Raw genomic sequence first — 57,671 nt, forward strand, 5'->3', positions numbered from 1 at the left:
TGGTTCCATTTATTCTATCCCTTATCATTTCTATACTTTCACTAGATTTTTGGGCGGTTGATGCCATATTTTGTACTGCATCACTTACTTGATTTATTGTAGCTGCAAGTTCCTCGGACATAGATGCTATATCTTCAGACATCTTATTTACAAAATCAGAATCATTGTAATATTTATTCCCTATATTTTCTAGTTCTATAAACTGAGAATTTACATTTTCATTTATAAATTTCAATACTTGATTCCCGTTTTTAGATAGATTTTTAAAGGCCTCCTGAACTTTTACAATGGTATTTTGAATACCTGTTACTGCCTGGGAAGATTGTTCTGCAAGCTTTCGTACTTCTTCTGCAACCACCGCAAAACCTCTTCCCTGTTCTCCTGCCCTGGCTGCTTCTATAGCTGCATTTAAAGCAAGTAAATTTGTCTGTTCTGCTATACCCAAAATAGTGTCTGCCATAACCCTTATGTCATCTACTACTTTTCCATCTTTAATTGATTGTACCATATTTTCCCTATTTTCTTTATATAGATTTCTCACTTCTTCAAGAGATGCCTTACCATTTTCTTGCACTTCCACAGCTCTTTGTTTAGATTGATTGGCATTATTACTCCCCTCTGTAGCTTTTTCAGATAATTCATTTATACTAGAATCCACTTCTTCTACAGAAGCAGTTATCTCTTCTGAAGAAGCACTTGTCTCCTGAATTCCACCGTATATATTATTTACTTCATTATCTATATCCCTAATTTTTGTGGATACCTCTTCTATAGTTGCATAAAGTTGTTCGCTAGACGCGCTCATATCCTGAGTATTTTCTATAATAGTCCTAAGGAGATGATTCACATTGTCCTGTGCTGTATTTAATGCAACTCCTATATCAGCAAACTCACCACCTTTTTTTATAACTATAGGTGTAGAAAAATCATATACAGCCAATCTCTGGGCAAGAAATTTTATTTTCATCAAAGAGCCTATGACATCAATTGACATAGCTGTGCCGAGGCCCACAGCAATCAATAATCCTATGATAATTAATACTATCATAATTTTATTTGTCCTTGCATATGTTGAATTAGTATCTAAATTAAATTCCTTCGCCTGATTAAGATTCTTAGTTATAAGTTTATCTAGATTGGAAATCATCAAATCTGTTGTAAGAAGAAACTGCTTATATTGTTCACCTGCTTTTTCCAAATTTCCTTCATCCACAAATCCTATAATATTTTCCTTTAAGGATTTATAAGTTTTAAACTGTGATTTATATGTATTCCATATCTGTTTTTGCGTTTCATTCATTGAAAGCTTTTCATAAGATACTACATATTTTTCAGTTTCATTATCATTAGTCTCAATATCATTTTTCAAATAACTTTTTCTAGATTCATCTTTTACATAGATAAGTTCTATAATATCACTTTTAGATGCAATTAAATTTTTATTCATATCTGTTAATATATATGTACCAATCAGCTCGTTGTTATACATACTCTTAGAATTCATATTCATTGTTTTTAAAGAAAGCGTTCCTATAATACCAACTACCCCTATTAACACAGCTACAATAATAAATGATACGATTACTTTTACTTTTATTTTAAGATTTCTTAAAAAGTTCATTATATTTCCTCCCCAATTTACATGTTTAAATTTTATAAGAACATTTCATATACTTACCCCTATAATCACATTTCTAGCCTTGACATTAATATAATCCCCCTTTTAAAATTTGTTATGATTTGTTTCAAATTTTATATATGATAGTTATTTCGTCCAAAACTATAATTTATTTCTACAAAATTTTGTAGTTATCAGTAAATCTTCTAATTCTTTTTGTGAAAGAGGTTTGCTGAAATAATAACCTTGAATTATATTACAGCCTAAATTATTAAGAATATCTACTTGTTCCTTAGTCTCTACGCCTTCCACGATTATTTTGCAATTTAAAGATTTCGATAAATCAACTATACTTCTAATTAAAATCTTATTTTTTTCATACTGTATATTATCTACAAATAATTTATCTATTTTTAATGTACTTACAGGCAGTGAAACTAAATAACTTAAGGAGGAATACCTTGTCCCAAAATCGTCAAGGGCAATATTTATATTGCTTTCAACAAGCTGATTAAATACTTTTATACTATTATCAGACATTTCTAATAAAGTCCCCTCTGTTATTTCTAATTCGAGTAAAGAAGGAGGAACATCATATTTTGTACAAAAGACTAATACCTTATTCTTAAAGTCACTCTTCTTTAATTGAATAGGAGATATATTTACAGCAACTCTATCTAATCGAATTCCCCTTTTTTCCCATTTATGTATTGTACATATTACTTTATCTAAAATCCAATTTCCTATTTCAATTATATATCCATTTTTTTCCGCAATAGGTATGAATTCTTCTGGAGAAACCCTTCCTAGTTTTTTATTATTCCATCTTAACAGAGCCTCGACCCCTACAATTTTATTGTTTAAGATATCAACTTGTGGTTGATAATAAACTTCTAACTCGTTACCGAGAATGGAATTTCTTAATTCATTTTCTATTGAAATTTTTCTGCAATAAATATCAAATACTTGTTTATCAAAAAAAGCATATGGATTTTTCCCCTTTTCTTTAGAACTGTTCATTGCAAAATAACAATATCTTAATAATTCATGACCTTCTGAACCATGCTCAGGGAAAATTGATATTCCTATATTGACTTCTATATAAACTTTGTGATCCATTATTTTGAAAGGTTCTTGAAAACATCTATGTATTTTATTACATATTTTCTTAACATCCTTTATGGTATTGAATTTAGAAACTAATACTGCAAATTCATCTTCTCCCATTTTCCCTAATTCACTATATTTATCAAGGATTCTAATGATTGATTGAGAAAATAACATTAAAATTATATTCCCTATATTGTAACCAAAAATAGCATTTAAGCTTTTAAAATTATCAATATTAATATAGATAATCGCTGCCCTGCTATTATGTAGTTTGGCTATATTTAAGGAATACTCTATTCTTTTTAGAAAAAATGCTCTATTAGGTATCTTAGTGCTCTCATCCCAATTTTTGATTAATTTGTTTTCACTAATTTCTGACATTATGCCGGAAAATAATCTACAACATTCAGATTCACTTTTTGATATTTTGCCTTTAATTAGAACCCAAGCTAAATTTTTATTTTTCAATCTGAAAGCACTTTGATAAAGTGGTTCATTCCCATTAATGTACTCATATAGTTCTTTCATTACTAATGCTTTATCTTTCCCATAAGCTATATTATCAATAAATTCATACATAGTTGTTATGCCCAATAAATCATTTCCCACAATTTTCTTGATCTTTTCAGATATGAATATTTTACCGGTATCTATATTCCATTCCCATATACCATAATCTGCGCCATTTAATGCACGTCTACAAATTTTATCACATTCTATTTTTGGGGGATAATATTTCTTAAGTTTATCCATATTGACATCCTTTTATCTTTCTTAATATTAAAATATTAAATTATGCTTATATAAGGCAACTTAAATTTCCTATATTCTACATTTCCATCATTTATTAAAATATCAATTGACACAAAATAAATATTATGTACTATTTAGAATATATATGCATAATTTTACTAGTTATAATATTACATTTTTATAAAAAACATAAAATATATTATCAAAATAATTTATTTTTTAGTTCAAAATGACAAATTATTATACAATGTTTGCATTTTTTTACAAAATGTATTATAATTAAATTATACATAATATTTATTTTGTATTATTGTTATGGTATAAATATACTTTTTTTATAAAAACACTATTAGTTATATTATTTAAAGTCATTAAAACATACTGATTAAATCCTATATCTAGGCTTGTAAAATTCAATTAACATGCTAAAAATTATCATAATAAAAACGAAAGCTCTGGAATCAACCAGAGCCTTTTATCTAAAAGTTTCTCACTAGTATAAATCATACTTTAATTTCATCTTGTATACTATATTATATACTGTACTTTTATAAATAGTTACAATTTTACTACAAATTCTTAAAATAAATTTATTTTTATCCGAAAACTAAAAATGGTAAATTCACTCATCTTCTTCAAAATGGAATAAACTTCACCTGAACCTTGGAATCACTTGATTTAGAAGTTAGTCTTATAAACCTCTATTATTTAAAATCATATGAATATCATTTGTACAGCAATCATATATACAATTGTTCCACTCAATATACTGATTAAATTATTACGCTTCCATATATGTAAGATTGCCACTGTAATAATTCCAATGGCTTCTGGAATCCCAAAAGGGAATGTATGTAAACTAACATTTCTCAAACAGTAAATTATAAGCATAGCCATAATAGCGGGGGGTAAATAATTTCCTATATATAATATATATTTAGGTGTTACCTTATCTTTTCCCCAAAAAATAAATGGCATCAATCTTGTCCCAAACGTAATAACTGCCATAAGCAATATTGCCACTACAGTATATTCATTGTTAATATTCATTTAAACCACCTTCATTCTGTTCAAAATTTTTCCCATCTATTTGTTTGTGAAATATAGTGAGGGTTAAAAGTATAATTAACATGGAAGGAAGAATTAAATTATTATTGCCGAATATTAAAATTGAAAAAATAGCAGAACAAATTCCAATTAATGCTGGAGCATGAGTTTTATAAGTACGCCATTGTTCTATAAAGATTACCACAAATAAGGCTGTCATTGCAAAATCAATTCCCTTGGTATTAAATTTTATCAATGAACCTGCAAGTGAGCCAACAATTGTACCTATTATCCAGTATATTTGATTAAAGAAAGCAATACAAAATAAAAAACTATTACTATTAATGCCCTCAGGGGATTTTGTGGAACACAATAAAGAATATGTTTCATCCGTAAGCGAAAAAATCATATACATTTTTTTCTTTCCCATATCTTTAAACTTATCTATAAATGATAATCCATAAAAAACATGTCTAATATTTACAAATAAAGTCATCAACGCTATTTGTATAAAACCTACTCCACTTGTTAACAAATTAATAGCTATAAATTGCATAGAACCTGCATATACTGCTATACTCATAAAAATTGCCCACCAGAAATTATATCCAGATTTTTCAAACAACAATCCAAATGCTATACCCACTGAAAGATATCCTAACATAACTGGTATTGTGGCTAAAAATGCGGCTTTAATTACTTTTTTCATATAAGCATCTCCTTTTATCACCATTTATTATGTTATAATATAATAAAATATGCTATTATATAATTATATTATAAATAATATTTTTTTACAATATAGCATAATTTTATTTAAGGAGATATTTATGGAAGATATAAAATCAATAATTGGTATAAATTTAAAAAATATAAGAAAAAAAAGGCAGCTTACTTTGGAAATGCTTTCAAAACTTACTAATGTGAGCATAAGTATGTTAGGAGAAATAGAACGGGGAATTACAAATCCTACTATTACAGTACTGTGGAAAATAGCCGATGGTCTTAAAATCCCCTTCACAGATTTAATAAACGAAGAAAAACCCCCAATTTCTGTAGTTTATAATAGTGATGCTAAAACTATTATTAATGAATCAGGATTCAAATTGTTTTCATTATTTAATTTTGACCCTATAAAAAAAATAGAACTATACTATAAAATTTTAGAAGTTGGTTCGTCTTATGAATCCAAAGGTCATACTGTTGGAATAGAAGAATATATAATGATTTGCGATGGAATAATGAATTTACAAATTGGCGATAAAAGCTATATTTTATCTAAAGGAGATTCAATTAATTTTAAAGGAAATATATATCATCGCTATAAAAATGAAGGTGAATTACCATTGAGAGCATATATGCTTTTATATTATGGAGTTAATTAAATGTTCTGATAATTATTCATTTTGTTTCAAATATTATATATTTAATTAGATGATAGTCAATCCTTCTCCATATATTAGCTTATAACTATATTATTTATTATAATTACATATACTAAGCTTATATTATAACAATTAAAATTAACGGAGGCGATAAAATGTCTGATACTAGTAAAATGGTAAAACAGATTTTAAATAATCAGGAAAACTTTCAAAAAATACAGGAAAAAATCCAAGAAGATATTAATTTAATTAAAATACAACAGAAAGAACAGGAGGAAATATTATTTTCCCTCAAATCCACTTCACCGCAATTTTATAGTCCTCCTGCAGCTAATTTGACACATAAAAACTATTTTTACTCTATAGCCCCAAAACAATAGTAATATCAAATAATTCAGAGGTTCAGCTGGAGTTTGCTATGGGGAAATGCTTATCTCCATCTGAACCTTCTGAACTTTAGAAGAACTTACCAAGGCGCGTGAACCCGCCTATCTCACATTTTAAAGAAGATGGAAGTGTTAGCTAATTCTAGCGTTCGGATAAAATAGGAGAGTAATTATCTCTCCTATTGTTTAGCTGCTGAAACATACTATTAAAGCCTTAAAAGACTTTGTGCAAACTCTTTAGCTTTTTCAAAGTCATTATCATTAGGTCTGCCTTTTGCAATTCCCCCAAGTAATTTAAATGGGCCAAAAGTATCATAGCCTTTACATGTAAAACTGCCAATAACTACAAAGTTTTTTTCTTTTAGTTTTTGTTCTGCCAATTCATTATATTTAATTCTTCCTTGTCCACTTGTAGAAAATACAAATGCTTTTTTATGAGACACAATTTTTAAGTTATCAATAAAATTAAGAATATTTTTATGTAATTTGCCATAATATATACCTGAGCCAAACCCTATCAAGTCATATTCATTTAAAACATTTAAATTTACATCATTTATTTTTCTTATCTCTCCATTTAATACTTCCCCTATTACTTTACCTATTTTTTCAGTATTACCATGATGTATGGATTCATATATTATTAAAGTTTTCAAATTTATAACCTTGTATAATGAACATATAGTAAAAATTCATTATACTTTTCCTTTCTTAGAGATTTTTACTATAATTATCATAAGACGCTGTGGATTAGTTTTATCACCTATAGCTGGACTATTTTAATTGAGGATCTAACCACTGTCTTATGCTTATCTGTTAATTAGTTAGATAACGCATGACGTTTTATATATAGCAAGGATACATTTGCATGAGATTTGTGGAACATGGCGTATAATACTATAAAGGAGTTGTTCTTATGATTTATATTGGTATAGATATAGCAAAAAACAAACATGATTGCTGTATTATAGATTCAGATGGTGTTGTTTATAATGATTCTTTACGTATATCCAATTCCCGTCAAGGGTTTGAATTACTTTATTCTTCAATACTTTCCATTCTGCCTGACAAGGATATTTCCAACGTAAAAATAGGACTTGAATCAACAGGTCATTACAGCACCAATCTCCAAAACTTTTTGTATGCTAAAGGCTTCAAGCTCTCCATTCTCAACCCTTTAGCTACAAATCTCTTCCGTAAAGCCCAGTCTCTTAGAAAAACTAAGACTGATAAAACGGATGCATTGGTTATTGCTAAAATGCTCTTTTCTGATGATACAAAATCCTATTCTCCTGTATCATACCAGATTCAAGAGCTAAAGTCATTAACCAGGCATAGATATCGCTTAATTGGATATAGGTCTAAGTTGAAAACATCTGTCAATAGATTGGTAGATATTATGTTCCCCGAGCTGCCCGATCTTTTTTGGTCAATTCATCAATCTTCTTCCTATGCCCTTTTATCCATACTTCCAAGCCCAAAAGATATAGCTGCCTGCCACCTGACCAAGCTAACAAACATACTAAATACAGCTTCCAAGGGCAAGTATGGAAAAGATAAAGCTATTTCTCTAAAGGAGTCTGCTGCAAATTCTATTGGCACTAACTCAAGGTCTCTAAGTTTTGAACTCAAGCAAACCATTAGGTTAATACAGTCAGTACAACACGAGATTGATTCCTTAGAGCTTCTCATAAAAGAAATCGTTGTTGAGATCAATTCCCCACTTATTAGTATTCCAGGAATTTCATATACCCTGGCAGCTATAATATTGGCAGAAATCGGCGATATTAAAAGATTCACCACTCCCTGTAAACTCCTGGCCTTTGCCGGATTAGATCCCTCCACCTATCAATCTGGAAAGTACACTGCATCCCATACACCCATGGTCAAACGGGGTTCTGCCTACCTTAGATGGGCCATACTTATGGCTGGGAGAACTGTTTCAATGAGAGATGCCACTTTCTCTGCATATTTGTCGAAGAAACGCTCTGAAGGCAAGCACTATTATGTTGCCATGAGCCATGTTGCTAAAAAATTGATACGTATAATATTTCATCTTCTAAAGACCAATGCAACTTTTGCTCCACAAATATAAACTTATCCATAAAAATTAATATTTTTCAAAAAGCAATTTTCCATTGCTCTTTTTGTCATGCTTTCTTTTTTCAATTAAATAACTATAAAAATCTTTTGATTTTTAACTTGACTTCATATAGTTAGTCTCCTTACTGTATTAATATTTAATTTCTATATAGAACAAAAAAATCCTTCTTATTAATATTTTAACAACAAACTGCCCCGCTTTATTTTATTAAGTTTTTAAGTTATAATATAAAACACATAATTTACAAATTAAAAAAATTATTTCAAAGGAGTATAATTTATGTCTAAATTTAATGAAATCAAACCTGAAGAACTAAATAAAAATGCATTTCAACTCATAGGCAAAGATTGGATGCTTATTACTGCCGGAAAAGATGATAAAGTAAATACTATGACTGCTGCTTGGGGAGGTTTCGGCGTTATGTTTGGTAAAAATGTAACCTATATTGTTATAAGACCCCAACGTTATACTAAGGAGTTTGTAGATAACTCAAGTACCTTTTCCCTATCCTTTTTAGATAATAGCTTCAGAAAACAATTAAATTATTTGGGTACTACCTCTGGTAGAGATGAAGATAAAATTTCAAATTCTAATTTAAGCATTGACCATGATAATGATACACCTTATATCAAAGAAGCAAACCTTGTAATTATATGTAGAAAATTATATGCTCAAGATTTCAGTTCTGAATATTTTATCCATACTGAATTAGATGAAAAACTCTATCCTAATAAAGATTATCATACTTTATATATCTCTGAAATAGAAAAAATTCTTATTGAAAAATAATTTTTTGTTCTACTTGCCACTGCAAATTGTTTAAATTTCCATGTATAATAAAAATAATTTTGCATATCCTACTTATGTAAAACTTTCCTCGTATTAAAAGTCTTTGTATTAATATTTTTATCTTTCGATTTGAATAATTAATTAAATGTGGGGGCAGTAGATCCCCCTATTTATTTTCAAACTTTAACATAAGTTTTTATACTTTAACTGAAAAATTGCATAAAAAAATGAGGCACTATAAAATTATAAGTGCCTTTTCTCCTTATTAAACAGTTAATGCTAAAAATACATATTGTTTATGAGAGATTGGAATTTTAATGAGCTTATTTATATGAATTATATTTTATATATTACTACCATTTGGTTAATAAATCAATATATTTTTTAATAAATTTATAAAAATATATTGATTTATTTAATAATAATTAAAATATATAATATTAACGAAAACCATCATAGTCCTACACACCTAAATCTTAGAATAATTTGCCTTAAAGTATAATTAGCTGGTTAAGAGTCTATTTTTACTTAGTTACTTAAAAATATATCCCAGGTCTGCAATTTTAAAATCCCATCTGTACTCCTGCCCCAGTTTTTCTGAAGTTCAGTTACAGCTTGAAAAGTTGCTTCATCATACAACATTTGGGTATAGGAATTTTCCTTTAGATAGCCATATTGTTCTAATTTCTGTTGAATCCATAAAACTGCATGAGACTTATGGCCTTTAATAATGATATCCTGAATCCCTTCCAATGCTGCCATAGTAGCCGGACCCACTATTCCATCTATAGTCAGCTTTGCATTATAGTCAATATTCAAGTTATATTGAAGTGCTTTAATTTGTTCTATAAGTGTACTTGATTTTACTGATTGATTTGTATCAAAGCTATTATAGAATGCTTCAGACATATAGTTTAAATCAAGGTATCCATTTATTCCCGATATTTCTCCTTTTTCTGTATACTGCCATATAGCATACTCTTTCCATAATACAATACTTGGACTGTTTACTTCATAATGAGCTATCCATAAAGGATATTTTGTTATATTACTATTTAAATGTGCTTTTATATAGCTTGGGTTACAATAAATAAGTGTAGGTGCAACAGTTGATATTATATCTAAAAAGGCCAGACATACTTCTGTTATATCCCCACTGACCTGCTGTTCAATATCCAAAACTACAAAATCAGGTTTGGCTCCCAAAACAATAGACTTAAAAAAATTTGCCTCCTCAATTGCTTTTGATTTGTTCTGAAATCTAGCAAAATGATATGCTCCAGCTACAAGTTCCAGGTCTTTAGCCTGTTCTATATTATAATTGTAATATTTATCTATAAAGGTACTTCCTTCAGTAGCTTTTGCAATTATAAAAGAATTACCCTGATTCTTTATTAAATTTATATTGACTAAGCCATTTAAATTACTGATATCTACCCCATTAATCATGAGAACTTCCCTCCTTATCTCTAATATATTAGTTATATCAATTTTTGACATCTTAATTCATGGAGCAGCATCTATTTTCTATATAAATATGTAATATTAATTTTATTACAAGTCATCTCATAAGATATCTTTATTATTCACAGCATAATAATTTAAATTCTTCACAATATATTTTTATTTTTATTCACAAATTTGATACCTTACTCATAGTATAGCATTGTAAATGAATTTGTGGAGGTACCTTATGAGCAATAGTGATTCTGACAAAAGTATCAATGAAGAAATTGAAGATTCCTATGACTTCGAAACTCCCATTTATTGTCCATACTGCTCAATGCCTTATATTAGATCAAATCAAGAAGAATATGCAACCCTAGATCCTTATGACGAAGACTTTAATGATAACTTTTACCCCTTATATAGGCAAAGAGGTCGTAGAAGAAGACGTAGGCGTAGAAGACATAGACGTGGGTTCCCTCTTTGGCCACTAATATTTTTCTACGACGATTGGTATTGGTAGTAAATAGTATTTTACATTTTATAAACATAGCTAGCTTAATCATTATAGAAAATAAGCACCTATTTTATCAGTGCTTATTTTCATTATATACATATATTGGTTTCACAACCTGAAAAATCAAGTCACATTCTCTTTTTCTATAAACACATCCATAGTTTCCACCATTATAGTTAAATTTCTCATATTTATCATTAAGTTATGTAATTGCAATTTATTAATTTATTGGAATAAGTTTATTATCTCCTAAATCCCACTCATATACTTTACCACTTTTCTTATTAACATAATACCATCCTGCTGTAGCAGAATGATCTTCCATACTGTCAAATACTTGTATAACATAATAAGTTTCGTTATTCCGTATATCTTCATGATCGAATGCAAATTTAGTATTTTCATTTTTACTTTTATAATATTTAGCTGTTAACTCCACTGCTTTTTCTTTAGTAATAGTATCTATCTCACTATTTAAATAACTACTGTCTTTATTTTCAGTATTTTTCTTATCTACATTATCTTCTTTTTTATCCTTAAGCTGGGCCTTTAGGGTTTCATCTAATTTTTCCCTAGCCTGTTTTATATTCTTTTTTATCTTATCATTATTTTTATACTTAAGAGCTTCCTCATAAGTATCCACAGCTTTTTTATATTCACCATTTTTCATGTAGCTGTCAGCTTTATCTAAAAGCTTATTATACATCCCATTATGATAATATCTATAACCTCCATAACCTATAGAACACAACAAAATAAATAAAACAATTATCCATATTTTCATATACTTTTTACTCAAAAATATCATCTTCCCCTAAGTATTGCATTTTACTAAAATATTATCAGATATAAAGTCTATTTACAATTATATTATCAAATAGTTCAAAATTAAAAAGTGTTAGATTTTACTTCAATCTAACACTTTTCAATTCTTTACAAAGTGAACTAAATAACTCTTTATTTTTATTATCTAAAGCCCCATCTATAAGAGTATATAAAATTTCAGTATAAAGTTTTTCTCTTTCCTTCTTCATTAAAGGATTTATTACATAATTCATATAATAAATAGATGGATTTCTCACATTATCTAAATACATATTCTTTAACATAGTTACATAAAATTCCAATTCCGATATTGATATACTGAAAAACAATCTAGTTGAATCTTTTTCTACAGATATTTTTATCATTTCTTTATTAAGAAAAGTTAATTCTATAGTATTAAAGTTTTCTGCTTGAAATTTTTCACTTTTGTTATTTGAAGTTTTAAAGTCTGTTAAAAACTTTATATAATTTAAAAAGTCTCTCTCCTCAAGTTCGAAATCATTCAATATGGTTTTAAAGCCACATCTCTTTTTAAAAGAAATTTTATATTTACTATGTCCATTTATGTTTCTTCTAGCTAAAATTAATATACTGTCTACAAATTTATCCATGGCTCTTTTAGGAACCAGTTTTATTCCATACTTAAATCCATCATGTTCCTTTGTATTAGAAACAATAAAATCGCTTATATCCATAAATTTATCCCCTTTTTAAGTAATATATATGTTTAAAATCATACTTTTCTATTATAAACGAAATAAGTCATTTTTTGCGATTATGCACAATATTAAAAAAGTTTAAAAAATACTCCATTAAAACTATAATATTTTACTCATGTGCTTATTTTATGTGCTTTTATATTATATAATTTACTTGTAAACTTTAAGTTAATAATATTTTAAATATAAGAAGAAGGTGGTATCTTGAGAATAATTACTTTAATAGAAAATTCTCTAGGGGACAATAAAAACTTAATATGTGAACATGGACTTTCATTTTTTATACAATCTTCAGCATTTAATATACTATTTGATACAGGTAAAAGTGAAAATTTTATAAAAAATGCCCACAGTATGAATATCGATCTGAATAAAACAAATTATATTATAATAAGTCATGCCCATTACGATCATGGTAATGGATTAAAAAGCTTTACCAAAAGTTTTACTATAAGACCTAAAATAATACTAAGCAAATATTTTTTCTCGAACGGAAAAAAATATTATTATAGTGAAAATAGTGCTAAAAATGATGAAAAACTTCAATACATAGGCGTAAATTTTGATGAAAAATTTTTAAAAGAAAATTCCTTTAAAGTACAGTATATAACTTTAGATAAAACGGAAATAGAAAAAGGTATTTATGTGTTTACAAATTTTAAATCCTACTATGATTTTGAAAAATCAAATCCTAATATGAAAGTAAAAACAAATAAAAGTTTTGAAACTGACACTTTTAAAGATGAGATATGTATAGGAATAGATACACCCAAAGGACTTTTAATACTTTTAGGCTGTTCCCATCCTGGAATATTAAATATGATAAAATCTATTGAATTTAAATCAAATAAAAATATATTTGGAATACTTGGAGGAACCCATTTAATGGAAGCCTCTGAGAATAGAATAGAAAAAACTATAGTGGAATTTAAAAAAATGAATATAAAAATACTAGGACCTTCTCATTGTACAGGTACTTCTGCATATTCACAATTAAAAAACTCCTGTGATAACTTTTTTGTAAATTCTACTGGTTCTTCTCTATCAATTCCTTAATCACTTATTAAACTTAATTTTACATTCCAATTTAAAAAATCAAGGTATTATGCCTTGATTTTTCAATATAATTAATCTTCATATAAATAATCTCTGGTCATATATATATCATTATTAAGTCCCTTTGTGAATAAGAACTGGTGTATATCCATTACACCATAATGAAAAGAAGCAGAACAAGCATTTAAATAAAGTCTCCACATCCTTATGAAAACATCATCTTTAATTTTCTTAACTTCCTCTAACTTATTTTCAAAATTTTCAGCCCAACATTTCAATGTCTTAAAGTAATGCAATCTTAAACTCTCTGCATCTATGAGGTGTAAATTGTTATCTGCCATTAAACTTACTAATTGTCTTATAGATGGTATATAACCTCCTGGAAATATGTATTTTTTAATCCACTGATTTACTTCTCCTTCTGTTTGTGCTGTAATACAGTGAAGAAGTGATATTCCTCCTTCTTTTAACATAGCCTTTACATCTTCCATATAAGAAGATAAATTCTGTCTCCCCACATGTTCAATCATTCCTACACTAACTATTCTGTCAAAGCTATATTTTTCTTTAACTAATTCTCTATAATCCACTAATTTCACTTGAACTTTTTCCTGCAAATTATTTTCTAGTATTTTCTTATTTGTCTTTTCAAATTGTTTTTTACTTAAAGTTATGCCTAATGCATTTACTCCATATTTTTGTGCAGCTGTAATAATTAAATTTCCCCAACCACAGCCTATATCTAAAAGCTTTTGACCTGGTTTCAATTGAAGTTTTTTTAATATATAATTTACCTTATTTATTTGAGCCTGGTAAAGTGAATCCTCTTCTTTCATAAAATATCCACAGGAATAAGTCATGGTTTCATCAAGCCAGAGACTATAAAAGTCATCACCTAAATCATAATGATATTGTACATCTTTTTTACTTCTTTTAATATTATTTGGAATCACTTTATAAAGTTTTGAAAATATTTCAGCTTTATGTAAAAAACTATCCTTATTCCTATATACCGATTCTATTATTTCTCTAATATTTCCCTCAAAATCAATTAGATTATTCATATAGGCTTCTCCTATTGCAAGGAAAGGATCCGTTAAAATATTTTTTTTAGAAATATGTCCATTTATATATATTTTAAATTTTGCTTTTCCATCTCCATATTTATCTTCCATACCATCCCAGTACTTTACTTCTACCGTATCTGAAAAAGCACTTTGCAAAAACTTCTTGAAAAATACTTTGTCTAATTCCATATTACCCCTCCTATTCTAAATATGAACGTGAAAATCAAGTGATTCTAAGGTTCAGGTGAGTTATTCTTATCTCCATCTGAACCTTAAAAGAACTTATCCAGGCGCGTTAGACCCGCTTATTTCCCGCTTTGAGGAATATGGGAACAGTATCTAATTTCGTCATTTGGATAAATCTCATATATTTATGATAAGTTATCTGAAAATTTATATCAATTTACAAAAACTCTTGAATTTGAAGAAAAATTAAATTATATTGTAAAAATACACCTATATACAACTTCTATCTTACACAGCCATAAAAATTTAATTTTATTCATCTAATGCCTGATTTTTTTTCTTATCAGATATGTATATCTTCAAGACTTCTATTCTTTTTTCATCTATCTTTTCTACTTTGAAAATTATATTTTCATACTCTACGGTATTCTCTTCACCTTCCTTTGGAATGCTTCCCAGAAGCTCCATTACAAAACCACCTATGGTATCTGAATTATCTGATTTTAATTCTAAATCTAAAAACTCATTTACCTCATATATAGATAGAAGTCCACTAACCAGATAGGTATTTTCATCCAGCTTACTTACATATTGTTCATTATCATCATATTCATCAAATATATTACCCATTACCTCCTCGATTAAATCCTCTATAGTTACAATACCTGAAAAGCCACCATATTCATCAATTAAGATTGCCATATGATTTTTAGTACTTTGAAGTTCCTTAAAAAGCACACCTATATTTTTATTTTCTGGCACAAAATAAGGTGTTCTAAGCAGAGGTTTTATATCTATATTATCTATAGAAATCTTCATAATTTCCACAAATAGGTCTTTAATATATAGTATACCTATTATATTATCTGTATCATCTTTATAGACGGGTATTCTAGAATATTTTTCTTCCATTATATCTTTAACACTACGAGAAAACACATTGTCTATATCTATGCCAAATACCTCTGTTCTTGGAGTCATCACTTCCTTAGCCACTTTATCATCAAATTCAAATATTCTTTCTATCATCTGTAATTCCGACTGATTAAAGATTCCATTTTCCTGTCCAAGTTCTATAATGGATCTTATTTCCTCTTCAGATATCTTATTTTCTACATTTTCTGTACTTAAATTAAATAATTTCATAATTAAATTGGTAGAACCTGAAAGCAATTTTACAAAAGGAATCATAATCTTGCTTATGAATAGAATAGGTCTTATAAATGCCATTGCTATTATTTCTGAATGCTGCAGGGCAATTCTTTTTGGAAATAATTCTCCAAGCACAAGGGTAATATAGGATAACAATATAGTTATGACAATTACAGCAACTTTACTGCTGTATGGAATACTTATCTTATCTAAATAAACTGCAAATCTTGTTGACAAAGTAGTAGCTGCATATGCACTGGCAAAAAATCCTGCAAGAGTTATACCCACTTGTATCGTTGCTAAAAAATTACTAGGATCATCCAATAGATTCAATATTATATGTGCTTTCTTATTTCCTTCCTCCGCCAGGTAGGAGACTCTTCTTTTATTTAAAGCAACTACTGCCATTTCCACCGCTGAAAAAAATGCATTAATCACTGTAAGTATTAATATTAAAATAAGTTCAAATACTATGTTATTCTGCCAGCTCATACCCATAAATAATGTATAACTCCCTTCATTTATTAAGGATACATTCTTCTCTTCTATTATGCCTGTTAAGCTGTAAGTTATTCTTATATACTATGTTTTAAAAAAGAAAAATTATTTCTATTAAAAAGAGCTCTGGATAAAAAATCCAAAACTCTTTATATTTATAATTCTTACTCTGAATCTTCTTCCTTACTAGCAATCCTACAAAGTACAAATATTACTACATAAATAAATATTATAGGTATAAGGATTATAGGCAAAATTATTAACACTTTGATTCACCTCGATTTTATACCTATATTGTTACTTATTAGAATAATCATTATATGTAGTATTTGTTACAATTTTAATATACCATACTAAAATCTACTATATTTTTTCATATCAAAGTTTCGCCAAATTTTCATGATTTATTGCTTGTGGAGGCTGTTCAAGCCACCCATTATTAATCATTATATCCATACCATCCTTAGAATGTTCCATAGACTCGTCTAGATATTTCCTGTAAGTAGCCTTCAAATCACTTCTCATTATGTTTGCTAGTGCTATACCTATGCTACTTATCTTTAACCTATACATTATAAGAATTTTATTTAACATAAGTTTATCTGAAAATGGTGAAATTGTTGAATCAGTTACATATGAATCTGAAGAACTTCCAATTGGAATACCTTCATCTATTAAGAATGAATTAAGTCCATCATTTTGTTTATTTGCAAGAGTTATAACTCTTGATATATAATCAAAGACCTCTTTATTTTTACATACTTGACCAAAACCAATTATTAAAGCCTTTCTTATCACCGTATCATTCGTAATAGAAACAATGTCTGTTATTTCATCTGTAAGTAAATCTCTCTTTTTCCCAAGCATATCTAAAATAAAACTTTTACTTTTTATATATTGAACTTTTTTAGATACTTCTACCTGAGGTGCTTTAATAAAAATACCCTTTGACAAGCCCAGTTCTGCCGTTCTGTTATAAACATCGGTACTTTCTTCAATGCATTTTGAAAAGTACTCTCTAATATCAGAACGTGTTACACGACTTAAAATTACACTATAACTACGTACTGATGCTCTTGCCTCATATGCTGCATACTGCAGATAGAGAATGTCAGTAAATAACCGTGGAGCATTTACATCAACATCGCTATCTGTAAAAGCTTCTGGTAAAGGGAGTTTTTCTTGGTTAAATAAATTAGTTAATATTTTGATACGCCTATTAGATAAGCTCAAGATATGTTGTAAAATATAACCGATTTCATTGTCATCTACTCTGCTAGAAAAATATTCAATTATATGTGCAACTAGACTCTCACCTATATAAGAGTTCCAAATAGCTGATATTTCTGATGAAACTAATGGCGTTTTTGCGGTGCTTCCCATTCATATGACCTCCAAATATAAAAATAACTGTCAAAGTTAATATTCCCAAATATTCTTATTCAATACTAAATATCTCTCCCCCAATAATACTTTTTACATCTTCTAAAATTTCTTCAACTTTCCTATTAGAATCTACTACATAATCACATTGAATTATTTTAAAAACTTCTTTATCATTTTTCAATCTATCCCTTACAGTTTCAGGATCTCTTTCTTTTAACATTCTTAACAACCTTACTTCTCTGTCACATTTTAAATATATAACTACAGTTTCAGCATCCGTTACCTTTTCTTTTAAATATTTGACTCCAGATGGGTCTATTACATAAACGCTTATTCCTTTCCCCTGATATTGTTCTTTAGTAGCCCAATAATGATTTCCGTTAAAAAAAGTATAAGCTATTACATCACTTATCAATTCATTTTTGGAAATAGCCTCATTGATATATGATATATTGGCATCTCCAATAAATATATGCCCTTTTTCACCTTCAAAACGCGGCTTTCTGGTTGTATAAGATTGTATATAGTTATATTCTTCCTTTTCAAGCAGCTCTGCTATAGTAGATTTACCACTTCCACTTTCCCCAACTAAACAAACTATTTTATCCAATCTTTACACCTCCTATCTTTATTTCTCGTTTGCTCTTCTCTGTCTCCACATGTATATATTATCATTACCTGTCTTATACGCTTGTTTTATAGATGAAAAAAGAGCTCTGCATAGAGCTCTGAAATTTAATCATCCTGTCTATCTACTTCAAGTATTTCTCCAGTATTAGCATCTACTGTAACTTCATATGTCATTCCATTAGTAGTTCTAATGTGAATCTCATAAACCAAGAAACCATCCTCCATGTCCATTTCGACTCTTTGCTACATCTTATTTATTTTATGAAACAGCTCCTTACTTATCAAAACTACATTTTGAACTAATTCCTCTCCTATATCTACTATTTGGTATACTTCTATATACTTGCCAGACTTAAAAAAAGCTGTTATCATCATGTTTCCGTCTTCCATGTTCTCATATTCCACATAAATCATTTTCTTATTTGTAAGAGTCAATATCTCGTTTAATTTTTGCTCCAACCTTTCTTTAGGCCTAATGTTCTTATTATATTCAACTATTGGTTTAAAATGATTTACAGTACATTTCGTACTGTTCATATCCATAATTTCAGTGCAATCATTACAAGGATATTTTCCTCCGTCTAAATCTTTAAATATACATTTTCTACACCTTGTACTCATATAGTCACCCCCATTAAAGTTATGCTATAGGGTAAATTTTAGCATAAAAGCTGCATGGATATAGGGGTTTCAGTGAATTACATTGATTTACACGTTATGTATTAATATAGATGTTTTGTATTAAATAGTCTTTACAAGATTATTGAATTACATATAATTATCAAGTGATTCTTAGGTTCAGGTGGAGTTTGCTTGTAAGGAATGCCTTTCTCCATCTGAACTTTAGAAGAACTTATCCAGGGGCTTAGCAGTGTTTATCCCTTTAAAAAAGATGGGGGTGTTAGCAATGGTAGCCTTCGGATAAAAAGAGTATGGTTGTATGGATAATATTCCTATGTTTTAAGAACATATCTAAATTAATATTTCTCCAAAAAAGAAAAAATCCCTTTTCTTTAAAACAAAAGATTTAATAATTATTTAATGTAATTCTATACAATAACAACATAAAGCCTGCACCCTAATCAAAGTGCAGACTTCTATAATATCGCTATTTCAGGCTTTGCTCGTAAGCTTTAACCATATTTCCGCCCACTGTTCCAGCTTCTCCGGCAGTTAAATCTCCATTGTAGCTATCCTTTAAGTTTACTCCAGCCTCTCTAGCCGACTCCATCTTAAACTTATATAGAGCTGCTCTAGCCTCTGATACTACTAAATTATTATTGTTACGTGCCATAATAACACCTCTCTCACATAGCAATATTTAATGCTATATTTAAAGTTTGTGCATTTCTATAAAAAATATCCTGAGTAAGTTTTATATGAAAAACAAATCCATACCCCTTCATATACCTTGTATATAATTATTTTAAATACACAAAATAATTAAAAAGGAGATGATTTTTTTTGTCCAGAAGAAATAGAATATTAGTACCAGAAGCCCGACAAGGCCTTGAAAAATTAAAAATTGAATCTGCAGAAGAATTAGCCAAATATAATAAAAATCATGATTCTAAAGAACAAGTTTTTTCTATAGGTGGTCAGATGGTTAAAAAAATGGTTGAAAGCTATGAGAAAAAATTAAAATAGACTATTTGTATCACACAAGACTGGTTCTTGTGTGATTTTCAACTTTGATATCTTATTCTTCATACTTTGCCATTTAATTTTCACATTTCTTAATAACACTCCTGCTGAATTTTCGTATCCTTATTTGAAACTAGAATACCTTGTCAAATTCTTTTTACTGTGCTTAATAAAAAATATTTTATTTTTGACAATTAAATGCTATTATAATTTTAAAGAAATGTTTTATGTCACCTTTTAATTAAAGAATGCAGCTTTTTTCATGAATGATGAATTTAACACGTCCTTATTGAAAAATAAAGGAGGAATTATTTATAGAAATATTTAAATCAATATTTTATTTTGTATTAACAGGTGTATTTGAAATAGGGGGAGGATATTTTATATGGTTATGGTTAAGAAATGGTAAAAGTATATGGTATGGTTTAGCTGGAGCCATATTCTTAGTGGTTTATGGAGTAATACCAACGTTACAACCCCCAAGTGCTAGTTTTGGACGAGTATATGCAGCATACGGAGGAATATTTATTGTTCTTTCAATCCTATGGGGATGGCAAATAGATAACGTTATTCCAGATAAGTTTGACCTAATAGGAGGAGCTATTGCACTTATTGGTGTTTTAGTAATCATGTATTATCCTAGAGGATAGAAGGTGATTTCAGTCATTCTTTCCCCCAAAATATGAATTAAGAAAATCTTAGGCCTTTTTATAAAGAATCACCCTTTTTAAAATGAATTAAAATTGCTACCGCAGAAATATATGTTAATGTAAATATTACATAAATAACAGTTAGTTTATACGTATACTCTATTCTTTTTGTTGGGCTTTCATATAACATAGTTATAGCAATAATTACAGGATATAGAATCAAAACAAATGCCTCGGCAGGTACCTTTTTCACTAATTGATTTAAACCGTAAGAAACTGCAAAATAGTAGGTAGCTAGGCATTTAAATTCTACCAGGGACCATAAAGATATAAATACAAACCTAAAACTATTTATAATAGGGATATGTACACTATCGACTAATGTCAAGATAGGCCATAAATACTTTGGAGGAGTTTCAATGCCTAAGTAATAAACAGTTGCAAAAATAGCCCATGTATAAATAAATCCTATAATAGCAGTAGCCCATATACCACATTTTAATAATTTTTTGTTATCCTGTAAAAAAGGACAAATAAGAAATATAATTTCCATACCAGACATCGAAAAAATAGTTTCTTTTGAACCTTTTAGTATATTAGTTAATCCTGAACCAAATACAGGCATCAGATTCGAAAAACTTCCATATGCAAAAACAGCTACAGGAAGAATAATTAATCCCACAGTCAAATGAAAACCTACTTCAGCTAATCTTCCCAAAGGCTTTATACCCTTATAGGCAATGTAGGCTATAGGAATTAAAGTAGTCAAAATAATCTGATAGGATTTAAGGAAAGGAGTTGAATATACCTTAAATAGATTGACGTATCCGGAAAACGATGATGTCAACACAAATAAAAAGAAAGATATAAAAACAATATTTAAAATAGTTCCCAAGAAGTTTCCAAAACATTTTTTACTCAATGTCAGTATATTATCTTTGGGAAACTTTTTACACGAATAATTTGCTATAATAACTACATATAAAGGATATATTATTCCTAGTATGCAGCTAATCCAGCTGTCCTGTTTTGCAATTTTTATAACATTGCTAGGTAAATGCATAAGTTCAATACCTATAATGGCTGATTTTAGTACAAATATAAATTGACTTGGGGTTAAGAAAGTATTCTGAGTTTTATTCATTTTTCTACCCCCTAAAATCACTTTGTCGTGTGGGATCATTATGTGGGATAGCTTCAGGTCTTTTATTCATCTTCCATATAGGTGACCTTATAAATATATCTTTCATATCACTTTTATGAAAAGCAAAATAGGGAACTCCGAAATTTTCCATAGAACATAGATAAGCTAATATAGAAAACCATCCTATGACTATTCCAAGAACTCCAAGCCAATTTGCAAGTATTAACATAGGGTAAGATAAAGCCCTTATTGCAACAGACATCTGGTAATTAGATATTACAAAAGAAGCAACAGTAGTAATTCCTGCAATGAGCAAAGTAGTTGGACTTACGATTTTTGCCTCAAGAGCAGCATCACCAATTATAATACCTCCTACCATACTAACAGTCTGCCCTATTTTACCTGGCAATCTCTGTCCTCCTTCCCGTAAAAATTCTATTGTTAATTGCATAATTAATAAAGACATAAATGGAGTTAATACTATACCCTGTGCAGATAATATAAGAGATTGAATATATTCACCGGGTATGAGTTCAGGATTAAATTTAACGAAGGTTATATAAGTTGCAGGAAAACTTATTACTATAAAAACAGCTATAAATCTTAACACTCTTGTAAACCATGCCTGCAGAGTTCTGCCATAATAATCTTCTACAGTTTGAAAAAACTCTATGAATATAGAAGGATAGGTTGTAACATAAGGTGTACCTGATAGCAAAAAAGCTATTTTACCTTCCATTAAAGCTGCCTCTATTACATCTGGCCTCTCCGATCCAATAGTCTGTGGAAAAATACTATAAGGGTGTTCTTCTATATACTGCTCAATAGAACTATTTGCCTGAATAGAATCTATATCTATAGTCTTTATTTTATCCTTTATTATTTGTAAAAACTGTTTATCAACTATATCATCTATATACATAATTACAAGATCTGCCTGTGACCTTCTTCCCAATACAAATTTCTGGGTTGCTAAACTTCTATCCTTTATTCTTCTCCGCAATATACTTATATTTGTATCTAAATTTTCTACAAAACCTTCCCTTGGTCCCCTCAAGGAAGTATCATTTTCTGGTTCATCTATAGACCTATAGGTTCCACCGGCAGTATTTATTACGATAAAATTACAAGAACCTTGAATTAATAATATAGTTTTCCCTCTTTTAATGTCATCTACAGCTTTATTTACATCTGTTTCAACATAAGTATCGCTAACTGCAATATACTTTTTGTGTATGTAGTCTTCTATATTTTCCATGTTCCCAAAGTCCTCATTAACATTTAGCATCAATGACTTCAGTATATCTCTGTCTATTATATTTTTATCAGTCAATCCATTCACATAAACAATTGCAGCCTCTAAAAAATTTTTATTTCCAATAAGTACTTCTCTTATTACTAATTCAGTTTGTTTTCCCATCATATTTTTTATGTTCTCGATGGTATTATCCATATCATATCTTTTACACGACATTTCTATTCACTCCTATTTATACTAATACTTATAATTTCCAGCATTCATCGAAAATATTTATTTAATTTATATACATCAAAAATATTTACATCTATTTTACTATAAAGCATGATAAATATTTACTTGACTTAATACTTGAATATATGTAGACTGGTTAATATAATAAATAGGAAAGGAAGCTTACTTAATGAATAATAAAACCGATTCACGAGAAAAAATAATTAAAGCAGCTTCAAAACTTTTTCAAATTAAAGGATTTAATGCTACAGGCTTAAATGAAATATTAAAAGAAAGCAAATCGCCTAAAGGCTCTCTTTATTACTATTTTCCAGATGGTAAAGAACAATTAGCATTAGAAGCAATTAACCTGGCAAGCAAATCTATAACAGAAAGAGTGGAAACTACTCTGAATAAATATTCAGATCCCATTAAAGCCATAAAATATATAATAAATAATATAATAAATGATTTAGAAGAAAAAAATAAGCTTCAAGATATTTCTGTAAGTTTAATAGCTTTAGAGACATATTCCTCAAATGAACATTTGAGAGAAGCTTGTAAAAGTGTGTTTACATCACTAAGTTATGTGTATACTAAGAAATTGGTTCAAAATGGATTTTCAAAACAAAAAGCTGAAGAATTAAGTATGGCTATTGAGATAATGATTGAAGGAGCTATTACTATCTCTGTTACAAGAAAAGATACTATTCCACTTTTAACAATTAGTAATATTATAGATGTTTTGTTGAATCAAAATTAATATATTTCCAATTAATTTCTGATTTTAATATATAGACTGGTCTAAATATAACAATGTACTAAAATATTAAGGAGGTAATTTAATATTATGATACAAAAACAGATATTTTCGAAGGCCAGAGTAGATGTAAAACATCCCTATCTGGTTATGTTAGGATTATATTTAGGTACATTTAGTGGTTTGTTCAGTGAAACATCCCTAAATATTGCACTTCCACAATTGATGGATACTTTTCATATCAGCGCGGGAATTGCCCAATGGCTGGTGGTTGGTTATATGCTTGTAATTGGAATCGTTCTGCCCTTTACCAGTTTACTGATGAAATGTTTTCCTATAAGAAAACTAACAGTTTTTGCTTTAGGAGCATTTATAGTTGGTTCCCTCATCAGCGGTTTTGCACCTGATTTTAGACTTCTTCTGGCCGGCCGTATGATTCAGGGAATTGGTACGGGAATGGTTCTTCCAATGATGTTTTCAGTGATTTTGGAGGTTTTTCCTCCAAATAAAATTGGTTCTGCTATGGGAGTAGCCTCTTTGGTGTGTATGTTTGCACCAGCAATTGGACCAACTCTTTCCGGAATCTTATTAGGAATGTTTTCTTGGCGCTGGATTTTCTTTTCCTTTGTTATTATATTAGCAGTTGCTATGATTTTTGCAGTAATCTATATGGTGAATCCTTATAAGCTAACCAAACCGAAAATTGACGGAATATCCTGCTTGACTTCTGTTATTGGTTTTGGGGGTATAGTGCTTGGCGTTAGTCTAGTCAGTGAATTTGGATTCTCTGCTCCAGTCATTCTGGCACTAATAATCGGTATCATTGCCATTATACTTTACTCAAAAAGGCAAATTCAGATGGAAACTCCAGTTCTTGATTTAAAAGCGTTGATGGTTCCAAGCTTCCGAACTGGATCAATGCTGGTAATGGTAAATTTCAGTATTGTATTATCGGCTATGTATTTGCTGCCGCAGTATATTCAGAAAGGGCTGTCGATTCCAGTAGCTGCGGCCGGTTTGGCTTTGCTTCCAGGAGGGCTGATCAATGCTTTTGTTTCCTATCTTTCCGGGCAACTTTATGACAAATTCGGAGCGAAATATCTTGTCAAAATTGGATTTTTTGTTTCCATTGTAGGCACAATTCTGTTGCTCTTTACATCATCCAACAGTTCTGCTTCTTACATAATTTTTTGCCATATTATTTTAATGATTGGTATTCCACTGGCAATGGCGCCGTCCCAGACCAGCGGACTGAATGCACTTCCGGAGAATTTGTCAAGGGATGGAAGTACCATTATAAATACAATACAGCAGATAGTCGGTGCTATCAGTACTGCAATTGCCACGTGCTTGCTTGGTATAGGGCAAACTTCGTATTTCTCCAATGGTGGTAAAAACGAATCAGAAGCATTTGTGAATGGTTCTCATTACGGATTTTATTTTGCTCTGGTGCTTTCTATAATTGGATTTCTTATTTCTTTTAGAATCAAAGATACAAAAACGGAAAAACCATAGTCTTTAAGTTCTTTGGATCGGATATAATTAAAATAAAAAGGGGATGGTTGCATGGATGATAGTCCTATGTTTGAAGAGGAGTTATCTAGCAGGATATATGATATAGCATTTCAAGAAATGGAGAAAAATTTTAGAGAACCTGGAGTGTACATGTCATTATTAAACACCTTTGGTAAAGAAAAAGCAGACTGGTCTTTGGATATGTGGGAAAGAATTTGAGAGCATTAAGCTCTCTTTTTTTATGATTTATCATTTAAGCTAAAATGTGCTAATATTTTCAAAAGGATATACCCTTAAAATTACATGCCCCTTTACATCTTTTATATTTATCAAACCAAGCATCCTGCTATCAGTACTATTCCCTCTATTATCTCCTAGCACAAAAATATATCCTTTAGGCACAACATATTCTGTAGTAGAAGAATTGGCTTTAGTAATAGTACCCTGTGGAAGATAACTTTCCGTAAGTATTTGCCCGTTTAAATAGACTTTTCCATCTTTTATATTAATTTTATCACCAGCTATGCCTATTACCCGTTTTATATAGATATCATTATTTTCATTATTAGAATCAAAAATAATAATTTCCCCTCTATTTATATTTCCTATTTTCGTGCTAATCTTCTCTACGAATATCACATCTTTATTATTAAACGTGGGTTGCATAGATGGCCCTGTCACAGTTACTCTGGCAAAAACATAGTTATGAAATAAAAATGCAAATCCAACAACTAATAAAATGATTAACACGTATTTTTTCATCATATTAAATATTGTTCTATTATGCAATTGTTATCCTCCTCTTTTCTTTAATAAATTGTGCTAGTAACTCTTATAATAAGATTTCTCCACAGAATTCTATATACCTGTTAATTTTATAAAATAAGCCTACCGAGAAAATCCCAATAGGCTTATTCATATTACAATACTGCTATCTTCTAGCATTTGATGCTGAATGCACTACTTTTGATGCTGGTTTAGTATTTGATGCCTTAACTTTATGCTTGTTTACTACCTTCTTTACTGGTTTTGCAGGTGTTTTATATTTGGACTTACAAACCACCGCAGGTTTATTGCTGGCAGAATGTGCACTAACGGTTGTTCCAATTCCTGTATTGATTAACAATGGTGCTGCAAGCATTACAGCTGAAATTATTTTATACTTCATTTTTAACATTTTCATTACCTCCTGAATTTAAAATATTTATTGCAGCTGCTATACTTAATATTCTAGTTATCCTTTATGACGATTTAATGCAGCACCCATGTTATTCCAGTGGTATATTAATGTTTTTCTGTGTGAAATATTAAGAGATATTGAATATTTCTTGAACTATCATTATACTGTCGCTTCAATAGGCTTCAAAGCTTCCATGTTTCCCACACTTCAAGTATGAGCATTTGCATTTTCCCAACTACCTTTATAAGATTTTCTTTCAGTATTTATCTTATCTTCACTTTTAAAAAAAATAGACATCCTAAATAACGGATGCCTGCTTTGTGCTAAAAAGTTTATTTTTTATATTGGATTTAGAGTTAGACAGTGATAGTTGCATTTAAATTTATAGTGCCCTGCAACCACAGACACTGGTCTAAATATTTTCAATGCCTTGGAATATAATACTATGTTATGTATTATATCGATTAATTGTTATGACATCATTATGCATATGTTAAAAGATCTAAAAATAAGCACCCTAAATAACGAGTGCTTATTTTTATGCAATATTATTTTTAAAGGAGTCTAAACTATATACTATCCTGTGGCAGTTGCATTTGAGTTTTAAGTGTCCTGCAACTACAGACACTAGTTTGGTAATTACCATTACTTAAATGTTTTTTAAATTTATTTTTAATTAACGCTTAAATGTCTAATGTATATAGAAAGTTGAAATTGAATATTAGTATATCCGTCAAATGTAATTAATCCTGGATCAGGTTTTGGTATCACTTCAACTTCACAGTTTCTATTTAGTCTTTTATGTTCAAATTTAATTTCTTTTATTTTGCTTTCTAAATCTTCTAATCTATTTGTACTATAAACTATAGTAGCATTTGGAAAATCATACATTATACTCACCCTTTCAAATAGTTGTTTTTCTTTTCTCTAAGATTATTTCCTTAGGACACCTATAATTATATATAGTATTTATTACAGTTTAATGTCATATTTATTAACTGTTTGTAATGAATTTTACCATTATATGAACAAAATAGAAGATACTCTTTAGCTATGCAATTATGTATTTTACATTTAAAATTTCAATTCCTACATAATTATTATATATTAACCGCATATATTAGTTGTCAAAACATTATGTGATTCAATCTGATATGAAAAATAAGTATCTGGTATTTACCAAATACTTATTTTATCATTTATAAACCTTAGAATTAGATATAATTATAGTCTTTTGACCTTAATCATATTCTTTACTCTAAGTATATTTTAAAGACTTATTTTTAAGTCAATATGTCTAACTTTAAAATCTTTCATGAATACAAAAAATTACCGGTATAATAAATCTAATCTTACATACCTTATATTTGTATGAAACTTTCCTCATACAAAAATCTTTATGTTTTCTATTTACTTTATGAATATAGCCATTGCTTTTTCACCACACCGGGGATTATTCATCTCCGGTGTTCAATTTCATTACAAAGCTTTCGCATTACCTATTTAATTAGATTAATACCTCAAATTTTAAACATTGCTTCTATTTACTTTAGTTATTTAAATCTATATAATATATTCTTATAGATTATATTTGAGGAGTGATTTTATGCCAGTTATAACAATTGAAGGTCCAAAAATTACGAAAGAGCAAAAAGAACAACTTGTAAGTGAATTTGTAACTTCTGCAAGTAAGATTCTTAATATCCCTCAGCAGGCTTTTGTTACTCTTATAAGAGAAAATGAATTAGACAACATTGGTAGTGGAATCCAATTATTATCTAATAGACAAAAATAGCATTTACCCTATATCTAGTAACCTACCCCTTGAAGCCGCTTAAAAAATAGAAGAATGTATGTAGGCAAATCAAACAAAATAAGATAAACTATTTTTATAGATTTAGATTTCACTTGCTAATCAGAAAACTGAAGGCGAGCTTCTTTTATAGGGGATGCTCGTCTTTTTGGTCATATTTATGATTAATGAAAGAAGGTGTAAAAAGTGAAAGTTCGTGACAGTGGAATGCCCGAACAAGAATATTGGGAAAGTTTATTTAACGTAGAACTTATTCTTGACAAAATGGAAATAGATCAAGATATAAACACTCTTGTAGAATTTGGATGTGGCTATGGAACATTTACATTACCAAGTGCCAAAAGGATTAGTGGCAATATTATTGCAATAGATATTGAGGATGAAATGCTTAATATAGCTTCATCAAGAACCGTTTCTAAAAATAATATAACTTTTGTAAAGCGTGATTTTATAGCTAATGGTACAGGTATGCCTGACAATTCGGTTGATTATGTTATGCTGTTTAACATACTACATCATATCAAACCATTAGAACTTCTGGACGAGGCATACAGGATACTTAAGTCAAGAGGAAAAGCTGGCCTTATTCATTGGAATTATGATCCCTCCACTCCAAGAGGTCCAAGTATGGATATTCGCCCAAAACCTATTGAAATAAAAGAATGGGTGTTAGAAGCTGGATTTAAACAAATGGAATATACCTATATTAACTTACCACCTTATCACTATGGATTCGTTGTACATAAGCAATAACTATATTTACAACATTACTATAATTTTAGGAATATAGATATTGGAGTTAATTACATAGATTTACACCTGCTGATTCCATTTTAAATCTATTTAAAGCTTCTCTAGCTTGTGTAACTACCAAATTATTACTGTTACGTACCATAACTAACACTCCTCTACATAGTAGTCTTTACTGCTTATACTTAAAATCTGTACATTTCTATAAAAAATGCTCCAGGCAATTGGATAAATACATGGGAAACAAATATAAAACATGATGAATTAAGTATAATACTAATGCATAACTAGATATCATTAAGTTACTCCAAACTCCCCATTTTCTTATTTTTATTCCAATTGTATAATATTTATTTTTTTATAACATACTATCTATAAAATATAATTGAAAGAAGGTTGTATATTATGAGTTCGCCTAAAATGGAAGTCAAGTGTAGTGTTGATTGTTGTAATTACTGGAAAAACAATTGTTGCAATGCCAGTTCTCTAGAAGTCAACCCAATGACAGGTAAAAATAACCCTAATACTAGTGATGATACAAGTTGCACAACATTTAAACCATCATCTAAATAAAATGTTTATATTAACTTTAATGGAATCCCTTTTGGGTTCCATTAATTCAACTTCAGATATACTATTTCATTCAATTATTTCACATATACGTTTTTATATAATAGAAACAAAGTTAAGCTAAAAAACTATATGATTTTTTTTTCTAATATTTTTTTATATTTATTTTGCTTCTTAGATGGCATATCATCCCAATCTTTTGCTCGAAGAGTCAAACCACATTTATATATTTTGGAGATTCCCCAATATCTCAGATTCTTTTGGATTGTTTTTATTACATTCCTTGTGCCTATACCAGCTGTTGTAGATATCACAAATGCAGTTTTAGAAAACATTTCTTTTACTGGTCTATGACTCATAAAAATACAACCAAAATGGTCAAGGAACATTTTAATTTATAGTATTTCAATATTATCATATTTTATATTTCAAGCAAAATAAAAAAACCATCTCTAGTTCTAATTTATAAAAGCTCCAGGGGTGGCCTGGCTTTTTAGTAATTATTTTATTAATTCTTATTACCAAACTTTATTAATAATTAATTCCCAAAAATGTTATACTAACATAATATAAATATTGAAATGATAAATATAAGGAGAAAATAAACATTGGAAAATTATTATTGTCCTTTTGATTACTATGATGATTATGATAACTATTTTAGAAAATCAAACGTTAGTCCTGAAGCAGTACAAGCGCATATTGGCCGAATTGTACTTATCCGCCTTAAATGGCATGGCACAATCACAGCTTGTATAGATAGTCACAACAGACGTACAGGTGTAGTAACTTTAACTGTATTCACACACTTTGGTCAGGCACAACTTCGTATTCACTATAGTGTAATATTACGCATTACTCCTATTCACGTAAGTCCTAATCATGATAAAATGCCATCTCATGAAAATCCGTCTCACGGTGCTCAGCCTAATGAAAACCCCACTCATGGTGGATGGCAAGGTTCAAATAAAGATTTAAAGTAGTTATTTCAATTCCTTCTTTTACTTGAATGTGCAATTTGTTAAATATCAAAATTTTGAAAACCTAGTAGGATTTTGAAATGGAGCCTATGTCAAGGATATTCTGAAAAAAACTAGGCAATTATAAGCTGGTTTCTGTACTGAACAGGAGCCAGTTTTTTTAATCCCCACTGATATCTGTAATTATTGAAATACATATGGAATTATTCATAAACTATCTCACCCTTCTAACAGTACCCTTAACCCTTTTCGATCATGGTGCATTAATTTTTTATCTTGGTTAAGCTTTTCTTTTAGGATTTCTCTTATTTTCATACCTCTCACTTCTCTATTAATCCACAACTTATCCACAGGTTATACACATTATCCACAATATTCCATTAACTTCTTGAAATAAAAAATAGACACCCTGAATAAAGGATGCCTGCTTTATGTGTAAAGAGTTCATTATATATTGGATTTAGAGTGGTGGTTGCATTTAAATTTAATGTGCCCTGCAGCCACAGACACAGCCTTATGTATCCCCAATGCCCAGAGAATAGTATATATACTTTGTTATGTATTATATACATCAATTGTTACTATATTATTTTGTACAGGTTAAATAAATATTTACACATATCAAAAGGCACCTGAACTTAATCAAGTGCCATGCACACTAATTACCATTATACAATTATACCACATCATATTCTCCAGTCTTCATATCCATCATCTATTTCTCTTTTACACAAAAAGAGTATATCTGAAATTTAAATATTAGTGTAAAAAGGAGATATATTAAACAGATATACTCATAGCAAGTAACTATCTGGAGTTTAGTTACACTATTTCACTTTTATTATTCTATAAATATCTCTAAACATATCTTAAAGGATTTATTGTGTCATTTTTGCTATAAAGACAATGATATTTCATTAATTCTTGTTGCCAAACTTTATTAATAATTAATTCCCAAAAATATTATACTAACATAATATAAATATTGAAATGATAAATATAAGGAGAAAATAAACATTGGAAAATTATTATTGTCCTTTTGATTATTATGATGATTACTATCATAACTACTATGACTATTTTAGGCAGCGTATTACTCCTGAAGTAATACAATCACATGTTGGTCAAACTGCACTTGTTGATATTAGGAGGCGTGGCACAGTCACAGCACATATAAATGGTTACAATCGGCGTACAGACATAGTATCTTTAACCATATTTACACATTCCGGTAACCAACCTATTCGTGTTCACCGTCGTGACATATTACGTATTACTCCAATTCATGTACCTCCACCTCAAGGAGGAAGACCACCTCAAGGAAGGCCACCTCAAGGCGGAGGTCGATATTTAGATGAAGATTTCGAGTAGTTATTTCAACTCCTTTTTTTACTTGAATGCGTGATTTATTAAACATCAAAATTGAAAACCTAGTAGGATTTTTCCCACTAGGTTTCTACTATCATACTTTATTTTAAACTAGGTAATTGAATAGGCTTTTAACAATATTTATTAAAATAAATTAAGCAATAATGAACGTTTCATTATTAATTAGCAACTATTTGAGTAATTTCATATAATATTCTAGAAGGAATAGTTTTTACGGAATTTTAAGATTATATATTATTAAGTTATTTAGAAGGTGAATGGTATGGCAATAAGGCCACAGATTTTACGTGCAGGAGATACAATAGGAATAGTTACTTTAGGTAGTCCATTATCTGCGGATGTCATTAACACGGGTATACAGACTCTTAAGAATATGGGCTTCAATGTAGTTTTAGGAAAATACGTATATTCTTATGGCGGATATATTGCAGCCACAGAACAACAAAGAGCCTCTGATCTGATGGAAATGTTTAAAAACCCTGATGTGAAGGCTATCATACCCTCAAGGGGTGGAGTAGGTGTTGCAGGTATTATACCATATCTTGATTATCCTGTTATCACACAGAATCCTAAAATTGTCACAGGATACAGTGATATAACAATTTTATTAAATGTTTTATATATATGGGCTAACTTAATTACTTTTCACAGTCTTCTTTTAATAGACTTTAAATCAACTACTCCTGCATACAACATGAATCAGTTTTTCACTGCTACATCCACACTTACCTCACCAAGGAAACTTGAAAATCCTCCTGGAATGCCTTTAATAAGCAGGGTCCCTGGCAATGTAACTGGAGCTATAGTAGGAGGTAATCTTACATCCTTTGTAGATAACCTTGGCACCCCATTTGAAGTTGATACCACAGGAAAGATACTCTTAATAGAAGAAGTTCATGAACCTATTAATACAGTCTACAGGTACATAAACCATCTAATATTATCAGGTAAACTTAGGGATTGTGAAGGTATTATTATGGGTGAATGCACCAATTGTGAGTCTGCATATGGTAAGTCATATGAGGATTTAATTAATGAAGTTATTGTACCATTGAATAAACCTCTTATGACAAATTTAGCATCAGGACATGGCACATACAAAATGGCTATACCTATAGGTGCTCAAGCTAATCTTAACACCTATAACAATACATTGACAATACTTGAGCCAACAGTGCGTATATAAAAGGATATCAACGTTTTTGAATTATTATGGAAACTTCTAACTATTTTATTCCCTAAGATCATTCATGCCATAAAGCCTTCTAAATAAATTATTAAAGAGTGGGTAATTCATGTGTTAATTAAGTATTATAAGTTAAAATAAACCCCAGGCCAAATTAATGATCCAGGGGTTAAATTTTCATGCGGGGAACTAATTTATAATCTGCTATAATATTTATTATATATGATATTTGTTACAATCTAATGTCTTATGTAATAACTATTTGTAAATAATATAAAAAATAGACACCCCAAATAACGGATGCCTGCTTTGTGTGTAAAGAGCTTATTTTTATGTTAGATTTAGAGTGTTGGTTGCATCTATATTTAATGTGCCCTGCAACCATAGACACAGCCTTATGTATCTATGTATCCTCAATGCCCAGAGGATAGTATGCATGTCTTATTATATATAATATACATCAATTGTTACGATATTATTTTGTACAGGTTAAATAAATATTTACATACATCAAAAGGCACTTGATTAAATTCAGGTGTCTTACACAATATATAGTATAATTTTTATTTACGGTTTCCCACTTTGACAACCCCACTTAACCTCGGGGCTAGAAACATAAGTAAATTGGATTTACTATAAATTACTACCAGTGTAGTCCCTAACATTCTTATTATACCTATAATACTATATTTTTGTAATATTTTAATAACTACCTAATAAGCATTTGATAACCTTTTAATAATCCTCTTTCACAATTAAATAATGTGATGTTAATAAAGAAGACTATTTTATATTTATTAGATAAACAATCGTTTAAAACAATACAAATATGCTGTAATTACCTTTAGTTAAGTTAAAATAGTAGGATATTTTTGTCTAATGAAATGGAGGGTAATTTTGATTGAATAATTTTTTGAAATCCATTTAAAAATATAAAAAAGGAAGTGAATATTATGATTTCATCTGGATTAACCTTTGGAATTTACCCACTAAGTGCAGCAGGTACGCCTTTCGGTTTGGCTGTTGGGCCTGATGATAACTATGAAAAAATTCAATTCGCACTTCGAGACCTTCGAGATGAATCTAAAAAGCTATTGCTAAGAAACTATCTTATTTATACAAAGGAGTGGGAGTCAAGAATGTTATCACTTGCGGATCACTATCTTGATTCTGGTTTGTTAGGTGACTTGACCATAGGATGTGGTGATTGGACACAATATCAGGATTCGGACATAGAACTTAATAATTGGCTCGGCTTTATCCGAAAAGTCATCAATAAATATGGCTCTCACTTAGCTTCCATTCAAATTACAAACGAACCCAATTTGTCGTTTATGGAAGGTTCAAAGCCATATATACTACAAGCTCTCGTAGAAGGAGTAATCGAAGCAAAAAAAGAAACACGGGAGCGTAATCTACCTATAAATATCGGGTTCGGTTCGGTGCCGCAAAGCTCTGCAGCAGTTCCGCATTTTTGGGAAAACCTTGCTAAAGCTGGAGGTAATATATTTATCGATTCCGTGGATTTTGTTGGACATAATTTTTATGTGGATGTATTCGAAGAACAACCACTCGATTTAAAGGAAATACCTACTTCTGTGGAACGTACCCTCCGCAATCTAAGGGAAAAAAATCTTATTGTGGCAGGTATACCATCTTCAGTCCCTATACGAGTTACAGAAAATGGATGGCCAACAGGAAAGAACCCTATTGCCAATATAGAAAGATCTTACGAGCATCAAGCGAATGTTCTTGAGACGATTATACGAACGATCAATAATTTGCGTATGGAACTTAATATTTCCCATTATGTAATTTTTGGACTCCGGGATGCAGATAGTTCCAAAGAGGATCTTTTCCATCAATTTGGAATTATGCGAGATGATTATCTCTTAAGCCCCTAAATAAACTTGGACAATTATATCTATATTTATTATAATGTAGAAAGTGATTGGAGGCAAACTATGAAAGGAAAAAGTTATACAAAAGAATTAAAAGAAGAGGTATTAAGAGAAGTGAAAGAAGTAGGAAATGTTTCACTGGTATCAAGAAGGCATGGGATCTCAAAATCAACTATATTTACGTGGATAAAGAATTCTAAGGATGAGATTAAAGTTAAGCCTGGTAGAAAAGCTTTGGTTGAGGGAGAAAAAGAACTTGAAAATGAGTTAACAGAAGTAACAAAAGAGAATGATCATCTAAAAAAATTGTTAGGAGAAAAAGATTTAGAAGTAGCAATTCTTAGAGACTTAATAAAAAAATCAAACCCTCAATTAAAGAAAAAGTAGAAATAGCTAAAAAATATATAGATCAAGGATACAATGCAGTATTTGTACTTAAAGTAGTTAAACTCGGAAGATCAACATATTACTATAATTTAAGCGTAGAAGGCAAAGAAAAGGCTAGACCTAAAGGTGGAAAGCCAAAAGGATACAGTATAAACGTAGATGGTGAGAAAGTATGCGATGATCAGATTAAGGAATTTATTTTGGAGGCCATTGATGGGGATGCTATTAACTATGGATATAGAAAAATAACTTACCATCTAAGAAAATATTATAATCTTGTGATTAATCACAAGAAGGTTTATCGGCTTTGCAAAGAGCTCAGAATACTTAAAGACCAGAGAATAATTAAAGCTAAAATAAAGAGAAATATTGCAGTTAACAGAACTATAACAGGCTCAAATCAACTATGGGAAATGGATATAAAATATGGCTACATAGAAGGTGAAGATAAGTTCTTCTACTTACTAAATTTAATTGATATCTTTGATAGGAGCATTATAGATTACCACATGGGTTTACACTGTGAGGCTAAAGATGCTACAGCACTACTGAGAAAGTGCTTAATAAGAAGAAACTTGTTTGAGGAAGGCTCTAAAAAGCCAGTAATAAGAACAGACAACGGGCCTCAGTTTATAAGTCATAAATTTGATGAATGCTGTGAAGGACTTAAAACTGAACATGAGAGAATACCAGTGAAGACGCCAAATAAAAACGCACATGTGGAATCATTTCACAGAATACTTGAGGATGAGTGTTTAAAAATTAATGAATTTCAAAGCTATGCGGAAGCATACAAAATAGTAAATGAATTTATGGAATTCTACAATAATAGGAGATTACATTCAAGTTTAAGATTTATGGCTCCACATGAATTTTATAACCTTTATTTTGGAGAAAACCTAACAAATATTCAAATAAGGGTCTAAATTTAAAAGAAATGAAGAATTTATTAGATTCTGTCCAAAACGAGGGGGTTAATCCGATTATTCTCTAAAACCTGCTTACCATGTGTTTAAGAAATTAATACATGAACTTGGCATTTGATTAGCTCTGAAAATAGACAATAAGAACGCAATTACAAATTAGGATAGGTGAAGATATGTGATTTCTTTAACAGCATTAATAGTTTTTATTCTATGTGGTTTTAATATGGTTCATAAGAAAGAAAAGGGATTACTAATCCCCTTCTTAACTACATCTCATTTGTTCTATGCAATTCAAAAATTCCTTAAATATATATTTTAAGGAATAAAATATTCACTAATTAAAGAACAGTAATATTTTCTGCTTGTGGTCCTTTTTGTCCTCTTCCTTCGTCAAAAGAAACTTTTTGACCTTCCTCAAGTGTTTTATAACCTGTTGAATTTATTTGAGAAAAGTGTGCAAAAATATCTCTTCCATCTTCTCCTGTAATAAATCCAAAGCCTTTGTTTCCATTAAACCATTTAACTGTACCTGTCATGTAAGTACCTCCAAAATTTTATTTCTTAAACTCTCTGTAATAACTATAATACACTAAATAAAATTTCGATAATAATAAATACATATATTATTAAGTACTTATTGAAATATACCTGTGTCTAAATTAATTACGATTCATTTAAGTATTTGATAAGTATACCACACATTATTAAATAAAGCAAATTATTTATGTTGAGTTATTAATTTCCAACTAAATTGCCTCTTATTTTATATTTATAAATTTGTTGTCTAGTAAAACCACATTTTCAACTAATTTCTCCCCTATATCTACTATCTGGTATACGGCAATATTTCACTCCCATTACTCAAGAACGCTGTTAACATGACATTTCCATCATAGATTATCTCTTTATTTAAGGAACAATTTTATTCATAATAACGATACTATAGATAAATAAATGTTAAAAAATGTTAAATTTCACATGTAGAATGTATGAACTATGAAAAAGGGAGTTTTGAATTTCTCATTCAAAACTCCCGCAACCAGTATAAACACTAGCTTTATGGGTCGTACATCTATTTTAGGCAAATGTCTTGGCGTAGGCGGAGGCATTTGGACTCTTGACCACCACATTGCGAACGCAATGCTCTCCCGCTGAGCTACACCCCCAAAAGTGATGGGTATCTATCCTCCTATCTGATCCAGCTTTTTCTTTAGTTCATTAATTGTTTGTTGATGTTTTTTTATCTGTTCAAAAAGCTCAGTATATTCATCATTTTCCATTGAATCCGCATTGACTTTATAGAATTTCTTTCCGATTTCTGCATAAACCTTACTGATACTGTCTTTTTCTTTGTTGATGCTCATATTAATTTTAGTTATTTCAACGAGTTCACCTGATTTTTTAACAGCCGCTGACGCTGCACTTCCGACTGTCTTACCTAAGTTATCAATAAATGACATATCGATTCCCCCTTACTATGATATAAATTAGCCGCCAGGTTTACTGAACAAACATTAATTTATTTCACTATTATATCGGGATTTTTCAATAAATAATCTAATAGTAATTGGTAATATACAATGTATGCACTAGATATTCATGTGTTCTTGCATAAATATTATACGTGAAAATACTCTGAAGCCACATTCTTTCGTTTGGACCTTTTTATATTTGTTTTAAATTACGAATAGCAGAAAGCAAAACACTAGTATAACAAACAATGACACAATTCAATTATAGTAAATGAAACCTTAAATTTGTCCAATATTTTATTATGTTCTATAATGCACATTGCCTACACCTTGTAGTCATATAAAAGCATTATTAAAGTAAATTTTAACATAGACATTGTAGAACATACAGAGATATTGACAGGCATTCAAAGTCGCGCTATAATATTAACATTGTTAGTAACTAACACTGAAAGGAGAATCAATTTATGGATTTCTTCCAACTTGCTACTGAACATATAAGTCTGGTAGTTACGCATTATCGCAATGGGCTGATTTTAGACCGTTTTAACAGATTTGCTAAAGGGGAAATTTTTATTCTTAATTTTCTTTGCCAATGCGATGGAACAGCTTTGCCGAGTGAAATCAGTGATGGTTTGGGTAGCAGTACAGCGCGTATTGCAACAGCGTTAGGTGCATTGGAAAAGAAAGGTTTGATAACCCGCGAAATGAACAAAAGCGATCGCCGTAAAATCATAGTTTCCATTACGGAAAGCGGAAAAGAAGTTGCCAAAGGCGAACGTGAACAACTAGTAAAACGAGGGGCTCAAATCTTCGAAGCAATGGGTGAAAAGGATGCAAAAGAGTTCACAAGACTGACGAAACAATATCTTGATTTAGCAAAGCAATTAGAATGAAAAAATTTTGACTAATAGTTAATATTGTTTATTACAAACACTAAAAATAATATTTTGGAAAGGACACTTTGATTATGACAAAGCAACAAAAAAGCACTCTTATCGTGCTTATGCTTGGTGCGTTTCTATCGGTACTTAACCAAACACTTATAAATCCCGCACTTCCATCAATTATGCTTGAGACAGGTGTAAGTGCCACGACCGCGCAGTGGCTCGTGTCGGGTTTTACGCTTGTCAATGCGATTGTTATCGCAATCTCGGCATTTCTTATGGACAGGTTTTCGACGAGGAAGCTGTTCATATCGATTTTCGTCCTGTTCTTTGCTGGAAGCCTGTTAGCATCATGGGGTGCGAACTTTGCTATGCTCCTCATCGGACGTATACTTCAGGCCATATGTGCGGGAGTAATGCTACCGATGTCGATGACAGTTCTATTACTCCTCTTTCCGCACGAAAAGCGCGGCTCGGCAATGGGGCTGTATAACCTTGTACTTATGTTTGCGCCGGCAATTGGTCCCGTCATCTCGGGTATTCTCACAGACAAAATAGGCTGGCATGTGATGTTCCTAATTATGGCGGCATTAGCAGCGGTGGTAATACTTGTCGCGGCGGTCGCTATGAAAAATTTCGGTGAAACAAAGAAGGTTTCGCTTGACAAATGGTCGGTCACTTTATCATCCCTCGGGCTGTTCTGCTTACTGTATGGTTTTTCACTGTTCGGGCATACCATGACAATGCCTGCCGCTGTTGCTTTAATTGTCGTGGGGGCTATTGTACTATTTGTATTCGCTCGTCGACAGTTGAGACTTGAACAACCGTTCTTGCAAATCCGAGTGCTGTGGGATAAACGATTCCTGGCAGGGATAACTATTTCAATGCTCATACAGGCTTCGCTTGCGGCAGCTGGTATTACCCTGCCGATTTATATTCAAACGGTGCGTGGTTTATCTGCTACAATATCGGGTACTGTAATAATGCCCGGTGCCATCTTGGGAGCGGCATTCGGGTATTTTGCGGGAAAACTCCACGACCGTTTTGGTGCACGTTACGTTGCCATTACAGGCGTGTTCTTGGTGACTTTGGGCTCGGTGGGAATGGTACTGTTCGACTTTCATACATCAGTGGTATTTATGATAGTCAGTTACGCCGTGCGATCTGTCGGGCTTATGCTTGCCAATACGCCAATAAACACTTGGTCAATCAGCACCCTCTCCGATAAAGTTTTGCATCACGGCAACGCCGTGTCCAGTACATTGCGTCAGGTTGCAGCGACGCTCTGCACCGCAATTATGGTGTCTGCAATGTCGCTTGTGTCCGCGTTCTCCACTAGCCAAGGTGAGTTGCGATCCCAAATGGCAGGGATTCGCATTACTTACTGCCTAAGTGTCGCTATTGGACTCGTTGCTCTTTTTATAGTTATCGTCAAGGTAAAGGATGGAAAGAACGCCATTGTTACACCCGAAAATACGTCATTTGAACTTGACATAGCAATGAAAGACGACCCATACACGGTTTCCCGTTATGATACTTTAGAGCAGGTTGTCGAAAAATTCATCGACTATCGCACAAGCGGCTTGCCCGTTGTTGACGGGGAAAAGCGCATTGTCGGATTTATCTCGGACGGCGATGTTTTACGGTATATGGCAAAACAAGATGTGCATTTCGGTGCGGGATCTTATTCGTTGTTCTTGCCGGACACAGAGAGTTTCACAGCCAAAGCCAAGAATCTGTTGCAGATGAATGTAATGGAAATCGCGTCAAGGCACATCATAACCGCTCCACGCAGTACACCGTTACTTGAAGTTTGCCGTCTTATTTCCGAACGCAAGCTAAACAAACTGCCCGTGACGCAAGATGGCGTCCTCATCGGAACAGTCAGCCGAGGCGATATTATGAGGGAATTGATGAAGCGTCTACCATTAGGGGAGGATAAGCTATGATTTCGAAGCGGTTTCAACGATCATTTCATTTACAATACTAATTAATCGGATTAACCCCCTCGTTTTGGACAGAATCTAATAAATTCTTCATTTCTTTTAAATTTAGACCCTTATTTGAATATTTGTTAGGTTTTCTCCAAAATAAAGGTTATAAAATTCATGTGGAGCCATAAATCTTAAACTTGAATGTAATCTCCTATTATTGTAGAATTCCATAAATTCATTTACTATTTTGTATGCTTCCGCATAGCTTTGAAATTCATTAATTTTTAAACACTCATCCTCAAGTATTCTGTGAAATGATTCCACATGTGCGTTTTTATTTGGCGTCTTCACTGGTATTCTCTCATGTTCAGTTTTAAGTCCTTCACAGCATTCATCAAATTTATGACTTATAAACTGAGGCCCGTTGTCTGTTCTTATTACTGGCTTTTTAGAGCCTTCCTCAAACAAGTTTCTTCTTATTAAGCACTTTCTCAGTAGTGCTGTAGCATCTTTAGCCTCACAGTGTAAACCCATGTGGTAATCTATAATGCTCCTATCAAAGATATCAATTAAATTTAGTAAGTAGAAGAACTTATCTTCACCTTCTATGTAGCCATATTTTATATCCATTTCCCATAGTTGATTTGAGCCTGTTATAGTTCTGTTAACTGCAATATTTCTCTTTATTTTAGCTTTAATTATTCTCTGGTCTTTAAGTATTCTGAGCTCTTTGCAAAGCCGATAAACCTTCTTGTGATTAATCACAAGATTATAATATTTTCTTAGATGGTAAGTTATTTTTCTATATCCATAGTTAATAGCATCCCCATCAATGGCCTCCAAAATAAATTCCTTAATCTGATCATCGCATACTTTCTCACCATCTACGTTTATACTGTATCCTTTTGGCTTTCCACCTTTAGGTCTAGCCTTTTCTTTGCCTTCTACGCTTAAATTATAGTAATATGTTGATCTTCCGAGTTTAACTACTTTAAGTACAAATACTGCATTGTATCCTTGATCTATATATTTTTTAGCTATTTCTACTTTTTCTTTAATTGAGGGTTTGATTTTTTTATTAAGTCTCTAAGAATTGCTACTTCTAAATCTTTTTCTCCTAACAATTTTTTTAGATGATCATTCTCTTTTGTTACTTCTGTTAACTCATTTTCAAGTTCTTTTTCTCCCTCAACCAAAGCTTTTCTACCAGGCTTAACTTTAATCTCATCCTTAGAATTCTTTATCCACGTAAATATAGTTGATTTTGAGATCCCATGCCTTCTTGATACCAGTGAAACATTTCCTACTTCTTTCACTTCTCTTAATACCTCTTCTTTTAATTCTTTTGTATAACTTTTTCCTTTCATAGTTTGCCTCCAATCACTTTCTACATTATAATAAATATAGATATAATTGTCCAAGTTTATTTAGGGGCTTAAGAGTAATGTACTGATATTTTTGTAACTGTTTTAAAAGCTTTTACATAACATAAATTGAAGTATTCAATATGGAGGATATGATGTATTTTTATGAATATAACTGTCCCTTTGTAAACTACGATTGTTGTGGATATAGAGGTGATATGAATATTATGCATGTAAGAAAGGCTATGGCTCATATAATGGGAGGACCTTTAGCTCCTGATATAAGAGGTACTGTTACATTTACTCAGGTACGTGGAGGAACTGAAGTTTCTGTGAAGGTTAATGGGTTGCCTTCTTATAGACCTGCTATGAATGGAAACCCTCAAATTGGACCACATGGATTTCACATACACCAAAATGGCACATGTGCTGTAGGTAATCCTTCAGACCCATTCACACCTGCTGGAGAACATTGGAATCCAACTAACCAGCCTCATGGCAATCATGCGGGAGACTTTCCTGTTCTCTTTTCTAATAATGGTTATTCTAGAATGACTTTTTTTACAGACAAATTTAATGTTACCCAGATTATTGGAAAATCTGTGATCATACATGAAAGTCCAGATGATTATAAAACTCAACCTTCTGGAGCATCTGGTAAAAGATTAGCCTGTGGTGTTATTAAGGCTGTAATGTAATTAAAAGAATGTTTAAGGGGGCTATTTTCTTTATGTAAAAAACTTGTATATGAAACTATTCTTTCTCAATACATCATCTTGTTAACTTACTTATATTTTTTAACTCTTTTAACTAAGTCGACTGTATTTATATAAGCTTGTTGTATAACCTTTGTTACAATGGGTCCTCCCAAACTCATCCAATTAATTCTTCTTGAAGTATATCCATCTATATTCATAAGTAAGTTAACAGTTGGTTTGGTATCTATAATAAGTTCATGGATGCTTAGTGTTAAGCATAATTTGCCAACTTCTCTTTTAAAAATAAAACCCACTCAGCTCCTCCAAAAACTTCTATATATCTATTGAAGTTTTCAGGAAACCTCTTTGCAATTTCCTTTCTTAATAATTTTTTTCCACCTATCTATCCTATAAGCTATTCATTAATAATTCCGAGGAATTTAAATTATTTACATTTGTTACATTATGTTCTAAAGGTTTTGGTGTTATTTTGTAGAATTATCATTCTTAACATTATACTCATCTAACGGTCATATGCTATCCTCCGATTTAATATATAATACAGGGATTTTGACGAATTGTTTAGATTAGGTATAATGGAATAAAAAGGGGGCGTGATTATATGGATGATGATAATTTTATGCTTGATGAAGAATTGTTAAGCAAAATCTATGATGTGGCATTTCATGAGATGGGAGAAAGCTTTAGAGAACCTGGGGTGTATATGTCACTACTAAGTACTTTGGGGAAAGAAAAGGCAGACTGGTTTTTGGATATGTGGAATATAACTTGAGGGCGTGAAGCTCTCTTTTTTAAATTAAAGCCTGTACCCCTTAAGGCACAGGCACATTGCTATTTTAAGTTTTCTTCATAAGCCTCGGCTGTTTTATTACCATTTACTGTTCCAGCTCATAAGCCTTAGCCTTTTTATTACCACCTAATGGACTAGTGTCTATGTCAACTAAATCTCCATTGTAGATCTTCTTTGAATTTGTTTGAACTTTTTCAGCTGAGTTTCTCTTAAACTTAGCTACTTTACCCTGTGCTACTAAATTATTATTGTTACGTGCCATAACAAACACCTCTTTCTAGAGCAATTTTAAATGCTACATTTAAAGTTTGTGCATTTCTATAAAAAATACTCTAGGTAATTAGATAAAAGTTTGGAAAGTGAATATAAGATGAGGTGAATTAAGTATATTGCTGCCTATATACTGTGTGCAAACCAAAAAATTAAACTCAATATTGACAACAGAAAATAGTTAAACCCTATTTATTACTATACATATCAATATCCATCTATAACTAATGTGTTAAACGCAAAAACAAGACTGCCCTGAAACCCTTCAAAACACTCTTATACAGCCATTGGTAGTCCCTAGGAGAATCGAACTCCTGATTTCACCGTGAGAGGGTGACGTCTTAACCACTTGACCAAGGGACCTCATATTCATTTTGCAATCAACATTTATTATTATATATTTCCACACTTATTTAGTCAATACTTTTTTAAGAATCACTTAAATGCAATAAAAATATTTTTATATAGTTGCAAATCACTTGCAACTATGTGTATAATATATATTAATTAAATTATACTATATATATTATTACCATATATTATGAAATAATTCTTGATTGCAGGAGGAAATTTATTTATGCTTACCATAGAAAATTTACATTTTTCCTATACTGGAAAGCCTCCTTATTTAATAGATTCTGTAAATCTACACATTAAGTATGGAAGTTACGTTTCAATAATAGGTGAAAATGGAAGTGCCAAAACTACTTTAATTAAATTAATACTTGGGATTTTACCCCCATTAAAAGGCCATATTCACTTATCTACTAAAAAAATCGGCTATGTTCCTCAACTAATGGAAAATTTTAATTCTCAATTTCCAATTACAGTTTTAGAACTGCTCAAATGCCACATGAAAGTTTTAAAACTAAAAGATAAAAAGCTTATAGATGTATATCTGAATCATGTGGGGATGAATGATTTCAAAAACAGCCTTATAGGAAATTTATCCGGTGGACAACGCCAGAAGATATTTATAGCAAGAGCCATGATGGGTCCACCTGAACTTTTAATACTTGATGAACCTTCTACAGGCATAGATATGCTAAGTCAAAAGGAACTATATACTATAATAAAACATTTAAATACTAATTCATCCATAACAGTAATAGCTGTAGAACATAATTTAGAAGCTGCACTTAAAAATTCTACTCACATATGTGTTATGAAAGACAGCAGTGCATCCATATACACCCTTAAAGAATATAAAGAATTGTTGAATTTAAAATAAATTAATTTCTTATTTTGGAGGTAATCATGTTACAATACGCTTTTATGCAAAATGCAATTATTGCAGGTATATTTATATCCATATTATGTCCTGTAGTGGGTACTTTTTTGGTTTTAAAAAGATATTCTATGATGGGAGATACCTTATCTCATTCATCCTTTGCAGGAGTTGCAATAGGCATTGTATTTGGATACAATCCTATATTTACAGCTTTTATATTTACCTCTATTGCAGGACTTGTAATAGAATTTTTAAGAGATTATTACAAAAAATATGCAGAATTGATACTTGTAATTGTACTTACCCTATCAGTAGGTATAGCAATCGTACTTATAAGCACTGGAAAAGCCAGCGGAAATGTAAATTCCTATTTATTTGGCAGTATACTTACAGTATCTAAAAATGAACTCTATACTGTATTCATACTTAGTATAATTTCTGTGATAACTCTATCAATACTTTACAACCAATTGCTCTACATAACTTTTGACGAAGATGGTGCTAAAGTATGTAGAATAAAGGTAAAACTTATAAATTATTTATTTACACTTTTAGTAGGTGCTACAATTTCTGTATCCCTAAGAATACTCGGCATCTTAGTCATCTCATCTATGATAGCAATGCCTGTAGCTGCATCTCTACAGCTGCATAAGGGTTTTAAAATTACACTTATATTTTCTATAATATTTGGATTTTTAGATATAATGGGAGGATTATTGTTGTCTTATTATATAAACAGTGCTCCCGGTGGTACTATTGCTTTAGTTTCCGTACTCACTCTTTTAATGGTTCTGGGTTATAAAAAATTGTGGAATAAATAGCACAAAATCAGATACCTCTATTATCATATATTTTTATATTTCATTCGTACAAATCACTATCACTACCTTTATCTTTTTATTTGTTTCATATAATCTTCTATATTCTTATACATACTTGACCAGGAACGCCTACAGAACATTACTGCTACATCACTTCTCCTAGATCTTTCCTTTATTATTTCCGCCATATTATGGCCTACATAATCTGTAAGTACTAGTACCAAATCTGTATTTTCTGGAATTTTAACCTTTCTATCACCTTTTTTTCTTCCTGTAACATGCCCTATCTTATTAAAACCATTTTCTCTTAACTTGTCAGTTATAGTTCCAAGCTTATCTCCTCCAATAACTAGAATACTCATACTTTTCCTCCTCTTTCATTTTTACCCTCAATCGATATTGATATTCATTTTCAATTATACTCTACCTTTAAAATTTTGTAAATACATAAGCTCAAAAAAGTATAATAAAGTCTTCACATACTCTACTATACTTTTTTAAAAATATTTTCACAAATCTTATACAAATATTTCATTTATCCAGTGGAAGATAACAATTTCTTTATAGCAAACTCTACCTGAACCTAAGAACCACTTCATTTTCTAATATCTATAAGCTTACTCCCATCTACCTCTGCTTCTTCAAAAGTCCCCATATTATCCATAACATATAGCGCAGATTCTAATATTGCAAAAGCCATAGGGCATCCTGAACCTTCTCCTAATCTCATATTTAAGTTCAACATAGGATTCAATCCTAACTCTTTCATTACACATTCAGCCGCCGGTTCTGCTGAAAGATGCGAAGGAAATAAAAAATCTACTACATTTTCATTTAATTTTACAGCACAAAGTGCTGCTACAGAAGATATAAAACCATCTATTACAATAGGCACTCTATTTTTAGCAGCCCCTAAAAAGCATCCACATATTCCTGCTATATCAAATCCTCCTACCTTTGCTATAACATCAATAATATCTTCTGGATTTGGATTATTTATTTTAATGGCATTTTGAACCGCTTTTTTCTTAGCCTTGAATTTATCTTCTGTAATTCCAGAGCCTTTTCCCACGGTTTCATTTACTGGCAATTTTAATATAGCACTTAAGACCGCAGAACTTGTAGCCGTATTACATACTCCCATTTCGCCTGTTCCAAATAAATCATATCCTTCTTTTACAAGTCCATCTATTATTTCTATTCCTGTTTCAATGGCTTTTATACACTGTTCTCTGGTCATAGCCGGTTCTTTTGCTATATTTCTAGTACCATAATCTATTTTTTTATTTATGATTCCATCACTTTTGAAATCATAATCAGTTCCTATATCCACTATAGTTCTGTCACATTTGAAAAAATCGCCCAATACACATACTCCTGTTATACCTTTAACAAAATTTTCAGTAATGTTTGCTGTTAATCCTTTTGGACAATTGCTTATACCTTCTTCCCATATTCCATTATCTGAACACATTATAACTATATTTTTTTTGTGTATTTTATTATGTACTTTTCCTGTAATTCCAGCCATTTTTATAGCTATTTCTTCTAATTCTCCAAGACTTCCTATAGGTTTTGCCAAGTTATCCAATCTTTTTTTAGCATTTTCCATAGCTTTTTCATTTCTTTTTTCTATTTTGTTTAGAGTATTTTCAATCAGACTCATTATATTCCTCCATATATTTTAAAATCTACTAATTTTACATGCCTAATAAATAGATGCGTATTAAAAATTATATTTTCATTTGTAAAACATTTCAATAACAATACAGGCTTTTCCTTTTTTATAAAAAAAATAAAAATCATCTGTACTTATAAAATTCATGATAACTTTCCTGTATTCCATTTTGGAAATACTATTTCTCACTTTAGAACTAAATTCCACAAAATTATCATATTTTTTTATATAGTTTATTAATTTATCTGCAATAAATATTGAAGTTATGGGAGATACGCCCTTTGTGTTTACTCCTATTGAGATATTTTCAGTACTCCTATGACAGGGTATAATACAATTTCCCTCTTTGGAATCTGTGGCGTCCACATATATCTTACAAAGCTCCCTGCAGTGCTGCCTTATAGTTGAATTAACCTTTTCATCATCTGTAGCAATTACCACAATATGCTTATCCACTATGTGATGTACATCATATTTTTCTTTAATCAATGTAACATTTAAATGCTTTTTAATATTGTCAAAACTGCCCATAAAATTTTCAGACAGTATATATACCTGGCATCCTTTCATGACAAAATTTTCAGATTTTATGTAAGAGGCAGCTCCTCCACCTATTATAATCACTTTTATCTTAGAAGATAGAAGTGAAATAAGTATAGGTACATTATTCTCTTGAATGTTTTTTTTCAAATCCAGATTTCTCCTTTATAAAATGATTTTCAGGTTAAAATATAGTTTTAAAAATAAGTCAAAATTAATATTATACATATTATTGCAAAAAAAATCATTATATTGATTTCAGAAAAATACATAAGTTTTATACTCTCTTTTATGTGACTAAATTTTAACTCCACAGACTTATCACCTATAGTGGACTTATGTACTAATTCTCCAAAATATCTATTGGTACCTCCAAGCTGTATATTCATAGCACCTGCTGCTGCCCCTTCCGGATATGCACAATTGGGGCTTTTATGATTTTTTCTATCTCTTATCATTATTTTAAAAGCACAAGCAGTACTGCCTTTTACTATAGAGGCAGATATACACATAAAAATTCCTGTAATTCTAGCTGGAATAAAATTAAATATATCATCTACCTTTGCAGGAAAAAAGCCTATATATCTATATTTCTTATTCATATATCCAAGCATTGAATCCATAGTATTTATCCCCTTATAGAGCATTGCAAAAGGAGCACCAAAAACTGCATAAATAAGTGGAGCTATAACTCCATCTGAAGTATTTTCCGCCACTGTTTCTACACTTGCCCTTATTATCTCCTCACTATTTAAGCCGGCAGTATCTCTTCCAACTATATTGGAGAGTTTAGTCCTCGCATCTATAATATTATCTTTTTTCAAAGCATAATATACTTTTTTAGCTTCCACTGCCAAACATCTGGCCGAAATAGTTGTCCAAATAAGAAATATATTTACTATCTGATATAAAATTATATTCTTTCTCAAAATCATAAGCAGTATAAAGGGTATAAAAAAGCTAACCATACCCACTATTAAAACTATTACACCACCCCAAACTTTAAGATTTTTTTCATCTTTATAAAGTTTTCTTCCTTTCATGTCTAAATATGATATTAACTTTCCTATGTATATTACAGGATGGGGAAACTTATAAGGATCTCCAATTATCCAGTCTACTAAAACTGCTGCGAAAATATTTATGAAGTTAATGATTAAGAATAAGGTAAACAAATTTAATCCCCCTTTAGCTGTCTTATACTTTAAAATTATTAATCCTCATGTAATCCATAAAAAACATACCATGGTGCTATGGCTACAGCTGTGCCCTTTGCTTGTTCCCTGAGCAAAAACTCTCTTACTTCATCTTTATGCAGGGCAATTACCTGTATATCTTCCGCTTCTTCCAGCTGCTGTTTGGGATTTTTATTTTCCTCTAAACTCTCATCTATTTCCATCTTTATTACCCTGACTCTATCCGTCACAAGGGCTGGATTTGCATAAAGCTCAGGTCCTACAGATTTTATCCTTCCATTATATCCTGTTTCTTCTTTTAGTTCTCTTACAGCACTCTCAAATAAACTCTCATTTTCCACTAGTCCCGCTGGAAATCCAATAACATACTTATCAACCGCAGGCCTGTATTGTTTTATAAATATATATCTGTTAGATGGTACCAGCTTACTTATTATTATAACTGTACTTGTAGTATTAGTCCTCTCTATACTCTCCCACTTTAGAAGTTCATTTTCTTTTCCCAGATAAGTTACTTCTTCCATTCTAACCCATTTACCTTCATACAATACTTTTTTTGATACTCTTTTCATTATACATATCCTCCTAATTTTTCAATTTCTTCTCCAATTATCATAAAACCCTTTTTTATATTCTCTTTACTAACTCTTGAAAACCCCAGCCTTAAAGTATCCTGTCCCTTATTATCTACATAAAATACATCTCCTGGGGTGAATATAACTTTCCTTCTATAACATCCAGCTAAAAGTTCCCTTGAATTTATGTCTTTTAATTTTATAAATATATGCATTCCCCCTTCTCCCAGTACCTCTCTATTTTTTATATACTGTTTTGCACATTTTAATGCAAATTCATATTTTTCCTTATACACTTTTCTAGCCTTTTTTATATATTTATCAAAATTGCCGCAGTTTAAGTAATCATAAAAAATTGCTTGATCAAGGGAAGAAGTATGAATATTCCTGCTTCTCTTTATGCTCTCTAAATAATCTATAAGTATCTTGTCACCTAATATCCACCCTATTCTTATTCCTGGAAACAATATCTTTGAAAAACTTCCTATGTATATAACACTATTGCCAGAGCCGCTGAAAGCAGCCATAGGGGATACATGTGCTCCAAAATATCGAAGCTCCTCATTAAAGCCATCTTCAATTATAGGTATATCATGATGTTTAAGTATATTATATATAGAAACCCTTTTCTCCGGGGACATCACAATGCCTGTGGGATTATGATAGGAAGGAACAAAATAAGAAATTTTAAATTTACTTTTTTTCAGCTCCTCTTCAAGCATATTTAAGTTAACCCCGTCTCTTTCCATATCTACTCCTGTTATATTAAGTCCATGAAGCCTCATAATCTTAATTGCAGTATTATGAGTGGGATTTTCACATATTATACCATCTCCCTCTTTTGTAATACAGGATAACACCAGATCAAACCCTTCTGTGAAACCATTGGTTATGAGTATGTCTTTTTCCTGTATATTTACCCCTTTATTCTCCATATATTTCAATAGATATTCAATAAGAGGTTTATATCCCTTTGCATATCCATAATTTAGGACTTTTTCTCCCTCTATAGCCATTCTGTTTAAAAAAGCCTTTTTAAATTCATCTACATTAAATAAATTTTCATCAGGAGCTATGCTTTTAAAAGATATCATTCCCTTTTGCCATTTGGCTTCATGTTTAATTATATCTAATTTTTCTGAAAGTCTGCCATAATTATTTATTTTACTTTCCCAGGATACATTCCATTTCTCTTGAAAATCCACTTTCACATTTGAAACAAAAGTTCCTCTGCCCTTTTTCATGTATACAAAGCCTTCATCCTGTAAAAATTCGTAGGCACACATTATGGTATTTCTGCTTACATTAAACATGGACGCCATTTCTCTGGTAGAAGGGAGCTTTTCATCTCTTCTAAGAAGTCCTTTTAGTATCATATCTTTAATATAATCTTTTAATTGTATATATACAACCCTATCTTTATCTATTTTAATATTAGAGAACATAATAAATTTCACCTCAAATATATTTTTACACAATTACACAAATAAATAAAGAATAATACCTGTTTAAATATTTAAAAGATATTATTCTCTATTCTATGAGGTGATTTTAGCTAAAATTATCTATTTTCCCCTAAATTTTTTTAGGGTCTTCAGTATCAAATTTACTTAAAATACAGGAACTATACTCCCTTTGTAATTTTCATTTATAAATTTTCTAATCTGTTCATCATTTACAGCTTTTGCCAATGCTTTTATATAAGGTTTATCCTTATCTTCCTTCTTAACTGCAATTATATTGGCATAAGGTGAATCTTTTGACTCTATGGCAATGGCATCTTTAGTTGGATTTAAATTTGCCTCCAATGCATAATTTGTATTTATAACTGCCCCATCCACATCTGCCAGTATCCTTGGAAGTTGTGGTGCATCAACCTCCTGTATATTTAAATTCTTTTTATTTTCAGTTATATCCAGTTTTGATATTGTATCTCCATCTTTTACTTTTATAAGTCCTTCCTTGGCTAATAATTTTAAAGCTCTAGCTCCATTTGTAGCATCATTTGGTATGGCAATTTGTGCTCCATCTTTCAATTCACTTAAACTTTTAATTTTACTTGAGTAAAATCCCATTGGTTCAATATGCACTTTGGCAACATAAACTAGATCTGTATTGTTCTTTTTATTAAACTCTTCTAAATATGGTATATGCTGAAAGAAGTTTGCATCTATTTCCCCTGACTGCAATGCCTTATTCGGAGTTACATAATCTGTAAACTCAACTATTTGAAGGTCATATCCTGCTTTTTTCAGTATAGGCTTAACTTTCTCAAGTATTTCCTTGTGAGGTTGTGGAGATGCCCCTATCTTTATAGTAGTTTTATCCTCACTTTTACTTGTACTTCCTTCACTTTTCTGTGTTCCACATCCAACTAATGCAAGAACAAATATTAATGATAAAATAACTGTTAGTACCCTTTTCATTCTTATTCCCCCTTATAATATTAAATTAAAAATAAATAAAACTCGAGGATAACCTCGAGCTAAAAGCCTCAAACTATCCCCTATCTTCCAGCTTAAGCTGTAGGAATTAGCACCAATGTATTAAAAAACAATACTGGTTGCCGGGCTTCATAGGGCCAGTCCCTCCACCGCTCTTGATAAAGCTTATATTAAATTCATAACTTACAGGATAAATTATAGCACACAATAAAATAATGTCAATACTATTTTTTTTAAAACCACTATCCCATATAAATACCACTGTTGTGGCTCTTTAACATTTAAATGAAAATGTATATTATTATATTAAAAGGCCCACTGCCTGAAAATAAAGTTCATTTTGGAGGAATTATGATATGAAAGTAGGAATTATAATGGGTGGGATATCTTCTGAAAGAGAAGTTTCCCTGAATTCAGGAAAATCCATAATAAACTATATGGATAAAAATAAATATGAAATAGTACCTATTGTTATAGATAAGAAAAATGATGTATTTGAAAAAGTAAAAGATATAGATTTTGCCTTTATTGCTCTTCATGGCAAATTTGGTGAGGATGGCATAATACAATCCGTTTTCGAGACCATGGATATACCTTATTCAGGCTGCAGCCCTTTAACCAGTGGTATCTGTATGGATAAGGACATAAGTAAGAAACTGCTGTATTCTGCCAATATAAATACAGCAAAATGGATATGTATAAAATCCATAGAGGATATTGATTATGACTATTTAGAAAATATGGGGTATCCTGTAGTTGTAAAACCAAATTCCGGCGGTTCAAGTGTAGCAACTACTATAATAAAAAAGAGTGAAGATATAGAAGAAGCTGCTCGTCTTGCCTTTAATTACGACAAAGAAGTTATGATCGAAAAATATATAGAGGGAGACGAAATAACCTGCTGTATATTAGACGGAACTGCCCTACCCATACTTGCCATAAAACCTAATAAGGGTTCTTTCTTTGATTACACTTCAAAATATGCAGATGGCGGTTCTGAAGAAATAGTAGTAGAATTTGAAAAACCACTTCAAAGTAAGATTGAAGAAATATCCCTAAAGTGCTGGGAACTATTCAAATGCAAAGGCTATGTCCGAGTAGACATGATACTAAAAGATAAAGTTCCCTATGTACTTGAGCTTAATACTCTGCCGGGACTTACAAAAAATAGTCTTTTCCCTAAAAGCGCTAATGGAGTAAATATATCCTTCACAAAACTATTAGATAAAATAATTCAATGTTCTATGTAAAAAAAATTTTTTCATCAGGGGAATACAATGGTGTTTTCCCCTGGATTACCATTTTAATGTGCATCCTGTTTTGTGTTCAAATTCTAATTTTACAGAATCCAAATCTTCTACATTCACATCTTCCAATTTTAGCTCTAAACTTAAATTTATATTATTAAAAGAAGGATTTTTCTTTAATTTTATATTTTTTCTTTTACATATATCAAGGGCTATATTTATTATTTCATTTTGATTTGCACTGCTGGATATACTGATATTCCATCCTGTTAAATTTGCTAAATCTTGAATATGTATTTTATATTTTTCTCCGATTACAGGACTTATAAAGGAAAGTTCTATATGTTTTTCATCATTATATGATTTTATACTTTTTCTATAAGGCTTAAACTCCTCTTTATCAAAGAACTCCCCTATTAAACTTAAAGCTTTATTTTGCTCCATGGTTTCAAATTCACCTAGAGCTTTTATGCAAATGTGCTCCAGTTTATCCTTTACCGCATCCTCTGGAGATTGTACTAATAAACAAAGCCCTGTAGTATTTTCAAATTCCTTAATCTTATCTTTTCCTATAATATATTTAGAATTTGTCATAACTATAGCTTGTTTCTGCTCCAGCCTATAAGATATTTTTTTTATAGATACCTCATTTAAAATGTTATTTATAATTTCAGAGGCTGCATTTATATTTATAGTATCACTTATTTCCACCTTCCAGCCCACTTCTTTTTCAAATTGTTCTATTTTATTATTTATACTTTTATGCACTGTAGAGGGAAAGTGAAAATTTAAAATCACTTTTTTTTCATCATACATAAAGCTTGACTTTTTAGGATTAAAATGCTTAAAATACCTGTTAGTAAATTCTTTTAGTTCATTTGGCTTAAGTTCTTTCGTTTTTAAATTTTCCTTCACCTTTTCCTCACTTTTACATTTAAACAGAAACAATCTTCTATTATCACTTTCAAAATAAGGAGAATTCACTATAATTCTTTGAAAATTTTCCGTTGCACTTCTTTCTTTATTATTTCCACTCCATATATAAATCATCTCTTCCAGAGTGAACAATCTTTCTCCATAATTAAGTGACACAAACTCCCAAAACTTTTTTAAATTATTTTCATCTAATTCTTCATTACGGTTCATAACTTTATCCAAAGATTTTCTCCATTGTTTTCGAGGTTTGTTTATATTAATATCATAGATTTCACTGCATTTAGGTGCATACACTTTTCCCTTTACTTCTGAAGAAAGCTGCATACAAAAATTTTCTATCACATCCTCATTGCCATGTACTATAAATATATTTCTTGGACTTAAAAAATTTATAAGTGATTTTATCTCACTTTTATCACTGTGAGCTGACAGCCCTATATTTTTTACCTTGCAATTTACAGGAATAGTTTTATCATTTATATGCAATTTTTTATCTTTTTCTTCTTTTAAAAGTTCCAGAAGTTTTCTTCCTGGAGATTCTTCATCCTGGTATCCTGTCATAACTATATAACCATTTTCCATGGGAGCTATTTTTTCTGCATAATACTGACTATACCCTCCTGTGAGCATACCTGAACTTGAAACTATCACTAAAGATTCATCATCTTCTAATATTTTTTCTCTAAGTTTATTATCTACAGGAATTATGTTATCATCATAAAAAGGTTCAATTCCTCTTAATATTTTCTTTCCCAAAGAATTTTTGAGGTATAGTGGATTTAACTTGTAGGTTCTATTTATATCCCGTATCATTCCATCTACATAAACCTTAATATCCTTTAATATATTTTTATTCAGTGCCTTTTTTATGGTAAGCAATACTTCCTGGGATCTACCAAGTGCAAAAGCCGGAATCAACATTTTTCCTTTTTTTCTTTTACATTCATTTATAATATCTATAAGACGTTCTTCTTCCACTTCTCTATTTGAATGCAGTCTATCTCCATAGGTAGCTTCAAAAATTGCTACATCCGGTCTTAACCTTGGAACTTTTAGTCCTTCTACAGTTTTTTGTGAAAATACAGAAAAATCTCCAGAATAAAACAGAGAGCCCTCTGGAGTGGTAATATAAACGCAGGCTGCCCCTGCTATATGTCCCGCCATATAAAATGTAAGTTTTACATCCTGAAAAATAGGAAATTCCACCATATAATTTATAGGAAATATGCTATTTAGCATATTTTTAACATCTGATTCTGCATATAGGGGAATTTCCCCTTCTCTATTATTCATAATTTTCAAACTATCATAAAGAAGTACCCTCATCAAGTCTTTTGTCATTTTAGTAGTATATATTCTAGCTAATGGATATTCTTTACTTATTATAGGCAAAGATCCTATATGATCCATGTGAGAATGACTTATAATTATAGCATCTATGCCTCCCTGCTCCTGAATTGATTTAAAATCTGGAAGGGCATCTTTAGATGAGCTCTGTCTTATACCACAATCCATTAATATATTTCTATTATATATTCTAACAAGTATACAACTTCCACCTACTTCTCTAGCTCCCCCTAAAAATGAAATGTCCATATTATACATCATCTCCCTCTTCCAGTAAATATACTTATATTTTAAATATGTTCCATCTATTCATAATCAACCTGAAGATGTTTTATATAACATTTTAACATATATGTTTATATTATTCAAAATGATTAATTTAAATTATTGTCAAAGAACAAGTATATCTATATATTTTCAGCAATATAATAAATAAGTTTTTCTGTATCCTGCCACCCTAAACATGGATCTGTAATGGATTTTCCATATACACCTTCATCTACATGTTGATTTCCTTCCACAAGATAGCTTTCAATCATAAATCCCTTTATCATATGTTTAAGAGAAGTATCATATTTTCTACTCATAAGTACTTCCCTTGCAATTCGTGGTTGTTCTTTATAACGCTTCATGGAATTTGCATGGTTGGTATCAATAATTATGGAAGGATTTAATAATTGTTTTTCCTCATATCTTCTAGATAGAATAACTAAATTTTCATAATGATAATTTGGAATATTTCTTCCATAGGAGTCTACAGCTCCCCTTAACACAGCATGAGCCATTCGATTTCCGCTAGTTTCAATTTCCCACCCATTATATATAAAAGTATGATGTAGTTGTGCCGCTTTAATAGAGTTTAACATCACCGTTAAATCTCCGCTGGTAGGATTCTTCATTCCCACTGGCATATCAATACCACTTACAGTAAATCTATGCTGTTGATCTTCTACGGAACGAGCACCTATGGCATGATAACTTAACAAATCCGCAAGATATGTATAATTTTCAGGATACAACATTTCATCTGCCGCAGGCATATGGTATTCACTTAAAGACTTTATGTGCATTTTTCTAATGGCCTTTATACCTGCAATCAAATCCGGTTTTTTATTTAGATCTGGCTGGTGTGCCATTCCCTTGTATCCTTCGCCTGTGGTCCTTGGCTTATTTGTGTAAATTCTAGGGATAATAATTATAACATCCTTTACCTTTTCCTGTACCTCTGCAAGCTTGCCTATATATTCACAAACAGAATCTTCATTATCTGCAGAACAAGG

The 57,671-nt window shown here is 30.6% G+C and carries 61 protein-coding genes, 1 tRNA gene, 2 pseudogenes and 1 riboswitch (2 of these 65 only partly in view); of the genes and pseudogenes, 25 read left to right on the top strand and 39 right to left on the bottom strand.

Annotated elements, in window-relative coordinates; translation table 11 throughout:
* The 4 genes from BS101_RS15830 to BS101_RS15845 form a co-directional block, all read right to left on the bottom strand.
* Positions 1 to 1,621: the 5' portion of a methyl-accepting chemotaxis protein gene (locus BS101_RS15830; protein ID WP_073539712.1), read on the bottom strand. It extends 92 nt beyond the left edge of the window; the window shows 1,621 of its 1,713 coding nt (coding positions 1–1,621); its start codon is at positions 1,619 to 1,621; its stop codon lies beyond the left edge, outside the window.
* 159 nt (positions 1,622 to 1,780) lie between these two features.
* Positions 1,781 to 3,481: a sensor domain-containing protein gene (locus BS101_RS15835; protein ID WP_073539713.1), complete on the bottom strand. Its 1,701-nt coding sequence runs from the start codon at positions 3,479 to 3,481 to the stop codon at positions 1,781 to 1,783.
* A gap of 714 nt (positions 3,482 to 4,195) precedes the next feature.
* Positions 4,196 to 4,531, bottom strand: a complete 336-nt coding sequence (locus tag BS101_RS15840; protein ID WP_073539714.1) for a branched-chain amino acid transporter permease — start codon at positions 4,529 to 4,531, stop codon at positions 4,196 to 4,198.
* Positions 4,521 to 5,237: an AzlC family ABC transporter permease gene (locus tag BS101_RS15845; RefSeq protein WP_073539715.1), complete on the bottom strand. Its 717-nt coding sequence runs from the start codon at positions 5,235 to 5,237 to the stop codon at positions 4,521 to 4,523. Before BS101_RS15845 ends, BS101_RS15840 begins: the two co-directional genes overlap by 11 nt.
* A 121-nt stretch (positions 5,238 to 5,358) precedes the next feature.
* On the opposite strand from BS101_RS15845, the gene BS101_RS15850 reads away from it, so the two are divergent.
* The gene (locus tag BS101_RS15850; protein ID WP_073539716.1) at positions 5,359 to 5,913 is read left to right on the top strand and encodes a helix-turn-helix domain-containing protein; all 555 of its coding nucleotides are present in this window, start codon (positions 5,359 to 5,361) and stop codon (positions 5,911 to 5,913) included.
* Positions 5,914 to 6,068: 155 nt separating this feature from the next.
* Positions 6,069 to 6,293 carry a hypothetical protein gene (locus BS101_RS15855; protein WP_073539717.1) on the top strand — a complete coding sequence of 75 codons (225 nt, stop codon included), beginning with the start codon at positions 6,069 to 6,071 and terminating at the stop codon, positions 6,291 to 6,293.
* Between the two features lie 212 nt (positions 6,294 to 6,505).
* On the opposite strand, the gene BS101_RS15860 is transcribed toward BS101_RS15855, so the two are convergent.
* Entirely contained in the window at positions 6,506 to 6,955 is a 450-nt protein-coding gene (locus BS101_RS15860) for a flavodoxin family protein (protein ID WP_073539718.1), read from the bottom strand.
* Between the two features lie 260 nt (positions 6,956 to 7,215).
* On the opposite strand from BS101_RS15860, the gene BS101_RS15865 reads away from it, so the two are divergent.
* Together BS101_RS15865 and BS101_RS15870 are read left to right on the top strand one after the other, a co-directional pair.
* Positions 7,216 to 8,394, top strand: coding sequence for an IS110 family transposase (locus BS101_RS15865; RefSeq protein WP_073538976.1), 1,179 nt, complete (start codon positions 7,216 to 7,218; stop codon positions 8,392 to 8,394).
* A gap of 288 nt (positions 8,395 to 8,682) precedes the next feature.
* Positions 8,683 to 9,192 (top strand): flavin reductase, encoded by a 510-nt coding sequence (locus tag BS101_RS15870; protein WP_073539719.1) that lies wholly within the window; start codon positions 8,683 to 8,685, stop codon positions 9,190 to 9,192.
* A 528-nt stretch (positions 9,193 to 9,720) separates the two neighbouring features.
* Here the strand turns inward: BS101_RS15870 and BS101_RS15875 are convergent.
* From BS101_RS15875 to BS101_RS15890, 3 genes are all read right to left on the bottom strand, one after another.
* Positions 9,721 to 10,641 carry a GH25 family lysozyme gene (locus BS101_RS15875; protein WP_073539720.1) on the bottom strand — a complete coding sequence of 307 codons (921 nt, stop codon included), beginning with the start codon at positions 10,639 to 10,641 and terminating at the stop codon, positions 9,721 to 9,723.
* 734 nt (positions 10,642 to 11,375) lie between these two features.
* Positions 11,376 to 11,963, bottom strand: coding sequence for a hypothetical protein (locus BS101_RS15885; protein ID WP_073539722.1), 588 nt, complete (start codon positions 11,961 to 11,963; stop codon positions 11,376 to 11,378).
* Positions 11,964 to 12,060: 97 nt separating this feature from the next.
* Positions 12,061 to 12,675: an IDEAL domain-containing protein gene (locus BS101_RS15890; RefSeq protein ID WP_073539723.1), complete on the bottom strand. Its 615-nt coding sequence runs from the start codon at positions 12,673 to 12,675 to the stop codon at positions 12,061 to 12,063.
* A gap of 228 nt (positions 12,676 to 12,903) precedes the next feature.
* On the opposite strand from BS101_RS15890, the gene BS101_RS15895 reads away from it, so the two are divergent.
* The gene (locus BS101_RS15895; protein ID WP_073539724.1) at positions 12,904 to 13,755 is read left to right on the top strand and encodes an MBL fold metallo-hydrolase; all 852 of its coding nucleotides are present in this window, start codon (positions 12,904 to 12,906) and stop codon (positions 13,753 to 13,755) included.
* A gap of 71 nt (positions 13,756 to 13,826) precedes the next feature.
* Here BS101_RS15895 and BS101_RS15900 read toward each other — a convergent pair whose 3' ends face one another.
* The 7 genes from BS101_RS15900 to BS101_RS15930 form a co-directional block, all read right to left on the bottom strand.
* Positions 13,827 to 15,011, bottom strand: a complete 1,185-nt coding sequence (locus BS101_RS15900; RefSeq protein WP_073539725.1) for an SAM-dependent methyltransferase — start codon at positions 15,009 to 15,011, stop codon at positions 13,827 to 13,829.
* A 309-nt stretch (positions 15,012 to 15,320) separates the two neighbouring features.
* Complete coding sequence (locus tag BS101_RS15905; RefSeq protein WP_073539726.1) at positions 15,321 to 16,658, bottom strand: hemolysin family protein; 1,338 nt, start codon at positions 16,656 to 16,658, stop codon at positions 15,321 to 15,323.
* Positions 16,659 to 17,036: 378 nt separating this feature from the next.
* On the bottom strand, positions 17,037 to 18,041 hold the full coding sequence (locus tag BS101_RS15910) for a DUF3231 family protein (RefSeq protein WP_073539727.1): 1,005 nt from the start codon (positions 18,039 to 18,041) through the stop codon (positions 17,037 to 17,039).
* Between the two features lie 55 nt (positions 18,042 to 18,096).
* Positions 18,097 to 18,654: an AAA family ATPase gene (locus BS101_RS15915; protein WP_073539728.1), complete on the bottom strand. Its 558-nt coding sequence runs from the start codon at positions 18,652 to 18,654 to the stop codon at positions 18,097 to 18,099.
* 125 nt (positions 18,655 to 18,779) lie between these two features.
* Complete coding sequence (locus BS101_RS15920) at positions 18,780 to 18,905, bottom strand: PepSY domain-containing protein (RefSeq protein WP_347472782.1); 126 nt, start codon at positions 18,903 to 18,905, stop codon at positions 18,780 to 18,782.
* 12 nt (positions 18,906 to 18,917) lie between these two features.
* Entirely contained in the window at positions 18,918 to 19,295 is a 378-nt protein-coding gene (locus tag BS101_RS15925; protein ID WP_073539729.1) for a hypothetical protein, read from the bottom strand.
* Positions 19,296 to 19,782: 487 nt separating this feature from the next.
* Positions 19,783 to 19,968 (bottom strand): alpha/beta-type small acid-soluble spore protein, encoded by a 186-nt coding sequence (locus BS101_RS15930; RefSeq protein WP_073539730.1) that lies wholly within the window; start codon positions 19,966 to 19,968, stop codon positions 19,783 to 19,785.
* 170 nt (positions 19,969 to 20,138) lie between these two features.
* Here BS101_RS15930 and BS101_RS15935 point away from each other — a divergent pair, with 170 nt between their 5' ends.
* Positions 20,139 to 20,321 carry an alpha/beta-type small acid-soluble spore protein gene (locus tag BS101_RS15935; RefSeq protein ID WP_073539731.1) on the top strand — a complete coding sequence of 61 codons (183 nt, stop codon included), beginning with the start codon at positions 20,139 to 20,141 and terminating at the stop codon, positions 20,319 to 20,321.
* A 311-nt stretch (positions 20,322 to 20,632) separates the two neighbouring features.
* Positions 20,633 to 20,968, top strand: coding sequence for a YnfA family protein (locus tag BS101_RS15940; protein ID WP_073539732.1), 336 nt, complete (start codon positions 20,633 to 20,635; stop codon positions 20,966 to 20,968).
* 58 nt (positions 20,969 to 21,026) lie between these two features.
* Here the strand turns inward: BS101_RS15940 and BS101_RS15945 are convergent, their stop codons facing one another.
* A complete protein-coding gene (locus BS101_RS15945; RefSeq protein ID WP_073539733.1) occupies positions 21,027 to 22,112 on the bottom strand; it encodes a GerAB/ArcD/ProY family transporter in 1,086 nt (361 codons plus the stop codon).
* Positions 22,113 to 22,116: 4 nt separating this feature from the next.
* Complete coding sequence (locus BS101_RS15950; protein WP_073539734.1) at positions 22,117 to 23,586, bottom strand: spore germination protein; 1,470 nt, start codon at positions 23,584 to 23,586, stop codon at positions 22,117 to 22,119.
* Positions 23,587 to 23,773: 187 nt separating this feature from the next.
* On the opposite strand from BS101_RS15950, the gene BS101_RS15955 reads away from it, so the two are divergent.
* From BS101_RS15955 to BS101_RS22885, 3 genes are all read left to right on the top strand, one after another.
* Positions 23,774 to 24,346 (top strand): TetR/AcrR family transcriptional regulator, encoded by a 573-nt coding sequence (locus BS101_RS15955; protein WP_073539735.1) that lies wholly within the window; start codon positions 23,774 to 23,776, stop codon positions 24,344 to 24,346.
* Positions 24,347 to 24,433: 87 nt separating this feature from the next.
* Complete coding sequence (locus BS101_RS15960) at positions 24,434 to 25,858, top strand: DHA2 family efflux MFS transporter permease subunit (protein ID WP_073539736.1); 1,425 nt, start codon at positions 24,434 to 24,436, stop codon at positions 25,856 to 25,858.
* A gap of 51 nt (positions 25,859 to 25,909) precedes the next feature.
* Positions 25,910 to 26,077 carry a hypothetical protein gene (locus BS101_RS22885; RefSeq protein ID WP_156876066.1) on the top strand — a complete coding sequence of 56 codons (168 nt, stop codon included), beginning with the start codon at positions 25,910 to 25,912 and terminating at the stop codon, positions 26,075 to 26,077.
* A gap of 39 nt (positions 26,078 to 26,116) precedes the next feature.
* Here BS101_RS22885 and lepB read toward each other — a convergent pair whose 3' ends face one another.
* The 3 genes from lepB to BS101_RS15975 all read right to left on the bottom strand — a co-directional run bounded on the left by lepB (position 26,117) and on the right by BS101_RS15975 (position 27,929).
* A complete protein-coding gene (gene lepB, locus BS101_RS15965) occupies positions 26,117 to 26,647 on the bottom strand; it encodes a signal peptidase I (protein WP_073539737.1) in 531 nt (176 codons plus the stop codon).
* 142 nt (positions 26,648 to 26,789) lie between these two features.
* On the bottom strand, positions 26,790 to 27,035 hold the full coding sequence (locus BS101_RS15970) for a hypothetical protein (RefSeq protein WP_073539738.1): 246 nt from the start codon (positions 27,033 to 27,035) through the stop codon (positions 26,790 to 26,792).
* 675 nt (positions 27,036 to 27,710) lie between these two features.
* Positions 27,711 to 27,929 (bottom strand): hypothetical protein, encoded by a 219-nt coding sequence (locus BS101_RS15975; protein ID WP_073539739.1) that lies wholly within the window; start codon positions 27,927 to 27,929, stop codon positions 27,711 to 27,713.
* A 715-nt stretch (positions 27,930 to 28,644) separates the two neighbouring features.
* Between BS101_RS15975 and dmpI the strand changes: the two genes are divergently transcribed.
* Positions 28,645 to 28,833: a 4-oxalocrotonate tautomerase DmpI gene (gene dmpI, locus BS101_RS15980; protein ID WP_073539740.1), complete on the top strand. Its 189-nt coding sequence runs from the start codon at positions 28,645 to 28,647 to the stop codon at positions 28,831 to 28,833.
* A gap of 204 nt (positions 28,834 to 29,037) precedes the next feature.
* Complete coding sequence (locus BS101_RS15985) at positions 29,038 to 29,604, top strand: class I SAM-dependent methyltransferase (RefSeq protein WP_073539741.1); 567 nt, start codon at positions 29,038 to 29,040, stop codon at positions 29,602 to 29,604.
* A gap of 49 nt (positions 29,605 to 29,653) precedes the next feature.
* On the opposite strand, the pseudogene BS101_RS22890 reads toward BS101_RS15985, so the two are convergent.
* Positions 29,654 to 29,746: pseudogene (locus tag BS101_RS22890) on the bottom strand (small, acid-soluble spore protein, alpha/beta type); the annotation flags it as partial.
* A 275-nt stretch (positions 29,747 to 30,021) separates the two neighbouring features.
* Here BS101_RS22890 and BS101_RS15990 point away from each other — a divergent pair.
* Positions 30,022 to 30,174, top strand: coding sequence for a DUF1540 domain-containing protein (locus BS101_RS15990; protein ID WP_242951304.1), 153 nt, complete (start codon positions 30,022 to 30,024; stop codon positions 30,172 to 30,174).
* 125 nt (positions 30,175 to 30,299) lie between these two features.
* On the opposite strand, the gene BS101_RS15995 is transcribed toward BS101_RS15990, so the two are convergent.
* A complete protein-coding gene (locus BS101_RS15995) occupies positions 30,300 to 30,530 on the bottom strand; it encodes a hypothetical protein (RefSeq protein ID WP_242951305.1) in 231 nt (76 codons plus the stop codon).
* A 249-nt stretch (positions 30,531 to 30,779) separates the two neighbouring features.
* Here BS101_RS15995 and BS101_RS16000 point away from each other — a divergent pair, with 249 nt between their 5' ends.
* A complete protein-coding gene (locus BS101_RS16000) occupies positions 30,780 to 31,154 on the top strand; it encodes a hypothetical protein (RefSeq protein ID WP_073539744.1) in 375 nt (124 codons plus the stop codon).
* Between the two features lie 110 nt (positions 31,155 to 31,264).
* Here BS101_RS16000 and BS101_RS24630 read toward each other — a convergent pair whose 3' ends face one another.
* On the bottom strand, positions 31,265 to 31,348 hold the full coding sequence (locus tag BS101_RS24630) for an IS3 family transposase (protein WP_073539745.1): 84 nt from the start codon (positions 31,346 to 31,348) through the stop codon (positions 31,265 to 31,267).
* A gap of 820 nt (positions 31,349 to 32,168) precedes the next feature.
* Here BS101_RS24630 and BS101_RS16010 point away from each other — a divergent pair.
* The 4 genes from BS101_RS16010 to BS101_RS22405 all read left to right on the top strand — a co-directional run bounded on the left by BS101_RS16010 (position 32,169) and on the right by BS101_RS22405 (position 36,940).
* Positions 32,169 to 32,522 carry a hypothetical protein gene (locus BS101_RS16010; protein WP_073539746.1) on the top strand — a complete coding sequence of 118 codons (354 nt, stop codon included), beginning with the start codon at positions 32,169 to 32,171 and terminating at the stop codon, positions 32,520 to 32,522.
* A 280-nt stretch (positions 32,523 to 32,802) separates the two neighbouring features.
* Entirely contained in the window at positions 32,803 to 33,726 is a 924-nt protein-coding gene (locus tag BS101_RS16015) for a S66 peptidase family protein (protein WP_073539747.1), read from the top strand.
* 953 nt (positions 33,727 to 34,679) lie between these two features.
* Positions 34,680 to 35,630: a hypothetical protein gene (locus BS101_RS16020; protein WP_073539748.1), complete on the top strand. Its 951-nt coding sequence runs from the start codon at positions 34,680 to 34,682 to the stop codon at positions 35,628 to 35,630.
* Positions 35,631 to 35,690: 60 nt separating this feature from the next.
* Positions 35,691 to 36,940 (top strand): IS3 family transposase gene (locus tag BS101_RS22405; RefSeq protein WP_156876004.1). Its coding sequence is split into 2 segments (ribosomal slippage): positions 35,691 to 35,979 and positions 35,979 to 36,940, totalling 1,251 coding nucleotides; the frame shifts between segments, so codons are not numbered across the junction.
* Positions 36,941 to 37,278: 338 nt separating this feature from the next.
* Here the strand turns inward: BS101_RS22405 and BS101_RS16035 are convergent.
* Together BS101_RS16035 and BS101_RS16040 are read right to left on the bottom strand one after the other, a co-directional pair.
* Positions 37,279 to 37,476, bottom strand: coding sequence for a cold-shock protein (locus BS101_RS16035; RefSeq protein WP_073539749.1), 198 nt, complete (start codon positions 37,474 to 37,476; stop codon positions 37,279 to 37,281).
* 645 nt (positions 37,477 to 38,121) lie between these two features.
* A complete protein-coding gene (locus BS101_RS16040; protein ID WP_073539750.1) occupies positions 38,122 to 38,400 on the bottom strand; it encodes a hypothetical protein in 279 nt (92 codons plus the stop codon).
* A 479-nt stretch (positions 38,401 to 38,879) separates the two neighbouring features.
* Here BS101_RS16040 and BS101_RS16045 point away from each other — a divergent pair, with 479 nt between their 5' ends.
* Positions 38,880 to 39,308 carry a MarR family winged helix-turn-helix transcriptional regulator gene (locus tag BS101_RS16045; RefSeq protein WP_073539751.1) on the top strand — a complete coding sequence of 143 codons (429 nt, stop codon included), beginning with the start codon at positions 38,880 to 38,882 and terminating at the stop codon, positions 39,306 to 39,308.
* Positions 39,309 to 39,382: 74 nt separating this feature from the next.
* Entirely contained in the window at positions 39,383 to 41,248 is a 1,866-nt protein-coding gene (locus tag BS101_RS16050; protein ID WP_073541359.1) for a DHA2 family efflux MFS transporter permease subunit, read from the top strand.
* A 102-nt stretch (positions 41,249 to 41,350) separates the two neighbouring features.
* On the opposite strand, the gene BS101_RS22410 is transcribed toward BS101_RS16050, so the two are convergent.
* Positions 41,351 to 42,600, bottom strand: a protein-coding gene (locus BS101_RS22410; protein ID WP_156876004.1) for an IS3 family transposase whose coding sequence is annotated in 2 segments (ribosomal slippage) — positions 41,351 to 42,312 and positions 42,312 to 42,600 — 1,251 coding nt in all. Because the reading frame shifts where the segments join, the coding sequence is not laid out codon by codon here.
* A 152-nt stretch (positions 42,601 to 42,752) separates the two neighbouring features.
* Here BS101_RS22410 and BS101_RS16065 point away from each other — a divergent pair.
* Positions 42,753 to 43,295, top strand: coding sequence for a superoxide dismutase family protein (locus tag BS101_RS16065; RefSeq protein ID WP_073539752.1), 543 nt, complete (start codon positions 42,753 to 42,755; stop codon positions 43,293 to 43,295).
* Between the two features lie 86 nt (positions 43,296 to 43,381).
* On the opposite strand, the gene BS101_RS24280 is transcribed toward BS101_RS16065, so the two are convergent.
* Both BS101_RS24280 and BS101_RS23995 read right to left on the bottom strand, forming a co-directional pair.
* The gene (locus BS101_RS24280) at positions 43,382 to 43,609 is read right to left on the bottom strand and encodes a DUF3189 family protein (protein ID WP_073539753.1); all 228 of its coding nucleotides are present in this window, start codon (positions 43,607 to 43,609) and stop codon (positions 43,382 to 43,384) included.
* Positions 43,576 to 43,698, bottom strand: a pseudogene (locus BS101_RS23995) (DNA adenine methylase); the annotation flags it as partial. The gene BS101_RS24280 and the pseudogene BS101_RS23995, both read right to left, overlap by 34 nt.
* A gap of 219 nt (positions 43,699 to 43,917) precedes the next feature.
* On the opposite strand from BS101_RS23995, the gene BS101_RS22905 reads away from it, so the two are divergent.
* Positions 43,918 to 44,088, top strand: a complete 171-nt coding sequence (locus BS101_RS22905) for a hypothetical protein (RefSeq protein WP_156876067.1) — start codon at positions 43,918 to 43,920, stop codon at positions 44,086 to 44,088.
* Positions 44,089 to 44,191: 103 nt separating this feature from the next.
* Here the strand turns inward: BS101_RS22905 and BS101_RS23435 are convergent, their stop codons facing one another.
* Together BS101_RS23435 and BS101_RS16075 are read right to left on the bottom strand one after the other, a co-directional pair.
* Positions 44,192 to 44,368, bottom strand: a complete 177-nt coding sequence (locus BS101_RS23435) for a hypothetical protein (protein WP_198039496.1) — start codon at positions 44,366 to 44,368, stop codon at positions 44,192 to 44,194.
* 296 nt (positions 44,369 to 44,664) lie between these two features.
* Positions 44,665 to 44,739: transfer RNA gene (locus BS101_RS16075), tRNA-Glu, on the bottom strand.
* Positions 44,740 to 44,953: 214 nt separating this feature from the next.
* Between BS101_RS16075 and BS101_RS16080 the strand changes: the two genes are divergently transcribed.
* Both BS101_RS16080 and BS101_RS16085 read left to right on the top strand, forming a co-directional pair.
* Positions 44,954 to 45,607 (top strand): metal ABC transporter ATP-binding protein, encoded by a 654-nt coding sequence (locus BS101_RS16080; RefSeq protein ID WP_073539754.1) that lies wholly within the window; start codon positions 44,954 to 44,956, stop codon positions 45,605 to 45,607.
* A gap of 26 nt (positions 45,608 to 45,633) precedes the next feature.
* Complete coding sequence (locus BS101_RS16085) at positions 45,634 to 46,428, top strand: metal ABC transporter permease (protein WP_073539755.1); 795 nt, start codon at positions 45,634 to 45,636, stop codon at positions 46,426 to 46,428.
* A 68-nt stretch (positions 46,429 to 46,496) separates the two neighbouring features.
* On the opposite strand, the gene BS101_RS16090 is transcribed toward BS101_RS16085, so the two are convergent.
* From BS101_RS16090 to BS101_RS16120, 7 genes are all read right to left on the bottom strand, one after another.
* A complete protein-coding gene (locus BS101_RS16090; RefSeq protein ID WP_073539756.1) occupies positions 46,497 to 46,790 on the bottom strand; it encodes a DUF2325 domain-containing protein in 294 nt (97 codons plus the stop codon).
* Positions 46,791 to 47,023: 233 nt separating this feature from the next.
* Positions 47,024 to 48,094 (bottom strand): nicotinate-nucleotide--dimethylbenzimidazole phosphoribosyltransferase, encoded by a 1,071-nt coding sequence (cobT, locus tag BS101_RS16095; protein ID WP_073539757.1) that lies wholly within the window; start codon positions 48,092 to 48,094, stop codon positions 47,024 to 47,026.
* A 75-nt stretch (positions 48,095 to 48,169) separates the two neighbouring features.
* Entirely contained in the window at positions 48,170 to 48,796 is a 627-nt protein-coding gene (locus tag BS101_RS16100) for an NAD(P)-dependent oxidoreductase (RefSeq protein WP_073539758.1), read from the bottom strand.
* A 47-nt stretch (positions 48,797 to 48,843) separates the two neighbouring features.
* Positions 48,844 to 49,821, bottom strand: a complete 978-nt coding sequence (cbiB, locus tag BS101_RS16105) for an adenosylcobinamide-phosphate synthase CbiB (protein WP_073539759.1) — start codon at positions 49,819 to 49,821, stop codon at positions 48,844 to 48,846.
* Positions 49,822 to 49,859: 38 nt separating this feature from the next.
* On the bottom strand, positions 49,860 to 50,414 hold the full coding sequence (locus BS101_RS16110; protein WP_073539760.1) for an NUDIX domain-containing protein: 555 nt from the start codon (positions 50,412 to 50,414) through the stop codon (positions 49,860 to 49,862).
* Positions 50,414 to 51,862: a PLP-dependent aminotransferase family protein gene (locus tag BS101_RS16115; RefSeq protein WP_073539761.1), complete on the bottom strand. Its 1,449-nt coding sequence runs from the start codon at positions 51,860 to 51,862 to the stop codon at positions 50,414 to 50,416. Before BS101_RS16115 ends, BS101_RS16110 begins: the two co-directional genes overlap by 1 nt.
* A 165-nt stretch (positions 51,863 to 52,027) precedes the next feature.
* The gene (locus tag BS101_RS16120; protein ID WP_073539762.1) at positions 52,028 to 52,843 is read right to left on the bottom strand and encodes a MetQ/NlpA family ABC transporter substrate-binding protein; all 816 of its coding nucleotides are present in this window, start codon (positions 52,841 to 52,843) and stop codon (positions 52,028 to 52,030) included.
* A gap of 77 nt (positions 52,844 to 52,920) precedes the next feature.
* Positions 52,921 to 53,026: riboswitch (SAM riboswitch) on the bottom strand.
* Between the two features lie 191 nt (positions 53,027 to 53,217).
* Here BS101_RS16120 and BS101_RS16125 point away from each other — a divergent pair.
* Complete coding sequence (locus BS101_RS16125; protein ID WP_073539763.1) at positions 53,218 to 54,111, top strand: D-alanine--D-alanine ligase; 894 nt, start codon at positions 53,218 to 53,220, stop codon at positions 54,109 to 54,111.
* 45 nt (positions 54,112 to 54,156) lie between these two features.
* Here the strand turns inward: BS101_RS16125 and BS101_RS16130 are convergent, their stop codons facing one another.
* The gene (locus BS101_RS16130; RefSeq protein ID WP_198039497.1) at positions 54,157 to 56,640 is read right to left on the bottom strand and encodes an MBL fold metallo-hydrolase; all 2,484 of its coding nucleotides are present in this window, start codon (positions 56,638 to 56,640) and stop codon (positions 54,157 to 54,159) included.
* Positions 56,641 to 56,798: 158 nt separating this feature from the next.
* On the bottom strand, positions 56,799 to 57,671 hold the 3' portion of the coding sequence (locus tag BS101_RS16135) for a 3-deoxy-7-phosphoheptulonate synthase (protein WP_073539765.1). The gene runs 156 nt beyond the window's last position; 873 of the gene's 1,029 nt are visible here — the last part of the coding sequence; the start codon falls outside the window, past its right edge; its stop codon occupies positions 56,799 to 56,801.

The sequence above is a fragment of the Clostridium kluyveri genome (assembly GCF_001902295.1).
In the GTDB taxonomy this organism is placed as follows: Bacteria; Bacillota; Clostridia; order Clostridiales; family Clostridiaceae; genus Clostridium_B; species Clostridium_B kluyveri_B.

Bases quoted from the DNA above. Each gene is read 5' to 3' on its own strand.
- BS101_RS15960 (WP_073539736.1), top strand. From the start codon at position 24,434: ATGATACAAAAACAGATATTTTCGAAGGCCAGAGTAGATGTAAAACAT.
- BS101_RS16015 (WP_073539747.1), top strand. From the start codon at position 32,803: ATGGCAATAAGGCCACAGATTTTACGTGCAGGAGATACAATAGGAATA.
- BS101_RS15845 (WP_073539715.1), bottom strand. From the start codon at position 5,237: ATGAAAAAAGTAATTAAAGCCGCATTTTTAGCCACAATACCAGTTATG.
- dmpI (WP_073539740.1), top strand. From the start codon at position 28,645: ATGCCAGTTATAACAATTGAAGGTCCAAAAATTACGAAAGAGCAAAAA.
- BS101_RS22885 (WP_156876066.1), top strand. From the start codon at position 25,910: ATGGATGATAGTCCTATGTTTGAAGAGGAGTTATCTAGCAGGATATAT.
- BS101_RS15930 (WP_073539730.1), bottom strand. From the start codon at position 19,968: ATGGCACGTAACAATAATAATTTAGTAGTATCAGAGGCTAGAGCAGCT.
- BS101_RS15910 (WP_073539727.1), bottom strand. From the start codon at position 18,041: ATGGGAAGCACCGCAAAAACGCCATTAGTTTCATCAGAAATATCAGCT.
- BS101_RS15885 (WP_073539722.1), bottom strand. From the start codon at position 11,963: ATGATATTTTTGAGTAAAAAGTATATGAAAATATGGATAATTGTTTTA.
- BS101_RS16020 (WP_073539748.1), top strand. From the start codon at position 34,680: ATGATTTCATCTGGATTAACCTTTGGAATTTACCCACTAAGTGCAGCA.
- BS101_RS16125 (WP_073539763.1), top strand. From the start codon at position 53,218: ATGAAAGTAGGAATTATAATGGGTGGGATATCTTCTGAAAGAGAAGTT.
- BS101_RS15950 (WP_073539734.1), bottom strand. From the start codon at position 23,586: ATGTCGTGTAAAAGATATGATATGGATAATACCATCGAGAACATAAAA.
- BS101_RS16120 (WP_073539762.1), bottom strand. From the start codon at position 52,843: ATGAAAAGGGTACTAACAGTTATTTTATCATTAATATTTGTTCTTGCA.
- cobT (WP_073539757.1), bottom strand. From the start codon at position 48,094: ATGAGTCTGATTGAAAATACTCTAAACAAAATAGAAAAAAGAAATGAA.
- BS101_RS15840 (WP_073539714.1), bottom strand. From the start codon at position 4,531: ATGAATATTAACAATGAATATACTGTAGTGGCAATATTGCTTATGGCA.
- BS101_RS15975 (WP_073539739.1), bottom strand. From the start codon at position 27,929: ATGTATGATTTTCCAAATGCTACTATAGTTTATAGTACAAATAGATTA.
- BS101_RS15890 (WP_073539723.1), bottom strand. From the start codon at position 12,675: ATGGATATAAGCGATTTTATTGTTTCTAATACAAAGGAACATGATGGA.
- BS101_RS16065 (WP_073539752.1), top strand. From the start codon at position 42,753: ATGTATTTTTATGAATATAACTGTCCCTTTGTAAACTACGATTGTTGT.
- BS101_RS15855 (WP_073539717.1), top strand. From the start codon at position 6,069: ATGTCTGATACTAGTAAAATGGTAAAACAGATTTTAAATAATCAGGAA.
- BS101_RS15865 (WP_073538976.1), top strand. From the start codon at position 7,216: ATGATTTATATTGGTATAGATATAGCAAAAAACAAACATGATTGCTGT.
- BS101_RS23435 (WP_198039496.1), bottom strand. From the start codon at position 44,368: ATGGCACGTAACAATAATAATTTAGTAGCACAGGGTAAAGTAGCTAAG.
- BS101_RS15875 (WP_073539720.1), bottom strand. From the start codon at position 10,641: ATGATTAATGGGGTAGATATCAGTAATTTAAATGGCTTAGTCAATATA.
- BS101_RS15945 (WP_073539733.1), bottom strand. From the start codon at position 22,112: ATGAATAAAACTCAGAATACTTTCTTAACCCCAAGTCAATTTATATTT.
- BS101_RS16115 (WP_073539761.1), bottom strand. From the start codon at position 51,862: ATGTTCTCTAATATTAAAATAGATAAAGATAGGGTTGTATATATACAA.
- BS101_RS16110 (WP_073539760.1), bottom strand. From the start codon at position 50,414: ATGAAAAGAGTATCAAAAAAAGTATTGTATGAAGGTAAATGGGTTAGA.
- BS101_RS15970 (WP_073539738.1), bottom strand. From the start codon at position 27,035: ATGTTAAAAATGAAGTATAAAATAATTTCAGCTGTAATGCTTGCAGCA.
- BS101_RS16090 (WP_073539756.1), bottom strand. From the start codon at position 46,790: ATGAGTATTCTAGTTATTGGAGGAGATAAGCTTGGAACTATAACTGAC.
- BS101_RS16080 (WP_073539754.1), top strand. From the start codon at position 44,954: ATGCTTACCATAGAAAATTTACATTTTTCCTATACTGGAAAGCCTCCT.
- BS101_RS16040 (WP_073539750.1), bottom strand. From the start codon at position 38,400: ATGTCATTTATTGATAACTTAGGTAAGACAGTCGGAAGTGCAGCGTCA.
- BS101_RS16050 (WP_073541359.1), top strand. From the start codon at position 39,383: ATGACAAAGCAACAAAAAAGCACTCTTATCGTGCTTATGCTTGGTGCG.
- BS101_RS16130 (WP_198039497.1), bottom strand. From the start codon at position 56,640: ATGGACATTTCATTTTTAGGGGGAGCTAGAGAAGTAGGTGGAAGTTGT.
- BS101_RS15990 (WP_242951304.1), top strand. From the start codon at position 30,022: ATGGAAGTCAAGTGTAGTGTTGATTGTTGTAATTACTGGAAAAACAAT.
- BS101_RS16085 (WP_073539755.1), top strand. From the start codon at position 45,634: ATGTTACAATACGCTTTTATGCAAAATGCAATTATTGCAGGTATATTT.
- BS101_RS15900 (WP_073539725.1), bottom strand. From the start codon at position 15,011: ATGGAATTAGACAAAGTATTTTTCAAGAAGTTTTTGCAAAGTGCTTTT.
- BS101_RS15835 (WP_073539713.1), bottom strand. From the start codon at position 3,481: ATGGATAAACTTAAGAAATATTATCCCCCAAAAATAGAATGTGATAAA.
- BS101_RS15995 (WP_242951305.1), bottom strand. From the start codon at position 30,530: ATGAGTCATAGACCAGTAAAAGAAATGTTTTCTAAAACTGCATTTGTG.
- BS101_RS15850 (WP_073539716.1), top strand. From the start codon at position 5,359: ATGGAAGATATAAAATCAATAATTGGTATAAATTTAAAAAATATAAGA.
- BS101_RS15905 (WP_073539726.1), bottom strand. From the start codon at position 16,658: ATGGGTATGAGCTGGCAGAATAACATAGTATTTGAACTTATTTTAATA.
- BS101_RS15925 (WP_073539729.1), bottom strand. From the start codon at position 19,295: ATGAGTACAAGGTGTAGAAAATGTATATTTAAAGATTTAGACGGAGGA.
- BS101_RS15920 (WP_347472782.1), bottom strand. From the start codon at position 18,905: ATGGACATGGAGGATGGTTTCTTGGTTTATGAGATTCACATTAGAACT.
- BS101_RS15870 (WP_073539719.1), top strand. From the start codon at position 8,683: ATGTCTAAATTTAATGAAATCAAACCTGAAGAACTAAATAAAAATGCA.
- BS101_RS24630 (WP_073539745.1), bottom strand. From the start codon at position 31,348: ATGTATTTCAATAATTACAGATATCAGTGGGGATTAAAAAAACTGGCT.
- BS101_RS22905 (WP_156876067.1), top strand. From the start codon at position 43,918: ATGGATGATGATAATTTTATGCTTGATGAAGAATTGTTAAGCAAAATC.
- BS101_RS16045 (WP_073539751.1), top strand. From the start codon at position 38,880: ATGGATTTCTTCCAACTTGCTACTGAACATATAAGTCTGGTAGTTACG.
- BS101_RS15955 (WP_073539735.1), top strand. From the start codon at position 23,774: ATGAATAATAAAACCGATTCACGAGAAAAAATAATTAAAGCAGCTTCA.
- BS101_RS16035 (WP_073539749.1), bottom strand. From the start codon at position 37,476: ATGACAGGTACAGTTAAATGGTTTAATGGAAACAAAGGCTTTGGATTT.